The sequence below is a fragment of the Microbacterium sp. genome (genome assembly GCF_048259935.1).
GTDB lineage: Bacteria > Actinomycetota > Actinomycetes > Actinomycetales > Microbacteriaceae > Microbacterium.
In genome coordinates this window covers 225,704-280,816 of sequence record NZ_JBLXHF010000003.1, presented here as the reverse complement: position 1 = coordinate 280,816, position 55,113 = coordinate 225,704, and the positions used below count along the sequence as shown (strand labels likewise).

Sequence of the window (55,113 nt, the reverse complement as noted above, 5' to 3'; positions counted from 1 at the left end):
TCGCGTTGCGCTCGATGCAGGGGATCTGCACGAGCCCGCCGATCGGGTCGCAGGTGAGCCCGAGGTGGTGTTCCATCGCGATCTCGGCAGCGTTCTCGATCTGCCTGGTCGTGCCGCCCATGACGGCGGTGAGCCCGCCGGCGGCCATGGCGCAGGCAGACCCCACCTCTGCCTGGCATCCGCCTTCCGCACCCGAGATCGACGCGTTCGCCTTGAACAGCGACCCGAGCGCGGTGGCGGTGAGCAAGAAACGGCGGATGCCGCGGCGACGGTTCGCCTCGGCCACCGCAGCGGAATCGATATCTGCCCCACGCGCTGCCTTCGGCGAAGCGCCGGAGAATCCGAGCAGGGCGCTGCCGACGAGCTCGCCATAAGGGGTGACGGCGTTTCCCGCCCCGAGTCCGGAGTCGGCCAGGAACCGCCACCAGTACATCGCGACCGCGGGGAGGATGCCGGCCGCGCCGTTGGTGGGTGCCGTGACGACGCGGCCGCCGGCCGCGTTCTCCTCATTGACCGCGAGCGCGAACGCGCCCAGCCACTCTCCGGGGATCGCGGCGGACCCGTCGGCTTCGATCCCATCGAGCTGCTCACGGAGCGCGCCGGCGCGGCGCTTGACCTTGAGGATGCCGGGGAGTACACCGTCGGCGTGCAGCCCCGCGTCCACGCATTCGGCCATCGCGTCCCAGATCGCATCGAGACCTGCGGCTACTTCGGCCTCTGATCGCAGCGACATCTCGTTCTCCCGAGCGACGTCGGCGATCGTGATGCCGTGCTCATCGCAGAGCTCGATCAGAGATGCTGCGTCGGCATAGTTGAGCGGGAACCCTCCGGCGGCGATCTGCGCCTCTTCGCCGTCTCGGCGGATGAAGCCTCCGCCGATCGAGTAGTAGGTGTGCTCGACGAGCGTCGAGCTGTCGGCCGCATGCGCGCGCAAGGTCATGGCGTTCGGATGCCCCGGCAGCCGTGTGCGCGGAGCGAACTCGATATCGTCTTTGGTGAAGGGCACGGTGTGAACGCCAGCCACGACCAGGCTCTCCCCCTCGGGATACGACGTCCATGCACCGCGCACGTCGGCGGGGTCGCATGTCTCGGGCTCGAGTCCGCGCAGGCCAGCGACCACAGCATCCGGTGTGCCGTGGCCGATGCCGGTGGCGCCGAGCGATCCGTACAGCGTGCAGGTCACCCGAGTGACGTCGTCGAGGGCTGTGTCTGCGGCCAGACGCCGCGAGAAGTCGAGCGCTGCCCGCATCGGACCGACGGTGTGCGAGCTCGACGGACCCACCCCGATGGAGAACAGGTCGAAGGCCGAGACGTACGCAGTCACACCACCAGGCTACGCTGTGCGGCGCGAACGAGCGGGAACGAAAAACCCCCGCCGCTTTCGCGGCGGGGGTTCACTACTGTCTCAACACAGTGTGCGCCACAAGGGACTCGAACCCCTAACCTTCTGATCCGTAGTCAGATGCTCTATCCATTGAGCTAGTGGCGCATTCTCTCGGCCAGTTCCGTTCAAACGGGCCTCAGCAAGAATACATGACGAACGACCGGAACGCGAAACGAGCGTCAGGACGCCGTTTCGCGCTTGCGCTTCGCCCGCTGCTGCGACGAAAGCGCCTGCAGATCGACCAGGCGAAGAGCCTGCATCCGGGCCTCTCGCATCGTGGCGTAATCGGGGTCCTGGTCCGGACGCATGCCTTCTACAACGAGGCGTCGATCAAGGTTTCCTCGTACGTCACCCCATGCGGCGGAGCGAGCGTCTTCGACGAGGGACTCCAACTGCGCGGGATCATCTGCCATGGCCGTCAGCCGCTCGGCGACACCGGCGGACTGCTTGGCGCGACGGCGCAGGTTCCGCACATCTCGATCACGGTAGTCGTGGGTGCCAGCGGGATCGGAGTGGCGGCCCCGCGCACGCTTGCGCAGTCGGATGACGTTCTCTGCCGCCTGCTCGGATTCTGCGGACATCGCGAGCAGTGCCTGACGGGCCACATCGCGATACTTCTCTGCGTCGAAGACCCCGCCCCTGGCGATCGTCCCGACGAGGATCTGGTTCTTCACCACCAGGCGCGCGGCAGCAGTGGCGATCGCGACACCCTCAGCGATGGCATCCGCAGTTCGTCCCACCAGAACCTCCTTCCCAGATCGTATCGTTCCCCAACGACACCATTGTCGGTCACAATAGAATCCGACAGGTATCCCGGCCTGTCGATACGCGCAGCGCTACCCGAACGCTGCAAGGAGGATGGATGCGACGGCTCACCCTTGCCGGCCACACCACCGTGATCACCGGCGCCGCCAGCGGCATGGGCGCATCGATCGCCCGCCAGCTCGCCGCTCAGGGTGCGCATCTCGCCCTGATCGATCGCGACGCCGAGGCGCTGAACTCGCTCACGGATGAGCTTCCCGGAACGATCAGCGCACACGTCGTCGACCTCCGCGATGACGACGCCGTCTTCGCAGCGGCTGCGGAGATCACCGCGGTCCACCCGAGCATCAACGCGCTGATCACATGCGCCGGGTCATCAATGCTCGGCACTCTCGATCAGCTCACTATGGAAGAGATGCGCTGGCTGGTCGACGTGAACCTCTGGGGAACCGTCTCGATCACCAAGGCTCTGATGCCCGCGCTCCGGCGAGCACCCGCCGCACACATCAGCCATCTCGGCAGCCTCTACGCGCTCGCTGCCCCTGCGGGGCGCATCCCCTATTCGATGAGCAAGTTCGCTGTGCGCGGTTTCTCCGAAGCTCTCCGCCACGAGCTGGAAGACGCTTCGGTCAGCGTCGGCATCATCCACCCGGCCGGCGTGCGCACCGGCATCGTGCTGCACGGCCGCTATGCCGCCTCGATCGACCCGGCGGTCGCGGCACGAGCCGCGTCCGCGCAAGCTGCGATGTACCACACCGAGCCAGAGGACGCGGCGGCGCAGATCATCCGCGCCACCGAGCGTCGCCGTGCGCGCGCCTTCATCGGGCGCGAAGCACGCCTCGTCGACACCATCGTGCGGATCGCCCCCGCGCGGTACTGGCGCGCGATGCGCACGGCGCTGCGCCAAGCCACGGATACGACGACGCCGATCAGCTAGAGCGACGCGTTCAGATCGTGCTGACCCTGCCCGCGGGAAGAATGCCCTCGGCGACGGAGCGCCCTCTGGTGTTGGACCACTGGCTCCACGAACCCGGGTACACCCGGGCGCGAATTCCGGCATGAGCAAGCGCGAGCGCCATGTGCATTGCCGCAACTCCTGACCCGCAGTACACGGCGACGTCGGACTGCGCGTGCACTCCCACCGCGGCGAAGATGCGCCGCATCGCGACAGGGGACCTGAAGTGCCCCGCTCCATCGAGCGTCGCCAGCGCAGGCAGATTCACGGCGCCCGGAATGTGCCCGCCGACCGGTGCGCCGACCGTGCGCGCTCCGCTGTACTGCTCGGGCGTGCGCACATCCAGAAGCACTCCGCGACGAGCGAAGTCTTCGACGTCATCGATCGTGAGCGCGGCCTGATTGTCGGGGACGAGCGTCACCCTGCCGAACGCAGGCAGCACATCGCCTTGTTCGATGGAAAGTCCTTCCCCTGCCCACGCCCGGATGCCGCCGTCGAGCACCCTGGCATCGATGCCGTTGCCGCTGAGGAGCCACCACAGCCGCGCCGCCGGCACACTGCTGTTGTCGTCGTATGCGACGACGATGTCGCCGTCATCGATCCCCCAGCTGCGGGCCGCGTGCTGCAGGTCCTCGAGCGCGGGAAGCGGATGCTGACCGTCCTGTGGCTGCCCTCGGCGGGAGAGCTCGTGTTCGAGATCCACATAGACCGCACCCGGTAGATGGGCCCGAACGTACTCGGGTCGCCCCTGCGGACGGTCGAGCCGCCAGCGCACATCCAGCAACCGCACCGGAGCGCCAACGCCATGTTCAGCGTCGATCTGCAGCTGCTGCAGCTGCACCGCACTGACCAGATGGCTCATGCATCCCAGCATCCGGGCTTTTGCGGCCTCCCGCCACGCACTCACGACACGCGCGTTAACGGAGCGACATTCAAGGTAACGCGCGACCCGCTCGCCTCGGTTGCATGAGGTCAGGGCAGGCGGTTCGCCTTGGCGAGATTCTCCGTCAGCTCGGCGGAATTCTGACGCACCACGTACGCGGGGCGGTCGCGCTCGACCCGCCACGACTCGCTGAGCGGACCGATGTTCACGGTGTCGAATCCGATCTCGTCGTAGAACGAGGTGACGAAGGCCGCAGCGTCATCGAAGTCGCTCGCCGTCGCGAGAGCGCGGCGGTTCTCGGCGCCAGCGGGCAGACCATCGGTGGTGATGTCGCCGGATCTGATGTGGTTGAAGGCCTTGGCGACCTTGGATGCGGGCAGGTGCTCCTGCAGCATCTGCGAGGTCGTCGTCTCGCCCTCGTCAAGGGCTGAGATGTGCCCATCGCGCTCGAAATAGTAGTTGTTCGTGTCGAGCACGATCTTGCCGGCAAGCGGCTCGACCGGAACCTGATCGAGGGCGCGCAACGGCACGGTCACCACGACCACATCCCCCGCCGCGCCCGCCTCAGCTGCCGTCGCCGCACGCGCGTTCGGTCCGAGCTCTGCGATGAGATCGCTCAGGGTCTCTGGGCCTCGCGAGTTCGAGATCACGACCTGGTGCCCGTGTGCGAGAGCCGCACGCGCGACCTGGCTGCCGATGTGTCCTGCGCCGATGATTCCGAAAGTTGTCATAGTGGAGACAACGTGCACCGCGCCCGGATATTCCGTCAGTCGAGCTTGCGCATCGCGTCTTCTGCGGCGACCCAGCCGAGCATGGCGCACTTCACCCGCGCAACGTACTTGGACACGCTGCCGAGTACGGCCGCATCTCCGAGGAGCTCTTCATCGGGCTCGATCTTGCCGCGGGAACGCATCGCTTCGCGGAACACATCGATCCTTCTCTGCGCCTCGGGAACGGTCATTCCCTCGACGAGGTCAGCGAACAGAGATGCCGATGCCTGAGAGATCGCGCAGCCGTGACCCTCCCACGCGATGGCCTCGATCGTCTGGTCGTCGGCGAGGTGCACCTGCAGGGTGATCTCGTCGCCGCACGTGGGGTTCAACTGGTGCGATTGCGCCTTGACATCTTCGCGCAGGCCGAAGCCGTGCGGGGTGCGCGAATGGTCGAGGATCAGTTCCTGGTAGAGGTTCTGCAGGTCGCTGGAGGTCATGAGCGCACTCCGAAGAAGTCGATGGTGGCGGCGACGCCGTCGAGGAAGGCGTCGATCTCGTCGTCGGTCGAGTACAGGTAGGTGCTGGCGCGGGTGGATGCTGTCACGCCGAGCCTGCGGTGCAGCGGCTGCGCACAGTGATGGCCGACCCGCACGGCGATTCCCCGGTCGTCGAGGAACTGCCCGACATCGTGCGAATGGATGCCGGGGATGTCGAAGCTCGCCAGTCCCACTCGCGACAGCTCGATGCTGGCTCCGAGCACGCGGACGCCGTCGATTGCAGTGAGTCCATCGACGAGCCTTGCCCCCAGGTGCGCCTCATGGGCGGCGATGCGCGGCATCCCGACGCCATCAAGATAGCGAATAGCTGCGGCGAGCGCGACGGCCTGCGAAACCCTCTGGGTGCCGGCTTCGAACCGCTGCGGCGGGGGCAGGTACTCGGCCTCGGTGGTGGTGACCGTGGTGATCATTGACCCACCGGTGAGGAACGGCGGCATCGCCTCGAGCAGCTCGCGGCGGCCGTAGAGCGCGCCGATCCCGGTGGGGCCGAGCATCTTGTGACCGGAGAGGACGGCGAAATCGACCTCAAGCTGCTTCACGTCGATCGGCAGGTGCGGGGCTGACTGGCACGCATCGAGCAGCACCAGCGCGCCGACCTCGTGCGCCCGCGCGATCACCTGTTCGACCGGGTTGATGACCCCGAGCACATTGGACACGTGAGTGATCGCGACGATCTTCGTGCGTTCGGTGATCAGGTGCGCAGCCTCATCGAGACGGAGTGCGCCGTCATCGTCGAGCGGGATGACGCGCAGGGTCGCCCCGGTGCGCGCGGCGAGCTCCTGCCACGGGATGAGGTTGGCGTGGTGCTCCATCTCGGTCGTGACGATCTCGTCGCCCTCGCCGAGACGGAATCGTTCCGCCGCCGCTCCCCCGCGCCCGGCCGAGGCATTGGAGAACGCGTAGGCGACGAGGTTGATCGCCTCGGTCGCATTCGACGTCCAGACGAGCTCGTCGTCGTCGGCGCCGATGAACCCGGCGAGCGTGCTGCGCGCGTCTTCGAACACCTCGGTCGCCTCTGCGGCGAGAGTGTGCGCGCCCCGGTGCACAGCGGAGTTCAGTGTCGTGAGGAACTCGCGCTCCACGTCCAGCACCGCGAGCGGGCGCTGGGCAGTGGCACCGGAGTCGAGATAGACCAGCGGATGCCCGTTCACCTCGGTCTGCAGGATCGGGAAGTCCGCGCGGATGCCGCGAATCTCGGCATCCGTCAGTGCATCGGTCACGGGCAGAGACGAAGTCATTGTTCAAGCTTCTCACCTGCACCGAGGGGCAGGGCGACAGGCCGGGCGATGGGCGGGACTCAGGCGGGTGAATCGTCCGGGTTCAGCGCCTTCAGTGCGTCCTCTTCGACCTCGTTATCAGCATCCAGCTGCTCTTCCGTCGCCTTGTCACCGCCGAGAGGCGCGTCGTCCGAGCGAGCGACATCTACCGCGCTCTCTTCGGGGCGGCTTTCGTCAGCAGGGTCGTGTCGGTGCTCATCATCCATATCCGCACCGTACGCCGGAACCCGCGCGAACGAAACTCATCCTGGATCATTTTTGACTGCCACTCGGGCTCAGAATCGGCAAAATTCATCTCGCATCTCCCGCCCTCGCGCTCGTGATCGCACCGCGCAGGCGCGCTAACAGGGCTGCGCCGCGGTTGCCAAGGTCGTCCTGGGTCAGGCGGATCACGATCCAGCCGCGGTCCTCCAGATCTCGCTGGCGCCGGATGTCGGTGCGCCACTGTTTCGGGTCGCGACGATGCCCGTCACCCTCGTACTCGATCGCGATCTTGAGCTCGGGGTACGCCAGATCAACCCGTGCCACGAAGAGTCCGCCGTCAAACACCTCGTGCTGCACGACCGGTTCCCCGAACCCAGCATCCGTGATCAGCAATCGAGTCTCCGTCTCCTTCGGAGACTCGACCTGAGGGCGCGCGAGGGGGATCGCTTTGCGTACCGTTCCACTCCTGGGAAATCTTCCCCAGACCACGAGTCGACCCTCGATGTCCTCCACCGTGGCGAGCGGGCGCCCCGGGCCGAGATCGGGATAATTGTCAGCATCGGTGATGAGCGCGTCGATGATCGTGACCGCCTCGTTGACGGTGAGTTCCGGCGCGCACGTGAACAGCGCGCTGATGGGATCCACGACGGGCACTCCGGACACAGTCCATCGACGCACCCGCGCGCTGGCGAGACGCCGCCCCTTGACCTCTGCGATCTTCGGCGGGTTCAGGTGCGGCGGCACAGCGATGTCGAGAGGTTCGTCCGACTTCCAGAACCACGGAAGCGGAAGTCCCCATATTCGGGCGGCGGTACGTCCTGCGAAGTCATGCTCGGGCCGCATGCGGGGCTGGTAACAGGCGATCGTCTGGCGAAATGTCTCCGGCACGGACTTCGAGCGCGTTCCGCGGAAGGGCCGGTGCAGATCGTTGGCATCGCGGCGGGATCGCCCCACCCCTGCGGAATTCGCAGTGCGGATGCTGAAGTGGTCGCCCAGCCGCGAGGGGAGCTTCTTCGGGATGCGCATGCACACAGCTTGGGCGATTCCCGAGGCACCGCTGCCCGCCATTCGCACGAATGTGGATAGCTCGCGATATCTGCGCGCTGTGCAGTACGTGTACCCGCCTGGCGCCTCTGCCCCGCCCCCTGCTCCCAGAGCATGCGGGATGCTTCGTGTCGGTTCTGGGCCCGAATAACCGACACGAAGCATCTCGCACCGCCCCGTCCACGCACCGCACCGCACGCGCGGGTCATTCCGCAGTGCCACGGGGTCGGTACCGCAGGAGGACGCGGGACTATGCCCGCCATCCGTAGCGTCGAAGCATGATCACTGCAGAAGGCCTCACGAAGAGGTTCGGAGACAAGACCGCCGTCCAAGATGTGTCGTTCACGATCCGCCCTGGCACGGTCACGGGCTTCCTCGGCCCGAACGGCGCCGGAAAATCGACCACCATGCGCATGATCGTGGGGCTTGACCGTCCAACGTCCGGGCGCACCACCGTCAACGGCCAGGAGTACCGCAAGCTGCGCGCACCACTGAGCGAAGTGGGAGTGCTCCTCGATGCGAAGGCCGTGCACACCGGCCGCACCGCCCGCAACCACCTGCGCGCGATGGCAGCGACCCACGGCATCCCGGCATCCCGCGTCGACGAGGTCATCGATCTCGCCGGCATCGGACCCGTTGCCCGCAAGCGTGCCGGTAAGTTCTCACTCGGCATGGGGCAGCGTCTCGGCATCGCCTCGGCGCTCCTGGGCGACCCGCACACACTCATCCTCGATGAGCCGGTCAACGGTCTCGATCCCGAGGGCGTGCGCTGGGTGCGCCAGTTCGTGCGTCACGCAGCATCCGAGGGCCGCACCGTGCTGCTCTCCAGCCATCTCATGAGCGAGATGGCACAGACCGCCGATCACGTGATCGTCATGGGGCGCGGGCGGGTGCTGGCGGATGCTCCGCTCCCCGAGCTCGTGCGCTCATGGACGACAAACTCCGTGCTCGTGCGCACACCACGCGCGATTGAGCTCGCCTCCGCCCTGGAAGGACCCGAAGTGGAGATCGTGACCACCGGTCCCGAGACGCTCGAGGTCAACGGCATCCCGGCATCCCGCATCGGTGATGTCGCCGCGGCCGAGCGCATTGCACTGCACGAACTCACCCCCACAACCGGCTCGCTCGAAGACGCTTACCTCGCCCTGACCGGCGAGTCCGTCGAGTACCGCAGCTCCGTCGAGAACCCCGAGGAGATCTCATGACCACCACGACTGCCCCGAGGCGAGCCACCCACGTCGCATCGCCTTCTCGATTGACCTTCCCACGTCTGCTGCGTAGCGAGTGGATCAAGCTCTCCACCCTCCGCTCGACATGGTGGGCGATCGGCATCTCGGCCCTCCTCACGATCGGAATCGCCCTGATCGCGGCAGCATCGCTCAAAGACGTCGTGGGCTTCGAGCCGATCCAGGCCGTGGTCTCGCCGATGCAGTTCACGATGCTGCTCGCAGGAATCCTCGGCGTGATCTCGGTCACCGGTGAGTACTCCACCGGAATGATCCGGTCGACCTTCACCGCGCAGCCCGTCCGCGGCGCGGTGCTGGCGGCGAAGGCGGTCGTCATCGCGATCGTGCTCTTCATCTCATCGCTGATCATCTTCTTCACCGCAGCTCTCGCCGTCACCCCGTTCTTCGCCGACGGTGACATCCCGTTCGCATGGGACGATGCCGCGAAGTCGACCCTGCCGATCCTGGCCGCGTCGATTTCGATGGCGGTGTGCGCGCTGATCGGTCTCGCTTTCGGCTTCCTCCTGCGCTCCGGTGCGGGGGCGATCGCCGCGACCGTCGGTCTGCTGTTCGTGCTGCCGCTGATCGCGAGTCTGTTCGCCGCGGCGGGCCCTGGGTGGGAATGGATCGCAACGGTGGTGAACCACCTGCCGATGTCAGCCGCGCAGAGTGCGATCCTTCCGCAGGACGACTTCGGCATCCCCGCGGTCGAGGCATACACGACCCTCGCCGCATGGGTTGCCGCAGGCATGCTCGGCGCCTGGGCGGTTCTGCGCACACGTGACGCGTAGAGTCGACCACGTGAACACCGGCCGCAGCTCCTCTGTCCTCACGGACGCGGAGCTGCGGTTGCCGCGTACCCCCGGGGTGATCCGCAGGTTCTGGGCGCGGCATCCGCTGCTCGCCGACATTCTGATCGCGCTGATCTGCTTCTTGCTGACCACAGGTCCGCTGACGTTCGTCGGCTTTGGCGCCCCTTCCGGGAACGCAGATGAGCCTGTGCCGTCCCCGGTCTGGTGGATCGTTCTCGCCGTCCTGATCCTCGCGGCATGCGTGCTGATGGTCTGGCGTCGGCGGTGGCCGGTACTCGTTGTCGTTGCCTCGTACGCGGTGTCGGTCGCCTATCTCTTCTCGCTGTCTCCCGGCGGCGGCATTCTGCTGCTCGTCGCCAGCTATGCGCTCGCCGTCTATCGGTCGGCTCGCGCCGCCTGGATAGGCCTGGGCTGCGGAATAGGCATCTACACGCTGATCGCGGTGATGATGTGGTTGTGGGGTCCGCTGCACTTGTTGGACTCCGTGAACGGAGTGGCCGGCGAGCTCACCACGGCCCTGATCGGCACCCTCATCGGCGTCAACATCGGCGGCCGCAAACGCTACGTCGAGGCGATCATCGCCCGCTCCCGCCAGTTGCTCGTCGAGCGCGATCAGCAGGGACAGATCGCGGCCGCATCAGAACGCGCACGCATCGCCCGTGAGATGCATGACATCGTCTCGCACTCGCTCACCGTTGTCGTCGCGCTCTCTGAGGGCGCTGCCGCCACCGACGATCGCGAGCGCGCCCGGGATGCCTCTACTGCCGCCGCGGCAACCGCGCGCGGCGCGCTAGCCGAGATGCGCGCCATGCTCGGCGTGCTGCGCGATGGAGATGCGGATGCTCCGCTGGCTCCCTCCGCGCCTATCACCCCGCAGGATACGATCGCTGCCGCGCAGACCGCCGGATACCCGGCGACTTTGACCATCAAGGGATCTGCGGCGACGTCACCGGCTGCCTCGCCCGCCGTGGAGTTCGCGATCGGACGCATCGTGCAGGAGGGCGTGACCAATGCCATGCGGCACGCTCGCGCCGCGCGCACGATCTCGGTGCGCATCGCGTACGAACCCGAGCGCGTCACGATCGACATCGAGAACGACGGCGTCGTTGGCCCCGCCAATACCTCGGGCTTCGGCATCCGCGGACTACAGGAGCGCGCCGCGCACGCCGGCGGCACGCTGTCATCCGCGCCGTCGGGAGAGGGCCGATGGCTCCTGCATGCCGAATTGCGCAACGACGAGTCAGAGACCGAGGAACGCCATGAGTGACAGCATCCGCGTGCTGCTCGTCGACGATCAGGAGCTGATCCGGGTCGGCTTCGGGCTCGTCCTCGAGGCCGAGCCCGATATCGAGGTCGTCGGCGAGGCCGCAGACGGGGAGGCCGCGATCGCTGCCGCTCGCACGTTGCGCCCCGACGTGGTGCTGATGGACGTGCGGATGCCGGGGACCGACGGCATCGCCGCAACACAGACCATCATGAAAGAGCTTCCGGAGAGCCGCGTGCTCGTGCTCACCACCTTCGATCTCGACGAATACGCGTTCGGCGCGATCGCCGCGGGTGCGGGCGGGTTCCTCCTGAAGGATGCGCAACGGCACGAGCTGATCTCGGCCGTGCGTGCTGTGCACCGCGGGGACGCCGTGCTGTCACCCCGGGTGACGCGGCGATTCCTCGAGCATCTCAGTCCGCAGCTGCGCACAGTGCCTGCTGTGGATGACCCGACCGGGTCGCTGACGGAGCGCGAGCGGGACGTATTCATCGCGATCGGCGAGGGTCTGACGAACGCCGAGATCGCACAGAAGCTGTTCCTCAGCGAATCAACCGTGAAGACGCACGTCGGACGCGTGCTGATGAAGCTCGAAGTGCGCGACCGCATCCAGGCAGTGATCCTCGCCCACCGCCTCGGTCTCGTAGGTTGAGCGACATCACCTGATCGAGGTCGCGCTCAGGGAGTCGTGCGCTCGTTCTTGACCACCGCACCCGCGGTGACGAACACCAGCGCACCCACGATGCTGCCGGTCACCCAGATCCACGGGTCGAGTGTGAGCGGAAAGACCGGGTTCCAGACCACCGCAATGATGACGAGCGCGATCGTCCACCACCATTGCCCTGCCTGCAGCGCGAACCACGCGACGATCAACGCGAGGATCGTGACGACGAAGAGGACGATGGTCCTCCCGAGCCCCTCTGCGAAAAGCGGCAGCGGAGAGATGATCAGCGCGATCGCCGCGAGGATGCCGGGGACCAGAGCGTTGCGCTGCAGCTGTGGGGAAGGAGAAGCCATAGCTCCATCTTCGCGCACTCGCGTTCAGTGCGTGAGCGTTCAGTGCGTGGGCGGGAAGTGCGGGATGTGCGTCGGGCGGGTGGAGCGCGAGGGCGTATCGGCGGTCTGCGCGGCATCCAGCTCGGCGAGCAGCTCGTCCATGCTGCGGTAGCGCGAGCGCGTGGGGCACGGACTGCGCAACCAGAGCACGTCGAAGTGCCCGCTCTCGTTGCGGTCGATGTAGGCGACCAGACGGGAGGCATCTGCTTCCATGAGCGCGGCATCGCAGATTCTCCACGAGTTGTGAGTGAGCGGGATCACTTCCCAGACGGATGCCGGTCTGGGGGGCTCTGGGGCTGTCATGGTCATAATGGCTTTCCTCCGGTGACGGGAAGGATCGCACCGGACGTGTACGACGACTCAGCGGACGCGAGATAGACGTAGGCGCCAGCGAGCTCGGCAGGCTGTCCCGCGCGCCCGAGCGGGGTGTCGCTGCCGAAGGTGCGGATCTTCTCTTCGTCCCATCCCGTGCCGGGGATCAGCGGCGTCCAGATGGGGCCGGGGGCCACCGCGTTGACCCGGATGCCGCGTGGGCCTGCCTCTTCGGCGAGCGCCCGCACGAATGCCACCTGAGCCGCCTTGGTCATTGCGTAGTCGATGAGTCCCGAAGAGGGGTTGAAGGACTGGATGGATGCCGTGACGATGATGCTCGCTCCGGCTTCCAACCCTTCGAACGCGGCCCGAGCGGAGAAGAGCAGACCCTCGAGGTTGGTCTGGAAGACGCGGCGCATCTCGTCGGTGCGCAGATTGGCGAAGCCGTCGATGTCGTGCTGATAGCCAGCGTTGAGAACGAGGACGTCGAGCCCGCCGAGCCCCTCCCGCGTCTTGTGCACGACTTCCGTGGCGAAGTCCTCATTTCGCAGATCGCCTGCGAGACCGAGGCCCGTGCGTCCTGCCTCTCTCACGAGGTCAAGGGTGGCGTCAGCATCCGCCTGTTCTTCGGGCATGTGCACGATGGCGACATCCGCTCCCTCGCGGGCGAATGCGATCGACACAGCGCGCCCGATGCCGGAATCACCACCGGTGATGAGCGCCTTGCGACCCTCGAGGCGACCATGACCGACGTAGCTTGTCTCGCCGTGGTCGGGCGCGGGGCGCATCTGATCCGTCAGGCCAGGCTGGTTCTGCGTCTGAGCGGGAAATCCCGCGTCTGAATGCGCATGGCGGGGATCTTCGGTGTGCATGTGTGGCCTCCTCGCAATGGGTGTAGTCACACTATTGTTCTGTTCAGCCTCCCCGGCCAGGGGGTTGACACGATGATCGACCGGTGCGAACGAGCCCGCACGCTCGACAGGTCAGCTGACCGGTGGCACCGTTGACATCTCTGCGGTTCCGGCTTCACCGTTGTCGGCCGGCTCAGGAACGAGATAGAGGCCGGATGGGGCGTTCGCGGTGTACGCGAGGGCGTCGACCCACGCACGGTTGATCGACGGCTGACGTCCGCCGTAGTACTTGTAGACGATCGAACTGCCCGGATGCACCCACACCGTGGTGCGACCGCCGCCCACACTGGCGTCCTCGCGCCAGCTGAAGGCGAAGGGTTCGCCCCGTCGTAGCTTTGCGCTGATCACGAGCTGCAGGTGGGTTAGCGCGCGATCTTCGATTTCTACCTTGACGCCGCCCTCATAGATGAACTTGCCCATAGCTGCCTTGCTCCCGTGATGTTCGCCCTGTTGCGACGACTGCCGCTTTCGGACGGATCTCTCTGGGGCTAGCGTAATGCCATGGGAACGATCTTCTACGGTGGCGGCGCCGATCCGATCTTGGTCGAAGACCGCGCCCTCGCACACCTCAAAGTGGTCATCGCGACCAAGCTGCGCCGCAACGAGAGCTTCACCCTCTCGTGGCGGCACCCCGAGGGAGAGAAGCCTGGCCGGTCGACCATCTGGCTGCATCCGTCGATCCCGCTGCGCTTCGTGTTCGATGCCCCTGAGCCGCCCGCGCTGAGTGCGGAGTGGATCACCGCGATGGCCAACTCCGCCAATACGAGCGGGGGCATCACCCTGATCCCCGAACATGTGCGGCCCTCGGGGAGCTCCAGCTAGCCGCGCACTGTCTCGAGGTCAAGCCCCTCTCCTCCGCGCTCCGGTCGGCCCTAACGTTGCCACCAGTGAGAGAAGGAAGGGACCGGACATGACTGACCAGACTGCCCCCGGATACACACCGACGACAACCCATGCCGAATGGGGAGCAGGCGCTCCGAGGTTGCTCGTCTCGCGTGAGGACGACCGGTTCGTGCACCACATCACGATCGACGCGGTGCGTATCGGCTCGGCTGACGGCAACGAGCTCCAGCTCGCCGACACTGATCCGGTGCATGCGAGCATCGCGCACGACGACCGCGACGAATACGTGCTCACGCTGCACGGCGCGGGCGAGATGAATGCAAGTCCGCTCGCTGCCGAGACAGACGGCGGTGACCGTTCAGAGATTCTGCGCACGGGCGCGCGCTTCACCGCGGGCCCGTGGACTCTCGTCTTCAGCCGGGATGAGTTCGCCGATCATGGTCGCCCGTACGGCGGGCGCGAGGGTGGAGAGCTCGACGACCAACCCGCGCAGCCGGCGCGACCTGACTACACCGATCGCGGTGACGAGGAGCCGGATCCAGCCGACCTCGAAGTCAAGGACGGCTGAGCCGTCGCTATGCCCGTCGACCGAGAAGGAGAAAGAGCATGACGCTCGCCAGAGACATCATGACTTCTGCACCGCGGTGCATCGGAGAGAACGACTCGCTCAGTATCGCGGCAGCCGTCATGTCGAAACTCGATGTCGGAGCATTGCCGATCTGCGGCGAAGACCGAAAGCTGATGGGGATGCTCACCGACCGCGACATCGTGGTCGGTGCAGTCGCCGAAGGTCTCGATACCGAGAGCACGCCGGCGCGAGCGCTCGCTCAGGGGAGCCCCGTGACCGTCGAGGCTTCGGATGACATCCAGGTCGCACTGCAGAAGATGCAGGAGCATCAGATTCGACGGCTGCCCGTGATGGACGACCACCTGCTCGTGGGAATCATCAGCCAGGCGGATGTCGCGCGCTCTCTCGCGCCGGAGACAACCGGTGTGACTGTCGAGAGCATCTCTCGGCAGGAGACGGGATGAGCTCGACTCCGTCTGCCGACGTCGAACGGATCAGCGAACTGGCGCGCGTTCACGGTGTGCGCATCGCTGTGGTCGAATCGCTCACATCCGGCGGCCTCGCCCACACGATCGGTGCGGGCGAGGAAGCGAGCACATGGTTCGCCGGCGGCATCGTCGCGTATCTGACCGATGTGAAGCAGAACTTGCTCAAGATGACCCCCGGAGTGGATCCGTGCTCTGCGGAATGCGCGCAGCAACTGGCCGGCGGCGGCCTCGCCCTTTTCAATGCCGACGTCTGCGTCGCCACGACCGGTGTCGGCGGGCCTGACACTGAAGGAGGGCACGAACCGGGAACGGTGTATCTGGGCTGGGCGACCGGCGACGGCGTTGGACATCTTCGCCTCCAGCTCGAGGGCGATCCCGACACCGTGCTGACGGCCACAATCGCCGCGGCCTGTCGGCTGGTGCGTGTGCGCACCGAAGAACTCGGCCGGTCTGAGCAATCGGAGTGAGATGCGCAATCGACTGTATGGAATTCTGCTGGCGTTGGCGATGACCGCGGCTCTCACAGGATGCGGCATCACTGTGCCGACAGATCCCGACGGCACGCTGCAGACGGTGTCCGGCGGCGAGCTGCGTGTGGGCGTCTCATCTGACGCGGGCCTCGCCGACGCCTCGACAGACACTCCGTCCGGGCCGCTGATCGATCTCGTCGACACGTTCGCCGAATCGCTGGACGCGGACGTCGAGTGGACGGCCGGCAGCGAGGAGACGCTCGTCGTGATGCTGGAAGAGGGCGACCTCGACCTCGTCGTCGGTGGGCTCACCGATCAAGCGCCATGGATCGACCGTGTCGGCGTCACGCGCGGATACCGCGACATCGAGGGCGCAGACGACCGTGCCATCGTGATGTTCGTGCCGCTCGGCGAGAACGCGTTTCTGACAGAGCTGGAAGAGTTCCTCGACACGGAGCTGGGTTCGTGAGCGTCCATCATCAGTTCGGCCGCACCGATCTGCCGCCCGAGCAGCAGCAGGCGCTGAAGAAGGCCGTGCGGTGGGAATACGCCACGATCGGCTACACGGTCTGCACGATCATCCTGGTCGCGTTCGTCGTCGGAAACTCCCAGGCGATGCGGACGGCGTGGATCGAGGACATGCTCTCCCTCATTCCGCAGATCTCATTTCTCATCGCGCTGATCTTCGTCCGACGCGGACCGACCGTGGATCATCCCTACGGGATGCACAGGGCAATGGGCATCGGACACCTGGTCGCGGGCGTCGCACTGCTCGCGGTCGGTCTGAATCTCGCATTCGAGGCCGTGTCAGGGCTGATCGCGGCGGAGCATCCGACGATCGGTACGGTCAACCTCTTCGGACACACGATCTGGCTGGGCTGGCTGATGGTCGGCGTCATGCTCATCGTCGTCATCGGGCCATTCATCTACGGCCATGCCAAGGCGAAGCTCGCCCCGCTGCTGCACAACAAGATCCTCTACGCCGATGCCGACATGGCGAAGGCCGACTGGCAGACCAACGCCGCCTCGATCGTCGGTGTTCTCGGGGTCGGTCTCGGCGTATGGTGGCTCGACGGCGCGGCGGCTCTCTTCATCTCGCTGAGCATCATCTGGGACGGTTTCCGCAACACCAAGGGCGCTGTCGTCGATCTCATGGACCATCGCGCCCGCACCTATGACGACAAAGATCCGCATCCGCTCGCGCGCGAGATCGTCGAGCATCTTCGCGCGCAGCCATGGATCAGGGATGCGGCCGTGCGCATGCGCGATCAGGGTCAGGTATTCCACGTCGAGGCGTTCATCATCCCTCGAAAGTCGCGGGTCTCGGTCACGCAGATCGACGAGGTCTCCGAGGCCATCTCGGCGATGGACTGGAATGTGCAGGATGTCGTCGTGATCCCCTGTACCCGTCTGCCTGACGAAGCCGACGACGGGCTGAACTACAAGGATGCCGGATAGCTCTGCCGCGCCGCACTGTCATTACTCTTCGCCCGACTCCGCGGTCTCCTCGCTTGCGAGACGGTCGGCTTCTGCGCTGTCGACCAGGTTCTCGTCTACATCAGGATCGAGAACGCTGTCACCGTCGACATCCATGGTCGACTGATCGTCGCGATCATCATCCGGAAGCGGAACGGGAACGATATTGGGGTTCGACATGATGTGTCCTTTCGGTCGGTGCGCTCACGCTAACCCCGTCTTCGGTCGTCCCCGATCGGGTTGACCGAGGATCGTTCCGGGGGTAACCTCCCGTTCGCTGTCACCGACCAGACGACGTGCGCTCTCGCCGGCGCAACCACTGTGCGAGCGCATAGAGGCCGAGTCCGACCGCGAGGAGCACGGCACCGAAGAGCCACACCATCCCGCGCTGCTGGGTCAGCAGCAGGATGCAGGACGCGATGCCGAGCACGGGGACGAAGGTCCAGACCCGGAAATGATCATGTTCGACGCGGTCACGGCGGAGAACCAGCACCGAGACGTTGGCGCTGAGGAAGACGAACAGCAGCAAAAGCACGACGGTCTCGGCCAACGTCGCGAGGTCACCGATGAGCGTCAGCAGCATGGCCACGAGCGTCGTCGCGAGGATCGCCACCCATGGCGTCTTGCGTCGCGGCAGCACACGCGCGAGTCCGCTCGGTAGCAGCCCCTGCTCGGCCATGCCGTAGGCGAGCCGGCTCGCCATGATCATCGTGAGCAGCGCGCCGTTGGCGACCGCGATCAGCGCGATCAGGCTGAACAGCCAGGACGGCACGCCGATGCCGGTCGCCTCGACGACGGCGAGGAGCGGTCCGCTCGATTCCTGGAGCTCCTCGGCCGGCAGCGCGACCGCGCTGGCAAGGCCGACCAGCACGTACACGACGCCCGCCGTCGCAAGAGCGGCGAACAGCGCCTTGGGATACGTCTTCGATGGTTCCTTGACCTCTTCGATCACGTTCGCGGAGGTCTCGAAGCCCACGAACGAGTAGTAAGCGATGATCGCGCCTCCCAGCACCGCCATCCCCACCGTGGTGCCTTCGGGCGCTTCCAACAATCGCGATGCGTCACCGCCGCCACCCGCGAAGAAGAAGCCGACGACGGCGATGACGATCACGAGTCCGCTCAGCTCGATCGCCGTCATCACCAGGTTCGCTCCCATAGATTCGCGGATGCCGCGGGCGTTGAGGGCTGCGACGATGACAAGGAAGACCATCGCGGCCGGGATCGGCGGCACGGGAAGGAACGTCTGCAGATAATCCCCTGCGAACGCGATCGCGAGACCAGCAGCGCTCACCACTCCTGCGGCGAGCATGCTGAAGCCGATCAGGAACGACACGACCGGGCTGCGGAAAGCGCGTTCCGCGAAGACGGCTGCACCGCCCGCTCGCGGGTACTTCGTCACGAGCTCCGCGTACGATCCCGCTGTGAGCAGCGCGAGCAGAAGGGCGAGCAGCAACGGAGCCCACAGCATCCCGCCCACTTCCTCGGAGAGGACGCCCATCAGTGCGTAGATCCCGGCGCCGAGGACATCGCCGAGGATGAACGCGAAGAGCATCGGGCCTGTGATGGCACGACGCAGCCGCGAGGGCGCTTCTGTCTCTTTCGTCATTGCTCCAACCTAGAGATCGCGCGAGCAACGCTCACGACCCTTGACAGTGGGAACCTGTTCATGTGTGCGCGTCGTCTGACTCAGCCTGCGCCTCGCGACGGATACGGCGAGCCTCGGCCACGTCGGCGCTGTCTTTGCGGACGGTCTTCGCGATCCGGGTCGCGTCGCGCAACGGCAGCTGCACCTGCCTCTCGGCAGGCACTCCGTCGCGGAGCTCGCGGACGCGCTCCAGCTCCCGGTCGAACTCGACCCCGACCAGAAGGGACATGTTCGCGATCCACATCCACAGCGCGAAGATGATGACCCCCGCCAGCGGCCCGTAGACCCGGTCATAGTCCGAGAGGTTGGCGATGTAGAAGCCGAACGCCATGGACGCGATCGCCAGTACGAGGATGGCGACGGCTGCCCCGAGGCTCATCCAGCGAAATCGTGACGGTCGAATGTTCGGTGCGAAGTAATACAGCAGCGCCACGACGAACACGACGAGGAGCACGAGCAGCGGCCACCGCACGATGCGCCAGATGAAGAGCGCCACCTCGCCGAGCCCGAAAACCTCGCCCACCGCCTGCGCAACACGGTCCGAGCCGGCGAGGAACAGCGCGGCGATCACGGCACAGACGATGATGACCACGGCGATAGCCAGCTGGCTGAGCTTGAGCGCCCAGATGCGACGCCCCTCCTCCACGCGGTGTATCCGATTCATTCCGCGCGCGAAGACCCCGACGTAGCGCGCCACCGCCCAGATCGACAGAAGCACCCCGCTCGCCAGCAGAAGGCCAGACATACGCAAGTCGGCGAGCTCTCTCAAGAAGTCCGCCACCCCGTCGGCCGCTTCCTCGGGTGCGACGGCGCGCACGACGTCGAGAGAGATCTGCGCGGTCTCCTCATCTCGTCCGAGCACGCTGAGGATGGAGAATCCGACCATCGACGCAGGCAGCAAGGCGAGGATCGCGTAGAACGCGAGGCTCGCGCCGACGTCCGCGCACCCGTCCGCAGCGAAAGCTCGAAAGATCCGTCTGATCGCAAAAGTCCATAGCCGGGTCATAGACCCACACTCGTCGCTCCCCGGCGCGATGCCATGCCCCTTGACACGGCCTCGCCCCCGGGCCTCCGGTTCTCAGTTCTGCGTGTCGCCTCAGCTCTGCGTTTCGAGAACCTCGTCGACAAGCAAGATGCCGCCCGTCGAGTTCGCCGAGTGCATCAGCTGCTCGACCCAGCGCGCGCTGAGCGGCAGACCATCCGGCTCATCGAAGACGAAGCGCAGCGGAATGGACGGATGCACCCAGATCGTCGAGCGACCGACCGGATCGCCGTCTGCATGCTTCCAGGACAGAGTGAACGATTCCTGGCGTCGCAGCTTCGTGGCGATGACGACCTTGAGGTGCGCCAACGCGCGGTCGTCGATGTGAATTGGATCCTCAGACCCACCGTACTGAATCGAACCCATACGCTGACCGTAGCGCATGGCGATCACCATTTACTCCCGCGCTTTCAGCAGAAGGAGAATCCGCCGCAGGTGCATGCACATGAGCACCCCCGGCCCCATCGCCTGGTGCGAGTCGACAGCAGCCTGATTCACGGACTCGAGGAGCACTCGAACCGCTCGCGCTGCGCTTTCGCGCGCCTCGTGCGCGGCCGTGCTGTCGTCTTCGTCGAGTGCGATGCAGTCGGCGACGCGCGTGCATGCCGCACTCAGCGGTTCCGCGAGCGTCGGGTTGAGACCCAGCCCGCCCGGCCGATCCCAGATGGCATCGGCGAGCACCTCGGAGATGTCCCGGATACGCACGGCGATCAGCTCGAGGGCCTCCAGCCGATCGTGCGCTTCGGACGTGTCATGCCGACCCCGCATCGCCCTCGGATTGCCCTTGCGGCTGGTGTCGGCTTCGTCCAGCGCGTGCCGCACCTGTCGTGATGTATCGGCCAGCGCTCCAGCATCCCGAACCCATCCGTCGCGTTCCGGCGGCCACGAGTCGGACACGGCGTCGCCGATCTCATGCAGGTGCGCGGCGAGCTGTTCGCGAAAGGCGTCGATCCGGGCTGAGGCTGCCCCGGTGAGAGTTCCGGGAGCGATGAGCAGATTCACCGTCAGCCCGACGGCAACGCCGACCGCCATCTGGCTCACGTACCCCAATGAGTAGTCATCCGAGTTCTGGCCGCCGATGATCAGTACGAACAGCGCCGCGATCGGGACGTACTCGTGCCCGACTCCGAACCAGCCTGTCCCTGACAGCAGCACTCCGACACCCGCGACAAGAGGGATGATCCACCAGTTCGGCCCGACGGTCACGACCACGATGAGGGCGAGTGCGATACCCGCTACGAGACCCAGCAGCGTCTGCAGACCCGACTTCACCGACTCCATCAGAGTCGGATACATGCTCAGCAGTGCGCCCAGCGGTGCGTAGTACGGATACTCGTCCGTCACACCCGGCATGTGCGGGGCGATGGCCCACGCGAGGCCGACAGCGAGCGCCGCCTTCGCCGCCAGCAGCAGCCGTGCCGAGCGGAATGCGTTTCTCAGCGACTCAAACCGTTCGCCACTCATGCCATGTGATAGCTGCACCGGCCTGTGGTCCCATCTGGAGCATGCCTCCGTCGATCACGAGCGTGGTGCCCGAGATATAGGCGGCCTCCGGAGAGGCGAGAAAAGCGATGAGCGCTCCGACCTCGATCCGCTCGGCGTGCTCGACCTCGCGACACATCATGTACCGCTCGCGGACGCACCGGAGCTCTACGGGACGTTCCAGCGCAAGGAGGACGGCTGCATCAAGGTCATCCTGAAAACCTGAGCCTCAGATCGGCGGCAGCTCTTCAGCGGAGATGCGGATCGCCTCGGCCACCGTCAGAGACGGCGAGGAGGAGGATTCTGGGAATCCTTGGGATCGGCTACCGCGGGGGTTCCTTCATCGACGCCGTCGGGCGTGATCGGCTCGAAGCCGGTGTCGTCGTCCCTAGTCTCCTCAACGGGGACATCGGCCAGCTGCTGCTCTTCGCGTGGGTCCTTCGCATCAGTCATCGTAGATTCCTTTCGTCGGTGAGCACACCGTGTCAGACGAACTGTCGGGCGTGCCAGGGCCTTGACTCGAGCATGCGAACAGGTCCACCCGTCGCGTGTTGTGTTACTCGTGCGTGCCGCACAGTCACAGTTCGATGGGCGGCGCCGGCTCCGTATCGGACTCCTCAGGATGCCGCACGAGATTCACGATCGCGGCGATGAGCCCGCCCCATACGGTGATCATCGCGATGATCATGAAGATGATGGCCGCGGTTGTCATGCGCCCGCTCCCTTCGTCGTCCGGATCGTTCCGGTCTCAGCATCCGGTTCGTAACTCTCCTCGACGAGGAACTCGTCGTACTCCGCATCGTCCTTCGCATGCGAGCGTCCGCTCCATGGGATGAGCGAGAGCAGGATGGCGAGCACTACGAGGGCGATGACCATGCCCCAACCGAAGATCCCCAGGAACCACTCCGGATAGCCTCCGTACGGGTCCTGGCTCTTCGAGATCAGCTCACTGATGAACAGGTAGCCGAGCACGATGGGCGCGAGCAGTCCAACGAGCAGCTTCCAGATCAGCCCGACACGGAAGCTGGAGCGGCGGTTGAGGTGCTCCTGCAGAACCGGCAGCTTGTGCAGCACCCACGCGACGACGATAACGGCGACGAGGGCTACTGCCATGATGCCGAACGCGTTGACGAAGGCATCCGTCGTGTCGAGCACGGCGAGCGCGGTGGTCGTCGAGAAGAACGCCATCGAGATCACCGCGAGTGGGATCGTGACGGTGAGCGTCGCGCGCACGCGACCCCAGCCGAGCTTGTCCTGGATGGCCGCGACGATGACCTCGAGGATCGAGATCATCGATGTGAGCCCGGCGAAGGTCAATGCACCGAAGAACAGTACGCCGATGATCGGGCCCCCGGCCGCCTGCGAGACGATCGTCGGGAACGCGACGAAGGCCAGGCCGATACCGGCGGATGCTACGTCGGACACCTCGGCCGACTGCGCCTGTGCCATGAACCCGAGGGCCGCGAACACGCCGATGCCAGCGAGGATCTCGAAGCCCGAATTCGCGAAGCCGACGACGAGGCCGGAACCGGTGAGGTCGGTCTTGCGCTTGAGGTACGACGAGTACGTGACCATGATGCCGAAGGCCACCGACAGCGAGAAGAAGATGTGCCCATAGGCGCTCGCCCACACCGCCGGGTCACCGAGTGCTTCCCAGTTCGGGGTGAAGAAGGCGTTCAGTCCGTCCATCGCACCGGGCAGGAACAGTGCCTGAACCACGAGCACGATGAACATGACCGTCAGCAGCGGCAGGAGCACGGTGTTGGCGGCGCCGATGCCGCGCTTGACACCGAGACCCATGATGACGATGGTGACCAGCCATACGATCAGCAGCGGAATGCCCACCTGCGGGACGAACTCCATCGAGATGCCGGTGGAGACGTCGCCCATGTTCAGGAACTCGCCGAAGAAGAAGTCGTTCTCGTTGCCCTCGCCCCAGGAGAGCTGGACCGAGAACCACGTGTACATCGCCGCCCAGGCGATGATCACGGCGTAGTAGACCGAGATCACGACGCAGATGAGCACCTGCCACCACCCGAGTGGTTCGGCGGCGCGGTGCAGGCGGCGGAAAGCGAGAGGCGCGGAGCCGCGAAAGCGGTGGCCGATCGCGTAGTCGAAGAACAGCAGCGGGATGCCGGCGGTCAGCAGCGCACAGAGATATGGGATGAGGAATGCGCCCCCTCCGCCCTCGTAGGCGACGTACGGGAAACGCCAGATGTTTCCCAGGCCGACGGCTGAGCCGATCGCCGAGAGGATGAAGACATTGCGCGAGCCGAAGGCTTCGCGCTTCGCGGTCTGTGGGCGTGCGGATGTCATGCGCCGACCTTACCGCGAAGCGCCGATTATGGTGAGGAACTAAAGCGAAGCGGTGACGCGGAGAACGGAGCGCGCAGATGACGAACCTCGAGAAGAAGCCCGAAGAGGCCGTGCTCGCGTCCGGCGAACCGTGCGTCGGCGTGGAGGTCCTCGAGCCGCGCGAAGTGCCGCTCGGCGGGCCGCGGGCGATGACCGTCTACCGCACGCTTCCGTCGAAGGGGCACTCGTTCGTCGGCGCGTGGTGCTTCCTCGATCATTACGGCCCGGACGATGTCGCCGATACCGGCGGGATGGAGGTGCCGCGGCATCCGCATACCGGACTGGCGACGGTCTCGTGGTTGTTCACCGGAAGCATCGACCATCTCGATTCCGGCGGCAACGCCGCCGAGGTGCGCCCTGGTGAGCTGAACCTGATGATCGCCGGGCGCGGCATCACGCACTCCGAGATCAGCACGCCAGAGACGCGCACGCTCCACGGCGTGCAGCTCTGGTACGCCATGCCGGAATCGACCAGGTTCGGCGACAACGAGTTCATTCACTACGTGCCGGATGCTGTCACGCGAACGGGTCTCACGGCGCGGGTCTTCATCGGCGAGCTGCTGGGGTCGGTGGCTCCCGTCGATACGCGGACGCCGGATCTTCTCGGCGCGGAGTTGGTGTTGGAGGCCGGGGCATCCGTCACGCTCAGCGTGCGCACCGATTTCGAACACGGTGTGCTGGCCGAGACGGGAACCGTATCGGTGAACGGAACGGCGCTCGCACATCGCGCGCTCGCCTACGTGCCGACCGGATCAGACGTGCTGCAGCTCGCCGCCGGCCCCGAGGGCGCGCGCGTGGTCCTTCTGGGCGGTGTGCCCCTCGGCGAGCGCATCGCGATGTGGTGGAACTTCATCGGACGCTCGCACGAGGACGTCGTGGAGTTCCGTCGCCGATACCAGTCCGAGCTCGGGTTCGAGCCGGAGGATCCGGCGGATGCGGGCAAACCGAAGCTGTTCGGAGAATTTCCCCCCGGTCAGCGCGATCCGCTTCCCGCGCCTCCCCTGCCGAGCGTGCGGTTGAAGGCGCGGGAATAGCAGAGCGGCGATCGCAGCCGATCGCCGCCTGCCCGCTCCGTCACCAGCGCGGGTGGACGGCGGCGCGGAAGCGGCGGTCGTAAAGCTCTCGCACGGATGCGGTGAAGGCCTCGTCCAGCTCCGGCACCGAGCCCGCCGCTGCGTTCGATCGAGCCTGCGCGACGCTGCGTGCGCCAGGAATGACAGACGAGACGCCCGGGAGCTGCGAGACCCACGCGAGGGCTGCGGTCGCCGGTGCGAGCCCGGCGTCTTCGGCGAGCGCGGAGAACTCGTGCGCTGCCTCCACTCCCTCGTCGTAGTCGACGCCGGAGAAGGTCTCGCCCTGGTCGAAAGCCTCGCCGTGCCTGTTGAAGCTGCGGTGATCGTTCGCGGCGAAGACCGTGTCGCGGGAGTAGCGCCCCGAGAGAAGTCCGCTCGCGAGCGGCACGCGCGTGATGATGCCGACGCCGGCGTCGATCGCTGCCGGAAGGACCTCATCAAGCGGCTTCAACCGGAACGCATTGAGGATGATCTGCACCGTCGCGACGCGGGGACGTGCGATCGCGGCGAGCGCTTCGGCAGTCGTCTCGACGCTCACGCCGTAGTTCGCGATGGCTCCCTCTTCGACGAGGCGATCGAGCGCGTCGAACACCGCGTCATCCGCGTATACCGCGGTCGGCGGGCAGTGCAGCTGCACGAGGTCGAGCGTGTCGACGCCGAGGTTGCGGCGACTGCGATCGGTCCAATCACGGAAATTCTCGTACACATAGTTGGCCGGGATCTGCTCCTCGCGGCGCCCCATTTTGGTGGCGACCGTCAGCTCGACATCAGGGTTATCGCGTCGCCACTGCCCGATGATCGATTCACTGCGTCCGTCGCCGTAGACGTCGGCCGTGTCGAAGAAGGTGACTCCGGATTGCGCACTCGCATCGAGCACGGCACGGGCGTCGGCTTCACTCACATCACCCCAATCGGCACCGAGCTGCCAGGTTCCGAGACCGATGGTGGAGACGTCGCGGCCAGTGCGACCCAGGGGGCGATGTTGCATGGGCCGAGTCTACGATGAACCGGAGTGAGCGCGGCCCGGACTGCGGGACACCAGCTCAGCGAAGAGTGCGTCCAGGCCGGGGTCGACACGCTGCAGCTCCGGGTGGGCGTCATGCCATTCGATGATCTCCCGAGCCGCGAGGTGAAATGCGACGGTCGGGGTGAAGTCGGGCACCACTTGACGGATCTTCGTGTTGTCGAAGATCACAGAGTGCGCCATGTCTCCCAGGAGCTGACCTGCGCGCTCGGGAGCTGCCTGCTCGATCGCGGCGCTGGTGGCGTAGCGGAGTTTTGGCTCCGCCCCTGCAGCTCGACCGAGGATCGTGTAGATCTCGTTCCACGTGTAGACGAAATCGCTGGTGATCTGGAATGTGTCTCCGTAGGCGAGCGGGTTGCCGAGGAGTCCGACGAATCCGACCGCGAAGTCACTCGCATGTGTGAGGGTCCACAGCGACGTGCCGTCGCCGTGAACGACGATCTCCTCGCCGCGCCGGATTCTGTCGATCGCTGTCCACCCTCCGAATGCGGGGACCGTCCACTTGTCGTAGGTGTGCGATGGACGCAGCACCGTCACCGGGAACGCCCGGTCACGGTACGCGCGGGCCAGCAGCTCCTCGCATGCGATCTTGTCGCGAGAGTACTGCCAGTAGGGGTTGCGCAGCGGCGTCGATTCTGTGATCGGCAGGCGCGCAACCGGCTTCTGGTAGGCGGATGCGGAGCTGATGAAGATGTACTGGCCCGTGCGGCCTTCGAAGCGATCGATATCGCGCTGCACCTGGTCGGGTGTGAACGCGACCATGTCCACGACGACGTCAAACTCACGACCACTGAGGGCAGCATCGACGGCCGCGGCATCCGAGACGTCGGCCGTCAGTACCTCGACGCCCTCCGCGGGTGCACGGCGCGACTGCCCGCGATTGAGCAGGGTCACCGCCATGCCGCGCTGCGCCGCGAGGGCGCTCGCCGCGGAGGAGATGATCCCGGTCCCACCGATGAACAGTACCTTCATGTCAGCCATGCACGCATGCTATCGAAGCTCACCGGTGCTCTTTTCCTCTCGCTTCGCGAAGTACTCCACGGTCGCCAGAGAGGTACTGACCAGGGGCCCGATCCCGGCAGGTGAGCCGTCCGGCGCTGCAACGAGTCCGCTCAGGTATGCGTCACTCAGTGACCTTGTGATTCCGGCCGCTGCGACCACGAGCATCTCGATCGCACCGGCAGGCGACGCCTCCTCGACGGGCACCACAACGCTGAGCGCCGCGTAGACCCCGCCATGCGGCCCGAAAACAGGCACCGCGATGCCGCGTGACTCTTCATAGATGTGCCCGTCCAGCACCGCGTATCCATCCGCACGCACCCGGCGAAGCCGATCGCGCAACGCGGCACCGTCGGTCAGCGTGTGCCGAGTCTGGTGGGGCCACCCTACGCGAATCACCTCGCTGACGACATCGTCACCAGCATGTGCGAGAAGCACCAGGCCGCTGGAGCTCACGGCGAGAGGAATACGACCACCGATGAGCGTCGCGTTGACCACGGCACCGCGGGTGGACATCCGCTCGATGAAGAGGACGTCGAGCCCGTTCAAGACACCGAGCTGCGTGTGCTGCGCGATGCGGCTGTGCACAGCGTTCATCCATGGTCGCGCCAACTCACGCAGCCCCAGCGCACCCGGCGTGCGCGAAGCGAACTCCCACAGGCGCACTCCGAGTCGATATGACCGGTCGGGGAGCCGCTCAAGCAGTCCCTCACGCTCTAACTCCGCGACCAGCCTGTGTGCTGTTGAGGGAGCAAGCGCCGCCGCATCCGATATCTCGGCCAGCGTGAGGAACGGCCGGAGCGCGTCGAACGCATCCAGCACTCGCAGGTGCTTGCTCAGCACCGATTCTCCTGCAGACCCCCGCGCCATCGTGCCTCCTTCACGCACACTACTCTCGTTTCCGTTCAATGGAATTGAGAACCGGGTGCGGTGCCCCGTGAAGATACCGTTCTCTCACCGACACCGCCGTCGGAACCTCAACGAAGAGGAGACGAACTTGTCCTCGACCACAGTCGACACCATCCCCACACCGCGCGACACGTCGAGCGGACGCCTGGTCGTGGCACACCTACGTGAGATCTCAGCCAGCGTCGTGGAGTTCAATCTTCGCGCTCTGGACGGCACGCGCTTGCCAGATTGGTCACCCGGCGCACACATCGACGTCATTCTCGACGACGGCACCACCCGCCAGTACTCACTCTGCGGTGACCGATGGGACGCGTATACATACCGGATCGCCGTGCAGCGCGAGCCGGGCGGATCCGGCGGATCCATCGCACTGCACGACACCGTGCGCGAGGGCGATGTGCTGCGGTTCGGTGGACCGCGGAACAACTTCCGCCTCGCACCGTCCGGCCGATACCTGTTCGTGGCAGGCGGTATCGGCATCACACCTCTGCTTCCGATGATCCATCAGGCCGAGTTGCTGGGCGCCGATTGGCGGCTCCTCTACCTGGGCCGCAGCAGAGCGACGCTCGCATATGCCGACGAGCTGGCCGCCTTCACCGATCGGGTCACCATCCACTGCGCGGATGAACTCGGACGCGCCGACCTCGATGCGTGGCGACCGATCGACAGCGCTGAACGTCTCTACGCCTGTGGACCGACGCGGTTGCTGGATGACGTCGAAGCATGGGGCGCGCCCGAAGGGGGTCATCCGGCGAAGGTGGAGCGATTCACTGCATCCGCGAACTCGTCCTCACCCGCGACCGCTTTCGATGTCGTTGCCGCCCGCTCTGGCCGTTCTACCACCGTGGCGGTCGAAGAGAGCGTGGTCAGCGCACTGCGCCGCATCGGCGTCGATGTGCTGACCTCGTGCGGCCAAGGGGTATGTGGAACCTGCGAAACCGGCGTTATCGCCGGCCGAGCAGACCATCGCGACTCTCTGCTGAATGACGCGGAGCGCTCGTCTTCAGAATGCTTATTCCCCTGCGTCTCACGCAGTCTCGACGCACAGCTCGTGCTTGACATCTGATCCTCGGAGAAACAATGCCCACCACCGCACCCTCGATTCCTGTCTCGGATATCGATCCGTTCTCCACTGAATTCCTCAGTGACCCGTTGCCCTTCCACGAAGAATTGCGCGAGCTCGGTGCCGTCGTCTTCCTGCCTCGCTACGATGTCCACGCCGTCGCGCGCTATGACGATGTCCACCGCGCGCTGACCGATTGGCAGTCTCTGCAGTCGGGCGCTGGCGTAGGGCTCAGCAACTTCAACCACGAAGCGCCGTGGCGTCCGCCCAGCCTTCTGCTGGAAGCCGACCCGCCTCGCCACGATGCCCCGCGCGCCGTTCTGTCGCAGCTGCTGTCGCCGCGGAGGCTGCGATCACTGGAGTCACGCTGGCAGGCAGATGCCGTCGCCCTGGTGGAACGAGTGCTGTCGGAGGGCAACGAGTTCGATGCCGTGACGTCGCTCGCCGAGCCCTTCCCTCTGCGTGTTTTCCCGGACGCGGTGGGAATCGGACCGCACAACAGGGAAAACCTCCTCCCCTACGGCGACTTCGCCTTCAATGCATTCGGTCCGATGAACGAACGCGTCACCGATCCGGCGAAGACCATCGGCCCGACGGTCGAGTGGATCGCTGCGCAGTGCCGCCGCGAGAATCTCAGCGAGACAGGGTTCGGCGCGCAGATCTGGGAGGCCGCCGACCGCGGTGAGATCGGATACGACCAGGCGCCGCTCATCGTCCGGTCACTGCTGACCGCTGGCGTGGACACGACCGTCACCGGCATCTCCGCCGTGCTCCATGCCGTCGCCACGCATCCGGATCAATGGCAGCGACTCCGTGCCGAGAGAGGGCTGCTGCCGCGCGCCTTCGAAGAGGCGATCCGCCTCGAATCTCCGGTGCAGACCTTCTTCCGCACCACAACCGTTGAAACTCGGATCGCAGATACTGTGCTCGGGCCAGAACGCAAGGTACTTATGTTCCTCGGCGCGGCGAACCACGATCCGCGACGGTGGATCGAGCCCGAGCGATTTGATCTGTCACGAGACCCCTCCGGTCACGTCGGATTCGGCATGGGCATCCATCAGTGCGTCGGCCAGCACATCGCACGGCTGGAGGCAGTAACGCTGCTCGACGCGCTCCTGGATCGAGTGTCATCCATCGAACTCGCAGGAACTCCACGGCGACACCTCAACAACACGCTGCGCGGCTGGGAGAGCATGCCCGTCATCGTGCGTCGTTGATGGCCACCGTGAGGACGCTGTCTAGGAACCGGCGAGTCACGGCAAGTTGGCTCTCGTGGCCGACGTCGTAGAGACGCTGGAGCTGAAGTCCATCGGAGAGAGCGACGTAGGTCTGCGCGGCTTCTGCCGGAGTGATCCCCTCGCGCACGTCACCATGTTCAGCAGCCTCTTCGAACGCTCCGCGCACCGTGCGCAGAATCAGCTCGTAGCGTTCGCGGAAGTACACGTGGGCGGGGTGGTCGTCAGCCGTCGCTTCTGCGGAGAGGATTGCGAACAGCTGTGTGAGGCCCCGGTCATCCTGGTCTCGCTCGGCAATCGCGAGCAGACCACGGAGGAGTTCGACACCGTGCCGCCCCTGGAGGTGACGCACCGCGTCGAGATCGCGTTGTTTCAGGACAGCCTCGAGGAGACCAGGCTTCGTCGGAAAGTGATGAGTCACACCAGGTAGCGTCATCCCCGCACGCTTGGCAATCTCGCTCATCGAGCTGTTCAGATACCCGTAGCGCGCAAACACCCCGAACGCGGCGTCGAGAATCTCCTCGCGCCGCTTCGGGGTCTTGGCATACTCACCGCGTGGGCCAGGTCTGCGTGACATCCAGCCACGCTACCAAAACCTTTCACATCTTAAAACTTTCACTACTTAAGGTTTTCGTGCTAGCTTTTCGTCGTCGCCACAGTTTCGCTATAACCGTCATGAAAGAAAAGTGATGATTCACTCTCCGTCGGCCGTTCCCGATCACCGCACTCGTGCCCACGAGGTCGTCGCAAGCTTGAGCACACAAGAAAAAGCAGGATTGCTCTTTCACCCGATCCTCACGATCGGCGCAGACCACGACCCGGATGCGCCTTCGCCGTTCGGGCCGTCCAGCCGAGAATTGATCGTGGATCGCGGCATCCGCCATTTCTGTCTCGCGTCAATCCCGTCTCCAGTCGAAACCGCGGCAGTGCTCGCTCGGCTGCAGGAGATCGCTACATCGCACGGATCGCGGCTGCCCATTGTCTTCTCGAGCGACCCGCGTCACTCGTTCCTCAGCAACATGGGCGCGACACATCGCGCGAATGGCGTTTCGCAGTGGCCTGAACCGATAGGTCTCGGCGCTCTTGACGACCCGGAGCTTGTCGAGACGTTCGCCCGGATCGTTCGCGACGATTATCGCGCGATGGGCATTCGCATGGCGTTGCACCCGCAGGTCGACCTCGCCACCGACGCACGGTGGGCACGCCAGGCACAGAGCTTCGGGTCCGACCCCGCACTCACATCGCGTCTGCTTTCCGCGTTCCTCGCCGGGCTCCAGGGCCCAGAACTCGGCAGCACGAGCGTTGCGGCTACGGTCAAGCACTTCCCCGGTGGAGGCCCGCAGAAGGACGGCGAAGATCCGCACTTCCCCTACGGACGCGAACAGGTGTACCCGGGCGGACGTTTCGAGGAGCACCTTCTTCCGTTCCGCACCGCGATCGCCGCTGGCGTCGCGGCGATCATGCCCTACTACGGCATGCCTGTCGGTCTGACTCGCAATGGTCACCGGGTCGAGGAGGTCGGATTCGCATTCAATCGTGCGCTCATCACTGATCTGCTTCGGAACGAGCTGGGCTTTGCCGGTGTCGTGCTGAGTGACTTTGGACTCATCACCGACGCACACGTGTTCGGTAAGCCGTTCCCTGCCCGTGCATGGGGCGTCGAACATCTCGACTCCGCGGGTCGAATGGCGCGTCTTTTCGCCGCGGGCGTCGATCAGCTCGGCGGCGAGAGCGACACGTCACAGCTGCTCCGCCTGCTTGACGATGATCTTGTCAGCGAAGACCGCATCGACGACGCCGCAACGCGAATCGTCGACGTCATGCTGAGACTCAACGGCGACGATTCGGGATCGTCTGTGCCCGATGTCGCACTGATGCCCGCTCGTGAGCACGTCGCACTGGGCCTTCACGCTCAATCGCGGGCGATCACCGTGCTGAAGTGCCCAGGCAACGCGCTGCCGCTGACAAGCCCCCGACGCGTGCACGTTCGCGGACTCGACCCCGACTCGCTGCCAACAGGTTGGGAAGCTGCCGACCTGGAGAATGCCGATGTCGCGATCGCGCGGCTGTCGGCGCCGTTCGAGCCTCGCGACCAGTATTTCCTCGAAGCGGGGATGGAGCAGGGGTCGCTGGAATTCCCCACCGAAGTCGTCGAGCAGCTGCGCGCCGTCGCAGCGCAGGTTCCGCTGATCGTCTCGGTCACGCTCAGCCGCCCGGCGATCCTCACGCCCCTCGATGAATTCGCCACCGTGATCGTCGGCGACTACGGCGCGTCCGACACGGCGCTGCTGGATGCGCTCACCGGTCGAGTTGCTCCCGAAGGACGTCTCCCGTTCGAGCTGCCGCGCAGCATGGCGGCGATCGCGGCGAGCAGACCAGATGTGCCCGGCGACACTGTCGCTCCGCTGTACCCCGCAGGCTGGAGTGCGAACTACTCGTCGCTCGAAGGAGAAGGCGCGAGCCGATGAACACTCCCGTCCGTATAGGATCCGTCTCGGCGGAGCGACGCAGAGACACCCCATTCGTCGCGACCAATCGTCCTCGCCTGTCGTGGATCGTCGACTCCGCCCCGTCGGGATGGAAGCAGGCAGGAGCGCAGGTCCGTCTCGACGGAGAGCACGTCGTGCATCTCGAAGGGGATGACCACGTTTTCGTGGACTGGCCCTTCGATCCCCTGGCAGACGATGCCACCCACACCGTCGAACTGCGTGTCGTGGGGGCTGAGGGCGATGCATCCGATTGGAGCGCGCCGCTGGCCGTTCGCCTTGCTCAGGTCGCCGAGTGGAAGGCACCGTTCATCGGCCTGGCCGTGCCTACTCGCCCGGCTCACCCGGTGTTGTTGTCGCGCACCATCGATGTCGCCGATGGCCTCGTCTCGGCGGTCATGCACGTCTCCGCGCTCGGCATCGCCGCCGTCACCATCGACGACACACCGATCGATGATTCGGTCCTCGGCCCGGGGTGGACGAGCTACGATTCACGCGTCCTCCATGACACGATGGACGTCCTGCCGTTACTCTCCCCCGGCTCGCACGACGTACGCATCGCGCTGACAGGCGGCTGGTACACAGAGGAGTACGGCTTCGGTCCGCAGGGCACCCGCGTGTATGGAGAGCAGCCGGCCGTCGCGGCCGAGCTTCACCTGCGCTGGTCAGATGGCCGTCGACAAGTGATCGGAACGGATGCTTCGTGGCACGCGACCGGCACGTGGCAAGTCGTTGATTCTGGCATCTACGCCGGTGAGACCGTTGACCTTCGGCGCGATCCAGCGGATCACGCACCCGCCGCGATCATTGACACGCCACTTGTTCCGATCGCCCGGAGTTTCGAGCCCGTCCGCAGGATCGAGACCATCGCCCCGGTGTCCATCGAGCGCACCAGTGCCGACACCTATCGACTCGACTTCGGTCAGAATCTGGTGGGCAACCTGCGTCTTGCGGTGAGCGGGCCGGAGGGAACCGAGATCACCGTGCGCCACGCAGAGGTCCTCGAGAACGGCGAGCTCGCGACCCGGCCGCTCCGCCGCGCGAGTGCGACCGACCGGTACATTCTGGATGGCAGTGGGCATCGCGTTCTCGAACCGATCGGCACGTTCCACGGCTTCCGTTTCGCCGAGATCTCGGGCTGGCCCGGAGAGCTCGATCCCGGCGCCGTCGTCGCCGTCGTGATTCACACGGACATGCGTCGCACTGCCTGGTTCGAATCCTCTGCTCCGCTTCTCAACAGGTTGCACGAGAACGTCGTGTGGTCGATGCGCGGAAACTTCCTCTCGGTGCCCAGCGATTGCCCGCAGCGCGATGAGCGGATGGGCTGGACCGGAGACGCGCAGGTTTTCGCCCCGACCGCCGCAACGCTCTTCGATTGCAATGGGTTCCTGTCGAACTGGCTGGAGGACCTCGCCTTCGAGCAGAGCAAGCGCGATGGGATCGTGCCGTTCGTTGTACCGGATGTGCTGCGCTTCCCCGTCGCGCCGACAGCAGCGTGGGGAGACGCTGCGACAGTAGTTCCCACCGTGCTGGCTGACCGCTTCGGCGATGACGCAGTCCTTGCGCGACAGTTCGACTCCATGCGCGCGTGGGTCGACAGCATCCTTCCGCTGCGGGACGCGGACGGACTCTGGGCCAACCATAACCAGCTCGGCGACTGGCTCGATCCGCTGGCACCGCCGGATGCCCCGAGCCTTGCACAGACGCCGGGTGACATCGTCGCCACGGCGTATCTGTTCCGGTCTGCAGATCTCGTGGCTCGTGCGGCAGCACGGGTCGGGCGTCCCGAGTTCATCGCGCGGTATGCCGAGATCGCCGAGCGCACGCGTCAGGCCTTCTTGGACGCCTATGTGACGCCTCTCGGGCGCATGACCGCGGATGCGCCCACGGCATATGCGCTGGCCCTCGTCTTCGACATCTCGATCGATCCTGCCCAGCGTCACGCACTCGGTAATCGACTGGCGCATGTCTCGCGCCGCACGGCATTTCACATCGCGACAGGGTTCGTGGGCACCCCTCTCGTGCTCGACGCACTCGTGGATACAGGGCACGTTGAGACAGCCGGTCGACTGCTGCTGCAGACGGGTTACCCCTCGTGGCTCTATCCCGTCACAATGGGCGCGACAACGGTGTGGGAGCGGTGGGACTCGATGCTCCCCGACGGATCCGTCAACCCTGGAGAGATGACGAGCTTCAACCATTACGCGTTCGGCGCCGTCGTCGACTGGTTGCACCGCCGGGTCGCGGGCGTCACTGCCGCCTCGCGCGCGTATCGCCGGATTCGCTTTGCTCCGACGCTCGTCGACGGACTCGACCATGCGGCGACGACCATTGACACGCCATCCGGTCGGGTGATCGGTGGGTGGGAGCGGTCGGCCGAAACGATTGTGCTGCGCCTCACAGTGCCGGTCCATTCCACCGCCGAAGTCGTCCTACCGGATGGATCCATCGTGGAGGTCGGCCACGGCGCGCACTCATGGACGATCCCCTCGCCCACCGGGCGCGGCGAGCTCCCCCTGCCGTCGTTGGAATCAACGTTCCGCGAGATCGCCGACGATGCGGATGCTCTGGCGACTGTTCTCGCGACGTTGGAGGAGCAGGACCCCGCATACGCGGTGCTCGCGCGGCGCCGGATCGATTGGAACGTCGAGGACCCGCTGCCGGCAGGGCTGTACGACATGCCGCCGGCCGCATTCGGCGCCCTCGCGGGCGCGCTGGGTGCTCTCGCGGCGACGCGCGCTGACGACTGAATCGGAGGTGTCACGTGACGACGGCGGTGAACCGCCACCTTCGCCGACTACTCTGACGCCATGAGCTCTGACGTTGGTCCCGACGATATTTCAGGCAGATCGTCGATGACTGGATCACCTACCCCTCCTGATGCGCCGCGAAAACGTGGCCCGTATCGAAAGACTGATGCGCGTCGCCGCGAGATCCTCGATGCCGCATTCGAGGTCTTCGCCGCCGCTGGTTTTCGCGCGGGTTCACTCAAAGATATTGCCGCTCGCATCGGCATTGATCCGTCAACGATCCTGCACCACTTCGGGTCGAAAGAGGCGCTTCTGCGCGCAATGCTCGATGACAAGCAGGCGCGCGACAGTGACGGCAAGCCCGACTTGGAGTCGTTGGATGCCGCGTCCTTTCCCGGGGGGCTGCTCGAACTCGCCAAGCGGAACGATCGGGTGCCCGGGCTGATCTCGCTCTATGCCGTGCTCTCTGCGGAGTCCACAACGGTAGACCACCCGGGTGCCGACTATTTTCGTGAGCGCGCCGAACGCACGCGCAGCGCATTCCGTCAAGGGTTCCAGTCAATGGCAGACGAGGGCCTTCTGGCCGCCGGTGTCGACGCCGAGGATGCCGCGACCTCGACGTTCGCATTGTGGGACGGCATCCAGATCCATTGGCTCATCGATCCGGCTTCAGTGAGTGTCACCGACGCGCTGCGCCGCCACCTCAGGCTGATCACCACTGTCGAGATCTGAATTCTGCGCTAACGGAAGCGTTGCGTGCGCGCGCTAGAACGGATAAGCTCGCGCAATGAATCCCCAACGACTATTGAGGATTCACCGTATGAGCTCGTTCGATCCCGACCGCAAAGGCGCATCATGAAGACAGTCCCCCTGCTCACCGACTGGTCCGTGTCACCCAAACGCGGACTGTTCGAGGGTGTCAATGGCAGCACCGCCCCGACTTCGACCGTCACTCTCCCCCACGACGCGATGCTGGGATTCGAGCGGTCCGCCGACGCCCCCTCGCGCGAGCACGGCGGCTATTTCCCCGGTGGCGCTGTGGAATACAGCCGCACGCTCGAGATCGACCCCTCTGAAGCAGAGCTCGTTCACACGCTTGTGTTCGATGGCGTCTACCGCGACTCGACGGTGTTCGTCAACGACAACTTCGCCGCACAGTGGCCGGGTGGGTACTCACGATTCACGGTCAACATTGACCCCTTCCTCCGATTCGACGAGCCGAATGTGATCCGTGTCGAGGCCCGCGCGCACCACGACTCGCGGTGGTACTCCGGTCTCGGCATTCATCGCAATGTCGCTTTGGCGACCGGACCGCAGGTGCACATCGCACTCGACGGCGTACGCGTCTCTACACCCGATATCGACGACGACGGTGCTCTGGTGCAGGTCGAGACGACGGTCACGAATGATGGACGCCACACCCGCACCGTCATCGCATCGGTCGCGATCAGCGCTCCCGATGGGTCGATCGTCGCTCGCGGCCAGGCGCCGATCACGTTGCTTGCAGGAGAATCCGGTGTCGTCCGCGAGCGCCTCTTGATCGACTCCCCGCAACGTTGGAGCCTCGAGAGCCCTGCCCTCTATCGTGCAGAGGTGTCGATCGCGGGCGAAGACGCAGAGGATTCGGATGCTGTGGCCTTCGGCATCCGCACTCTCCAACTCGATCCTCGGCACGGCCTGCGCATCAACGGCCAATCGGTCAAGCTGCGGGGCGCGTGCATCCACCATGACAACGGAATCATCGGGGCACGGGCGATCGCACGCGCGGAAGAGCGTCGCATTCAAATACTCAAGGATGCGGGATTCAACGCGATCCGCAGTGCTCACAATCCGCTCAGCCCAGAGACACTCGACGCGTGCGACCGGCTCGGAGTTCTCGTCATGGACGAGTCCTTCGACATGTGGGCCGAGCCGAAGTCACCCTTCGACTACTCGCTGGCGTTTCCGGAGTGGTGGGAACGAGACATCGAATCGCTCGTCGCCAAGGACTTCAATCACCCGTCTGTCGTTTTCTATTCGATCGGAAACGAGATCCCCGAGACGGGTCGCCCGCATGGTTCCCGCCTCGGCCGGCTGATCGCCGAGAAGGTGCACGCCCTCGACTCCACCCGATTCACGACCAACAGCATCAACGGTCTTGTCTCGGTCATCAAAGAGCTGCCACCGCTGGGAGGATCGGACGACACCCCGCGCGACATCAACGACACGATGGCCGACCCCGGTGAGATGATGACCTCCGTCGTCGGCTCCGACCTCGTCACCCGGCGCACCGAAGAGAGCTTCGCGGCAGTCGATGCAGCTGGCCTCAACTACGGCGACAGTCGGTATGCATCCGATGCGTCGGTCTTCCCTAACCGCGTCATCATCGGCACCGAGACCTTCGCGACGCGTCTGCACCTTGCGTGGCCGCTGATCCTCCAGAACGATCACGTCATCGGCGAGTTCACTTGGACGGGCTGGGACTATCTCGGCGAGGCCGGTATCGGCCGCATGGACTACATTGAGCCCGGCACGGGAGCAGAATTCAGCGGGACCTCTGGTCCTTTCCCCTGGCAGCTCGCGTGGTGCGGCGACATCGACATCACCGGCTTCCGCCGTCCTGCTTCGTACTTTCGGGAGATCGTCTTCGGACTGCGCACCGCCCCGTACATCGCTGTTCAGCGGCCGCGGACCGATGGGCTCGTCGCCGTGGGCGGCCCGTGGTCGTGGTCGGACAGCGTGTCATCGTGGTCCTGGTCTGCTGAATCCGGCACCCCCGTCGTGGTCGAGGTGTACTCTGCGTCGGAGTCCGTCGAGCTGCTGCTGAACGGCGTATCCGTCGGCACAGCCGCTGCTGGCCCTGACCACCGCTACATGGCAACGTTCACAGTGCCATTCGCCGCGGGTGAATTGGTCGCGGTGTCCTCGGTCAATGGAGTGGAGACAGGCCGCGAGGTGTTGCGATCAGCTAGCGACGACGTCACGCTCGCTGCACACGTCGACCGCAGCACGATCCGCGGTTCGCTTGATGACCTGGCTTACGTCTCGATCGCGTTAGAAGACGCCGATGGGATCGTCTGGCTCGACCGGGACTGCGAGGTCGAAGTTGTAGTGAGCGGACCCGGCGAACTCCTGGGCCTCGGCAGCGCGAACCCCCGCACCACGGAGTCCTATCTCGCGAATCGGACCCGAACGTTCGACGGGCGCGCCCAGGCGATCGTCCGCCCCAATGGAGCAGGTGAGATCACCATCACCGTGTCCGCGGACGGACATGAGACGCAGACGCTCGTTGTGCACGCAGGAGAGTGATCAACGCGGTTGCTCTTGTCGCACCCGCATCCCGAAATGACCGGCGCCAGCGCGGGTCAGTTCGGGATGCTGTCGGTGAAGGTCAGCAGATGTCGGACGAGCTGGTCAGGTTCAGTGACCATGGGGAAGTGTCCGGTGGCGATCTCTGACACTTGCCAGCCGGGCGACTCGCGCACGCGCCTGCGGATCGGCTCGATCGTCGGATAGGCCGGCTCATTGCAGTCCACGAACAGTCGCGGCAGCGGTTGCAGCAGCGACTCGTCGTACGAGAGAGGTTCGCGGTACATGCCGAAGGGGTGCGGAACGTGTCTGCGGCGCAGCCATTCGATGTCGGCGTCGTTGAGGGCGAAGCCCTCTGCCGGGTCTGGCGGCGGTAAAGCGTTGCCGTGGACCGCGGCGGCCGCGAGGCGTGCGGCGGCGATCTCGGGCGAGTGGGCGACTCCCCACCCTTCGCCGGAAAGGGGAACCATCGCGTCGACATAGGCGAGCCCACGCAACGGAGACGCCGGACGCGATTGTAGCGCGGCCGCTGCGCCGGTGATCACCATTCCGCCGTAGCTGTGGCCTACGAGGATCACATCGTGGAGTTCTTCGGCATCGATCAGGGCGAGGACGTCGTCGATGTGACTCTGCAGGGTGATGTCAGGGCGGCGCAGGTGCGCCCGATCACCGTCGCCGGTAAGCGTGACCGCATGCACTTCGTAGCCCGCGTCCCGCAGCGGTGCGAGTATGCGGCGCCAGACCCACGCGCCACCCCAGGCGCCGTGCACCAGGACAAGGGCGGGTTTCGTTGCGGGCGCGGAGCCCGCGGTTCCGGTATTCATTGTCGGTTCCTGGTTCCTAGCGTGTCGGGTTGCTGAGGACGAGGTGTCCGACAGCGGTGTTGGATGCCGGGACGTGATAGAACCGGTGATCCACCGACGGCGCCTCACCGCCGAACTGGTCATCCATCGCCCCACGAGCAATCAGCCAGTCAACCAGCTCAATACCCTCCGAGCCCGCCTCATCGACATACTCCATGTGCGACCACTCCGTCAGACCCTTCGGGTCAGCGATCAAGTGATCAAGGAACGCGTTATCCCACTCCTCATTGATAAGCCCCGCACGCGGACCCTGCAACTGGTGACTCATGCCACCCGTGCCCCAGATCTGCACATTCAACTCCGGGCCATCCCACTTATCCAACGCACGGCGCAGCGCCTTACCCAGCTCGTAGCAACGCCGACCGGAGGGCACCGGGTACTGCACGACATTGACAGCAAGCGGGATGACCCGCACGGGCCACTGCTCCTCAGGACTGAGCTCACCAAACACGAGCGACAGCGGAACGGTCAGGCCGTGATCGACGACCATCTCGTTGACGAGGGTGAGATCGAAATCATCCTGAATGACCGACTGGGCGATGTGCGCAGCCAGCTCCGGGTAGCCCTTGACGTCCGGAACCGGACGTGGGCCGTAGCCCTCATCAGCAACCGGATACTCGGCGCCAGTACCCAGCACGAAGGTCGGAATGATCGATGCGTCGAAGGCGGTGGCGTGGTCGTTGTAAACCAGGATGACGACGTCGGGTTTCTCATGCTTCACCCACGAGCGCGTCCACTGGTACCCGTCGAAGACCTTCTTCCAATACGGCTCCTCGGTCTTGCCGAGATCCATCGCCGCACCAATCGCCGGCACGTGCGAGGTGAACAGTGCCGAGGTGTACTTCGCCGGAGCATCCGGACGGAACGTATCCGCTTTCTCACCCGGCGCAGGAGGCGTCCACCCATCCAAATCCTTCAGGCGATTCCCCTCAGGGCGACGCCCACCACCGACCATCATGTCGCGATACGCAGCCTCGCTCATGCCCGTCATGGAGCCCGCCATCTGCTGAACGCTCAGGCCCAGCGTCGCGCCGATCTTCACGAGGAAGTAGATGTTCCCACCCTCAGCGATCATGGCGTTCAGATCCATGTCCAACACAGCCTGGCGCTGGACCGGGTTCAACGGCCATTCGTCCAGGTACGCGGGCTGGTCGGCGAGGAAACGCACGCGGTTCTCGGGCTTCATCAACGACATCGCGAACTGGTTCAGATGAAAACCCTTACGAGCCTGCTCCGCATCGAACACCGTCGTGCCCGGAACATCCCTATACGACAAATCAAGCGCCATACCCAAACTCCTCCATCAATGCACCGGAAACCGGACGGGGACGAATGCTCGTTCTCAGCATCCGTCCCCGTCGCGTTATGAAATCAGAGCGCCCCTGTGGAACGCCATCCGCCCTGGTACTCGGTACGGGCGGTCACCGCGTAAGGCACCGGGCTGACGACGGCACGCACGCTGATCTGCTCGTGCGGCTCGACCGTGGTCTTCCCAGATCCGCCGTCGGGCTCGCCCCAGACCACGCGCACCTCGGTGCCGGTCGGGATGTCCCGGTCGACAGTGGCCAGCGACAGGCCACGACGCTCGTTCGCGCTGACGCCGGTGAACAGCGACAGACCGACGTTCTTGCCGTCAGCGTCGATCACGGCGTCGTAGTTCGAGGAGCCGTAGTTCGCGTTCGGCAGGTCGAAGAACTGGTACGTGGGGCCATCGTGGTCAACCACGTTGGAGAGGACCTTGGAAAGGTCTTCCGTGTTCCACGCGAGGGTGACCTTCTTGCGCTGCGACTCAGGATCGGTCTTCTCGAGCGCCTCACGACCCACGAAATCGTGGTCGAACTTGACGAACGAGCCGTAGCCCAGCTCCCACGGATTCAGGTAGTAGTCCTCGATGTTCTCCGACACGAACGAGCCAGCGAGGGCGTTGGTCGCCTCGTAGCTGTTCGTCGGGAGCCATTCGCGGTAGGCACGCTCGCCCTCGCTCGAGTACACCGCGGGAAGCGGCGACGGGATCCAGCCCGACTCCAGCGTGTTCGACGAGTAGGCACGCGAGCCGCACGGCTCGATGCCGAACTCCGCGCCAGCCGTCAGAATCGCATCGCGGATGCGGCCGTGCTCGGCGTACGGACCCCAGATCTCCAGACCCGGCGCGCCTGCCATGCCGTGGCGCAGCGTGCGCACGTTCATCCCATCGACCTCGATGTGGCCCATGTGGAAGAACTTCACCTTCTCGACAGGCCCGCCGGCAAGCTTCTCGATGATCGGCCAGGCGTTGGGGCCCTGAATCTGGAACCGGTAGTAATCGCGGTGCACTGCCTCGCCGTACGGACGAGAGGGCGAGCGGTCGTCGTACTGGAACTCGACGTCGTACCCGCCGGTCTCCGCGTGGAACTGCAGCCAGTTCGCCGCCGGCGCGCGTCCGACGTAGACATACTCGCCCTGTGCCTCGTGGAAAAGGATGCCATCGCCGATGACGCCACCGTTGGAAGCGGTCGGCACGAACTGCTTCGCCGTGTTCACGGGGAAGTTCGCGAAGCTGTTGATGCCGGTCTCGCTCAGAAGACGCAGTGCGTCTGGGCCCTTCACGAAGAAGTTGACCATGTGGTGCGTCTGGTCGAACAGCACTGCGCTCTCGCGCCACGATTTCTGCTCACGTCGCCAGTTGGAGAATTCCGCCGGCACGACGGGGTAGATATACGTACCGATACGTGAATTGCGGAGCAGCTCGACGGCGCTCCCCTTCTCGTCCAGTAGCTCCTGCAGATTGCCAGCCATGACAGCCTCGACTTCCTTGTCCGTAGAGGGTTGTGAGTGCCATCATATGACTACGCATTTACCTATGTCTAGAGGTAAATGGAATTTCGTGTGATCACCGCAATCTTCGTGTGATTACCGTGCAGCCGCATCCGGCGATGGAACGATCACCGGATGCTCTCCATCGAGCCGTTCCAGCAGCGCGAGCCCCTGCTGCGCCCACTCGATCTCCACGCGCGCTCGATTCACGAGCCCTTCGTAGGCAAAGCGCTTGTACGCTCTGGTCCGCTCGTAGTCCCCAGGTGCCGTGACCGCGAGCCGACGGACGAGCATCGGACTGGTCAGCTCATCCGTCTGGCGTATCTGATCCTCGAACTGCGCCAGTTCGTTCGTCCACTCGATGATGTGTCTGTGCATGAAGTCGCGCACTGCCTCGGGGGTAGCGGCTTCGAGATACGCCGCGCGTAGGCGCGCGGGGTCGCGGAATCGCTGGTACTCCAACGGAGCGGACATCCACTCGAGGAAGGTCGACTGCCCGAGATCTGTGACGTGGTAGAGGCGGCGGGTGCCCCGCTCGCCGCGAGCCTGCTCCTCAGCGGCGACGAGTCCGCCTGCCTCCATGCGTCGCAGCTCGGGATAGATCTGCGAATCCGGCGCGTACCAGACGTGCCCGACAGACCCAGAGAACTGCTTGGCGAGTTCGTAGCCCGATAACGGCCCGACCCGAAGGATTGCGAGCAAGGCCATGCGCAGACTCATCGGACTCCTTTTCTGCTTTGGTCCCCTGCGGTGGGAGACCTCCATCACGATACCCGTAGGGATATGCGCCGTCGCCGCGGCGCTGACCCCTGGAAGCCGAATCGAGGTCATCGATCGTTCTTCCAGGGATCAGCTCACGGGGCGAACGCCCTCGCGTCAGTGTCGGGCTACTCCCACGTGTCCACCGATGCGTACCCCTTGCCGTTGTACTTCTGCACGACAACCGACGAGACGGCGGGGAGCCCCTCTTCGGTGGTGTCGACGACGGCACCCTCAAGCATGAGAGGTGCGGTGTAGTCGCTGATCGAACGGAGCTGCGTCATGAAGTCCGCACGCGTGGGCTCGGTCATCTTGGCGAACACCTGTTCCAACGTCGCCCCGACCTGGTACGACCACACGCAGTGCGGGAACGCCGGAGTCTCGGGGTAGTCGGCGTACTCCTTCAGCTCCGAGAGGAAGGCAGCGCCATCTTCATCGTCGGCGAAGGTCGGCGCGCTCGCGGACTGCGCGAACGCGACCGTGTACACGCCGGGGAAGGCCGCTGCCCCACCGGGCTCGAGGATCGCGCCCGGGCTGGAGGTGTTCGAGGGCAGGAACCAGCTGGGCAGCCACCCGAGCTCCTGCGCCTTCTGGAGCGACGAGATCACCAGCGGGGTGATGGACATCGCGTTCACGAACACATCGGCACCGGTCGCGGCGAGTTCGGTGAGTTGAGCATCCACAGAGGTGTCTGTGGCCTCGTACGTGAGCTCCTTCACAACCTCGATGTTGTCGGCGCCCTCGATGCCCTTCTTGAATCCTTCGACGTAGCCCTCTCCGAAGTCGTCGTTCTGCGAGAGGATCGCCACCTTGTGGTCGTCGGATGACGACGCCAACAGCTCGCCGAAAGCCTGCCCCTCGTTCTGGTAGATCGGCACGAAGCCGAGCTGCCATGGGCTCTGCTCAGCATCGCTGAAGATCGGGTCCCCCGTCATGACCAGCGCCTGCGGCACCTCGTCATCGATCGCTGCCTCTCGCCACGCGCGGTTCGTCGGTGTACCGAGTCCCGCTGTCATCGCGAAGACGCTGTCCTTGAGCTGCTCGAAGTTCGCCGCGGCCTTCTGCGGGTCGTAGGCGTCATCGAGCGCCTCGATCTCGACTGTGCGGGTCTTTCCGTCTCCGAACTCGATACCCCCTTCGGCGTTCTTCGCGCCGAAGTAGGCAGTGATGCCGGCAACCGTGCAGGTGCCGGGCCCGGCGGTCGCGCCGGACAGCGGGGTGGTGATGCCGAGGGTGATCGAGTCGTCGGTGATGCCAGGGCTGGATGCCGCGGCATCCTCGCCACCATCTCCCCCGCTGTCTCCGCCTCGGGTACATCCGGCTGCGAGCAGGGCGACGATGCCCAGCCCGGCGACGATCGAGATCGCCCGTGTCTTACTGCGGTGTGTACTCATGTGTCTTGCCTCTCTCTACTGTGTGGGTGGGTGGATGATGCCCGTCGCCGGCGCCACACCCGCGGGAGCGAGACAAGGCCACCGGGCAGGACGAACAGCACGAGGAGCAGGATCGCGCCCTGGAGCGCTGCGGTAAGGCTGGGATCGATGATGTTCGTCACCTGCGGCGCGAGCACGTAATACACCCCGCCGAGCAGTGAACCGACGATGCTGCCAGCTCCTCCGATCACCATCGACGCGACCAGCGTGATGGAATGCCCGAAGCTGAGGGTCTCAGGAGAGGTGTACTGAACGACGACCATGTAGAGGAACCCGCTCACGCCACCGAGAAGCGAAGCCAGCGTGAACGCGAGAACCTTGTACCGGTAGGGCGAGATCCCCATCGAGGCCGCAACGGACTCATTGCCCTTCACGATCGCGAACGCCCGTCCGTACTTGCCGTGGACGAGGTTGCGGGTGAGCAGGAACGCCATACCCGCGATGACGAGCACAATGTACAGCTTCCACTGGTCGTCATACAGCCCCGTCCACTCCGGAGCGGAAGTGAACCGTGCAGACACGCCCTGCGAGCCACCGGTGAACTCAGACAGACGTTTTGCAAGCGGCACGCCGACGATCGGCAGTGCGATAGTGACCATCGCAATCGCGAGGCCGCCCAACCGCGCAGCGGCGAGCGCGACGAGCAGGCCCACAGCCGCGGGGATCAGACACGCGAGCGCGAACACGATGACAACGTTCCAGCCCTGCGCGACCCCGTAGGCGGTGACGTACGCGCCCAGGCCGAGGAAGAAGATCTGACCGAGCGAAACGGTGCCGGCGTACCCCATCAGGAGGTTGAGGCCGAGCACGGCGACAGCGAACACTCCGATGCGAGCGAGGGTCGTGTTCGCGAACTCTGGCAGAACCAGCGGCAGCACGATCATCAGGGCGACGAGGAGAGCGATACCCGCCCTGCGGACCCAGGGCTTGCGGAAGAAGATCGGTGTAGCAGACATCAGACGCGAACCACGGCTTTCCGGCCGAACAGGCCCTGGGGTCGGATGATGAGGATGAAGAAGATGAGCAGGAACGGTACGGCGATCTTCAGATCGTGTCCGATGAACGGCACGTACACCGCAGCCAGATTCTCCAGCACTCCGATCATCCATGCCGCGACGACGGCTCCGATCGGACTCGACAGACCGCCGATGATCACCGCCGCGAGTGCGTACACGAGAGCGGTGTCCATCATGCCCGGAGTCAGCGTCAGCGCAGGCGCGACCAGCGCGCCGGCGACGGCTCCCAGTGCTGCCGCCAGCCCCCATCCCACCATCAGCAAACGTCCGACATGCATGCCTGAGTACGCCGCGGACTGCGGGCTGATCGAGACCGCCCGCAACGCAAGACCGAGCTTCGTACCGCGGAACAGCGCCTGCAGTAGACCCATGATCACCAGGACCACGAGGATCGTTCCCAGCGAACGCACACTGATGACGGCACCGGCAACCGTGACCGTATCCAGCGGGAACAGTGAGGGGAACAGCGTGTTGTTGTACGTCCAGATCCATGCGCACACGCCAGTGATGAGGGTCAGCAAGCCGATCGTGACGACAACCGCGGTATCGGAGTCCCCGCCCTCGAACTTTCGGATCAGGTATCTCTCGACGACCGCCCCGATCACGAACGACACGGCGATCGATGCGACGATCGCGAGGATGAGCGGCAGTCCGAACTGCGTCAGCTGCCACGCGATGTACGCCGAAAGCACGGCAAGTCCGCCCTGGGCGAAGTTGATCATTCCTGTCGCCTGATTCACCAGTACGATCGCCAGAGCAAGCGCCCCGTAGATCGAGCCGGCCGAGAGCCCGTCGATGACGAGCTGAATGAAACTCCCCACGAGTCAGCCTCCCAGATACGCGCGGCGGATCGCGTCCATGCCTTTGAGTTCCGCCGTTGGCCCCGTCAGCACGCTGCGCCCTGTCTCGAGCACTGTTGCCGAATCGACAAGTGTGAAAGCCAGATTCGCATTCTGCTCGACGACGACCATCGAGATCCCCGATTCGACGCGCAGGCGCTGAATCGACGCGAACACGTTCTTCGCCGTGCTCGGTGCAAGTCCGAGCGATGCCTCATCCAGCAGAAGCAGTCGTGGTCTTGCCATGAATGCACGCGCCACCGCCAGCATCTGCTGTTCTCCGCCAGACAATGCCGACGCGTTCGAGCGGATTCGCTGTTCCAGCTGGGGGAACAGGTCGAGGCAATAGTCGATGTCCGCCGCGATCCCCTTGCGGTCCTTGCGCGTGTACGCTCCGACACGGAGATTCTCCCGGACGGTGAGGTCGCCGAGCGTCCCCCGCCCTTCCGGAACGTGCGCGATGCCGATTCCTGCCACTTGATCAGGTCGCATCCCGCGAATGTCTTTGCCGTCGAAGCGAATACTCCCGCCCGCGCGGACCGTGCCGCTGATGGCACGCAGCGTGGTGGTCTTTCCGGCACCGTTTGCGCCGAGGATTCCCACCGCTCCTGCTTCAGGAACGCTCAGGGAGACACCCTCGAGCACCTGGACGGGCCCATAGAACGCGGTGACGTCAGTGAGCTCAAGCAGCGTCATCGGTGACTTCCTTTCCGATGTAGGCCTCGATGACTCTCGGGTCGGACTGCGCCTCGGCGGCAGTCCCTTCCATGAGCTTGCGTCCGTGATCGAGCACGACGACCCGGTCCGTGAGGGCAGCGATGAGCCCCATGTGGTGCTCGACGATGACAACGGTCATATCGTCTTCGTCGCGCAGTCGACGCACGGTGGCGATGAGCTGCTCGACCTCGGCGTGCGGCAACCCAGCGGCGGGCTCATCCAGCAGCAGAAGTCGCGGTTTCATCATCAGCGCCCGACACAGCTCGATTCCCTTGTGCAGACCGTGCGAGAGCTCATCCGCCTGCAGATCCGCCGCCCATCCCAAGCCGTTGCGCTCCAAAAGACCCAAAGCTTCCTCACGCAGAGCTCGCTCCGAGCGAGACGTGCGCGGCAGGCGTAGAGACCACTCTGCAGCACCACCCGGAAGTCGCGTGTGCGCCCCGAGCAGCACGTTCTCCAACACCGTCTCGTGCAGCTGCAACGCAGGATGCTGGAATGTTCGGGCAAGCCCTCGTTTCGCCAGAGTTGCAGGACGGGATCCGCCGACCTCCGCGCCATCGATCATGATCGATCCCGCGCTCGGGCGGTAGTGGCCGCTGATGCAATTGAACAGCGAGGTCTTGCCCGCGCCATTCGGTCCCACGAGCCCGAGGATCTGTCCAGGCTCTGCGGTGAACGCGACCTCTTGCAATACCTTGATGCCTGCGAACTGCAGGCTCACATTCTCTAGGGTCAGTTGAGCGGCCATGCTCACCTTTCGCGTCATTGCGTGGGTTCAGCGTACGGGGTGGGACGGCGGGACTTTCTTGATTCCCTCGGAAAGGCCGTTCTCGAGATGAGCATACCTACGCCGATAGGTAATGACAATAGGCAATTCCTCGGATCGACTAGGGCCGATCAGTGAAGACTATGGTCTGGTTTCCCTTACGAATGACGCGATCTTCGGCATGCCACTGCACGGCTCTGGAGAGGACAGCGCGTTCGACGTAGGCGCCGCGGGCTTGCAGGTCGGCGGCCGTCATCGCATGGTTGACCCGAGCAATGTCCTGCTCGATGATCGGGCCCTCGTCGAGCTCCTTAGTCACGTAATGCGATGTCGCGCCGATCAGCTTGACACCTCGCTCGCGAGCCTTCCGATAGGGGGCGGCCCCGATGAAAGCGGGCAGGAACGAGTGGTGAATGTTGATGATGGGAGCCGCGACCTCGTCGAGGAAGTCCTCGCTGATGATCTGCATGTATCGCGCCAGCACGACGAAGTCGACATTCCCCTTCAACAGCTCGAGAATCCGTGCCTCGGCCGCTGACTTGTCCGCGCCCTGCGACGGGACATGGAAGAACGGGATCCCGAACGAGCGCACGTCTTCTGCGACGTTCGTGTGGTTGGAGATCACCATCGGGATCGTCACGGGCAACTCGCCCCTGCGGTGTCGCCAGAGCAGTTCGAGCAGACAGTGGTCAGAAGTGGATGCGAGGATCGCCATGCGCTTGGGGATGGACTGATCGGTGAGCGTCCATTCCACACCGAAGGGTGTGAGCGTCGTGGCCAGATCCTCCTCGATCTCCTCGATCGCCACCTTCAGATCCTCCCGATGGAACACCACCCGCTGAAAGAACTCCGCAGCCTCGGCGTTGTCGGAGTACTGATCAAGCGACATGATGTTGCCACTGTTTCTGGTGATCAGCGCAGTGATCGCCGCGACCAGCCCCTGCCGGTCTGGACCATGCACGACGAGGCACGCGTGATCGATGAGTGATTCGACGGTGTGGGTCATTCGGCTGGCTCCGTAGTCATTGTGCGGTTTCACGACAATCGCGTCGATTCAGGACCGTGCGGTGAACTGGTTCGCCCAGTCGGCTGTGGCCTTGAGCCCTCCGAATGTGTAGAAGTGCAACTTGGTGTTCTCGACCCCACCGGTTCGTGCGGCGGTCTCGGGGTCGGCGAGCAGCACCGCGAGGTCGTTCACGAAAGTGTCCGGGCCCGCCGTTCCCATCAAGTTCGTGAGCGAGAACCCATACTTCTTCACGATCATCGCGTTGGCGCCGATTCCGAATCGGCGCGCGAATCCGAGCAGCCTCTTGATGCCTGCAGGTCCCGGCGTTCCGATGCGGATCTGCGAATCGATCCCCCGGTCGCGGACGGCGGTGATCCACTCCATCACCGGGTCGGTGTCGAACGCGAACTGCGTCAGAATCACCGCGTTCAGCCCCTGCTCCTTCAGCGCCGCCGACTTCGCTTCGAGGTGGCGCCACAGCACATCGCTCTTGATGTCGGGATGCCCCTCCGGATATCCGGCGATCGACACTTCCTTGACTCCGTAGCGCTGCAGCAGGCCCGTCTCGATCAGAGCGAGCGCTGAGTCGTAAGGACCTTCCGGCGTGGCCGGGTCACCGCCGACCGAGAACACGTGATCAGTCGCGCCCACCTCTTGCAGCCGACCGAGGAACTCTTCCAGCTGGCCCTGCGACGACAAACGTCGCGCCGAGATGTGGGGAACAGGCACGAAACCGAAGTCTCGAACGGCCTTCGACGCGCTGACGCGCATCTCCAGATCCTCATTGCCGAGGAACGTGACATTGATCTTCGAGCCCTGCGGGATCGCATCGCGCGCCTCTTCGAGCCCCGGGACATCTTTCCCGGTCATCTCCAGGGAGAAGTTCTCCACGAGCTTCACTGCGGCTGACTGATTAGCGGGGGTGATGTGTGCCACGGGCGGGCCTTTCCGTGTGGGGTAGCGCAACGTCGCGCGAATTCGACTATACCTATCCCGATAGGTAATGACAATAGGTATTGATCTCGGCTCGGAACTTCGATCCGGCTTGCCAATCACTATGCTCATAGGTACTCTCGGGGGATCGCAATGTCGCGTGAGAGTGGAGAGTGCCGGATGCTGTCAGTCACCGAGGCGACGGTCGAGAGCGGACCGATCTGCGACTCGCCACAACGGTCCGTCAACCGAGCAGACGCAATCGCGGCGGTGCGCCAGTTGCTGGTTGCCGTCGGGGAAGACCCGGATCGCCCCGAACTCGCCCGCACCCCCTCGCGCGTAGCCGGCATGTTCTCCGACTTGTTCTCTGGAATCGGCGTGGACCCCGCCACCGCCTTGGGCACACCACTGGCCAACCTGAGCACGGACGAGACCGGTGATCTAGTGGCGCTCACGGGGATCCGCTTCACCTCGGTGTGCGAACATCACCTGTTGCCGTTCATGGGCACAGCGGACGTTTTCTACGCACCGGATCAGCGAATCGCCGGCCTGAGCAGAATCGCGGCGGTGGTCGAATCAGCGGCCCGCCGCCCACAGCTTCAGGAACGCTTCGGAATGGATATCGCCGGAGCGGTCATGTCGGTTCTTCAGCCTCATGGCGTGATGGTTCGCGTGCAGGCTACGCACGGATGCGTCGCGCACGCAGCTCCCACCGCCGCAGATTCGCGTGCGGTGACGATCGCCCGGCTCGGCGATATCTCCGCGGTCGCATTGCAGCTGGCGCTTCGCGAGACTCGCGACCTCTGACGCTGCGGCATCGATGCCCCCAGCTACCAACGCAAAAACGGCTGAACCCCCGAAACCGGGGGTTCAGCCGTTCACGATGTCCTGAGACATCACATGGCGGAGACGGAGGGATTTGAACCCGCATCCAGTGTCATTTCCGGGCTGTGCAGGGCTTTCCACGCCCGGGATCTCGCGGAAGTCGACCTTTCGGGGTTGTGCCGAACGGCACCGAATGCGACACGTTCTTTCTCACGCGTTTACCCGGCGAGCACCGCGACAAACCGGCCTCCCTATGAGCTTCTGCCCGCGTGCAGTGCGTCGCCACCCGCAGCCGGCGCGTGGCAGATCCCTTTGGTGGACCCGACCGAATCGGATGCTGTCGCCGGAACATGAGACTGCGCCTGCACCCTTCACGACATAAGACAGAGCCATCTCCCGACCGCGATCACTTCGCCGCGCGGCCCAGGGTCAACTCTCCAAGCGCTTGTGCGATCGTGCCGAACAGCTGCGGAGGCATGTCGAACAGTCCCGCCGGCAGCGGGTCGGTGACGTTCCAGTCGATGCGGCGCCTGACTAGTGCTTCATAGGCGGGATCGTGCGCGCGGAGTACGCCGAGCACCGCGGCGAGTGCCTCCGGATCGTCAGCGATATCCCGGAAGCTCGACTCGATTGAGGGGTGCGGCGCGGGCGGAACAGTTGCGAGGCTGATGATCCAGCTGTGGGAGCCGGCACCGACGCCCAGACACCTGCCGTCGGGCAGCACGACTTCGGCGGTCGCATGCACCGGGACAGTCAGGTGGAACCGGAGGGTGTCGACCTCGCGCTCCCAGCCCCCCATGACCCTCCCAGACGGCGTGTCGACAGTCGCACCGGCTCGGTCGAGGCCCTGCAGCGGTGTCGGCGCGAAGCGGATTCGCCGATAGGCCGGCGATGCTGGTGCGATGCCGACGAGGCGGCGATAAAGCCAGTCGACGACGGCCCCGAAGGCATAGTGGTTGAACGAGGTCATCTCGCCCGGGTTGATTGAGCCGTCGGGCAGCATCGAGTCCCAGCGTTCCCAGACCGTGGTCGCGCCCATCGTGACGGGGTACAGCCATGAAGGGAGGCCGGTCTGCAGAAGCAGGCGCCCCGCGATGTCGGCATGGCCCGTGTCGATCAGTGCGTCGAGCAGCAGGGGTGTGCCGACGAAACCTGTCGCGATGTGGAAGGCGTGACGGCGCGACACCTGTGCGAGGCGATCGCCCAGCTGCTCGCGCTGAACCGGATCGGTGGCGATGCCGAAAGAAAGTGCCAGCGCATAGGCCGTCGGCGCATCTGCAGTCATCCGTCCGGCGGGTGTGACGTAGGTGGCGAGAAATGCTGAACGAGTACGTTCGGCTATCTGCGCATACTCAGCAGCGAGATCGTCGCGACCGAGGCGGTCAGCGGCGCGCGCCACAAGATCGGCTGAGCGGAACAGATGCGCCGTCGCCACGATGTCGGAGGGAACCTTGGCGGCGCCCGGATTGTCGGGGGGCGCCTCCGGGTCCAGCCAATCGCCGAGCTGGATGTGACCTTCCCACAGCCCGTCGGCACCGACCACGGCCAGGATGCTGTCCACCCACGCTCTCATGCTGTCGAACTGATCCCTCAGCACGCCCTCGTCTCCGAAGCGCTCCGCAAGAACGCTCGGCACCACGGTGGCGGCGTCCCCCCAGGCGGCAGTCGGCCCTACGGGGTAACGCAGGACGTCCGGCACGACGAAGGGAACGACTCCGTCGCGCTTGCCCTGCTCGAAGGCGAGGTCGCTAAGCCAGTTGCCGAGGAACGCGCGGCTGTCGTACAGGGTCGCTGCAGTGGGGGCGAAGACCTGCACGTCTCCGGTCCACCCCATCCGCTCGTCGCGTTGCGGGCAATCGGTCGGCACCGAGAGGAAGTTGCCTCGCATGGACCAGACCACGTTCTCGTGAAGGCGGTTGAGAAGCTCGTTCGATGACTCGAACCAGCCGGTCCGGCGCATGTCGTTGTGGAGCACCAGCGCGCGCACGCTGTCGAGGCCGAGTTCTCCGGGCCAACCGCTGATCTCGGCGTAGCGGAAACCGTGGAAGGTACCCATCGGCTCCAGGACGTGCGGACCTCCGTTCAAGACGAACCGGTCCGTCGCGGCCGCCCGGCGCAATGGCCTGGTGCCGAGTTCGTCATCCTCGAGAACTTCGGCGTGACGCACCACGATCTCGGTGTCTGCCGGACCGTCCACCGACAGCCGCAGGCGACCCACGAGGTTCTGGCCGAAGTCGAGCCGGTGCGTCCCTGACGGCATCCGCTCGATCGCGACCGGCACGACCTCCTCGATACGCCGGACGGGTTCCAAGGTGCGGGCCTCGGGCACTACGCCCGACTGGAGGATCCGTGCGGGGGTTCCCGCCCCGGGTCGGCGGCGGAGGTCGACGGTCTCGCCTGCATAGATGCCCGACGCCACGATCTGCCAATCACCCGTAGCGGACCACGTGGGATCGGTGCGGATGACCTCGCTGCCGCCGTCGGCGTAGCGGAGATGCAGTTCGATGGCGACCGAGGGCTGCTCTCCGTAGACGCGTGCACCCGTCGGACCGAAGCCGTACTCCTCTGTGAACCAGCCCCCCGTGAGCCGGACCTCGATCGTGTGGGAGGGGTTCGCGCCGAGCGGGGCAAGTACGTCGACGGTGTCGTGAAGCACCCGGTTGTCGTAGCTGGTCCACCCGGGACCGAGGACCGAGTCGTCGATGACCGATCCGTTGATCGCGACTTCGGCGATGCCGAAGGCCGACACGTGCGCGAGCGCTGAGACGACCTGGCGGTCGGTGCGAAACGCGTGGGAGAGGAGGACGGGCTGTGCCGGGCGGTCAGGGCTGTCGAGCCCGATGAAGGGTGCCGACCATGCAACCACTGACGCCAGCCTCAGCTCGAGGGGATCACTCCACTCCGAGAAGGATCCGGATGCGTCTGCCACGCGTACCTCGACGGCATGGGTGCGATCGTCCGAGAGCGGAGCGAAAGGCCACTGCACGAGCGTGTGGTCCGCGCCCCTGAGGCTCGCAACCCGCTCGCCGTCTAGCCGGACCTCGGCCGTCATCTGGCTCCACCCGGCCGGTGCGGCGGCGACGATCCATGAGAGGCGGGGCCGATTGGTGGCGATGAACGGCGAATCGTGTCGGTGCTCAGCGGCGACCGTTCCGACATGCACGGCAGTGCTCACAGAGCGTCCTTATGCACGCTGAGTACGAAACGCGCGTACCCGGTGAGCGCTGGGGTGCCGCTGTCGGTTGCTTGGACAATTATGTGAATGTTGGCCTCGGGTGCATCGACTGGAATGGTGACGATCAGTTCGTGGGGCGAGACTTCCACCTCGCACGCGTAATCCAGTTCTTGCCAAGCAGTAACCGACACGTCGTCGCCGTCCGGGTCTTCGACTGCGAACGGAAGCACGACCCGCTGGCCTGGAGAGACGCTGATGTCTGTCTGCGTGGCGAGGATGCGGGGTGCGTGGTTGGCGTCAGCGAATTCTGGCGTCACGCTCCACCGCAGTCGTGCGGCGAAGTCCCTCTGGTAGGCGCCGAACCACTGCGCGACCTCTCCTGCGTCGACCACCGCCGCCCCTGGCGACCACGGCACTTGACCCACGCTGTTCCAGCGGTGCGGGTCGTTCTCATCGCGTTCGAGCCGACCGCCCCAGCCTCCGAACGTGGGGTGCTCGGCGTTGCGCAGTCCGTTGTCGATGTGCATCGCAAAGTTCGAGGAATCACCTTCGGAGATCCAGGCGCCGTCAGGTCGGAGGGGCGCCCAGAGTGCGTAGCCCTGTGCAACGAGGCTTTCGGGGGTGGCGCCGGGGACGCCGAAGTAATCCTCAGGATCGAACCCGGCTGCCATCTGCTTGCCGTCGCCCCACACGCGGTATGCGCGCCCCAGCGGACCGACCGTCGAAACGTTGTCTCGTGTCCACTCGGCGGTGAGATAGTGCTTCGCGTCGTCTGGGACGACGTCCCAGGCGAAATAGCCCCACGCTGCGGTCGCTACGTCGCGGAACTCCAACTCCGGCCAGGTGGGCCGAATGTAGTCCGCGAACGTGTCGTCTTGCTCTGCAAAGCTGGTGATGACGGTGCGACCGACGACGAGACCGTAGATCTCTTCCCATCGGTCGGTGTCCCGGAACTCCTGCTCGATAGACATGAGTGCCCGAGCGATGGTGTTGGTTCCTCCCCAGGCTTGGGCGAACACCCGTCCAGGGGCCTTGCTCAACAGCACGGCCTTGACAAGGTCCGATCCCGCGGTGGGGTTCCGGGTGTCGCCTGCGTCATCGATGTTGCCCTCCGCGATGATCGCGCGCAGATCGGCTGGCCGCGGATAACGAGGGTCGTGGCGCACAAGATTGTCATACGCAGCTTCGTAGGCATCAACCGCCTGGTCGATGTGCATACGATCACCCGCCGAGGGCCACCGGTTTGCCGCGACGGCGCGAGCCAGATCGCCACGGTGGTGGAACCGGCTGGCTGAGTAGACCAGGGCGGCGATGTCGATCTCGTTGCTGTAGAGCAGCAGACGCAACATCGAGTTGAGATCGTCCAACTCGGGGTCGGTCGTGACGATGAGGCGTGCGGGTGCGGTGGTCACGACTGTCTCCTCAGGGATCC

57 protein-coding genes, 1 tRNA gene and 1 pseudogene (1 of these 59 running past the window's edge) are annotated in these 55,113 nt (G+C 65.1%); 20 read left to right on the top strand and 39 right to left on the bottom strand.

The genetic code is table 11. From position 1 onward, the window contains the following. The 3 genes from ACN0RC_RS07005 to ACN0RC_RS06995 form a co-directional block, all read right to left on the bottom strand. A protein-coding gene (locus tag ACN0RC_RS07005; RefSeq protein WP_417510159.1) for an L-serine ammonia-lyase, iron-sulfur-dependent, subunit alpha crosses the window boundary here: on the bottom strand, positions 1–1,324 show its 5' portion. The gene continues 173 nt to the left of window position 1, outside the view; 1,324 of the gene's 1,497 nt are visible here — the first part of the coding sequence; the start codon lies at positions 1,322–1,324; its stop codon lies beyond the left edge, outside the window. Between the two features lie 92 nt (positions 1,325–1,416). Next, positions 1,417–1,489 (bottom strand) — tRNA-Arg (locus tag ACN0RC_RS07000). Positions 1,490–1,563: 74 nt separating this feature from the next. After that, on the bottom strand, positions 1,564–2,124 hold the full coding sequence (locus ACN0RC_RS06995) for an asparagine synthase (protein WP_417510157.1): 561 nt from the start codon (positions 2,122–2,124) through the stop codon (positions 1,564–1,566). 122 nt (positions 2,125–2,246) lie between these two features. Between ACN0RC_RS06995 and ACN0RC_RS06990 the strand changes: the two genes are divergently transcribed. Then, on the top strand, positions 2,247–3,083 hold the full coding sequence (locus ACN0RC_RS06990) for an SDR family NAD(P)-dependent oxidoreductase (protein ID WP_417510155.1): 837 nt from the start codon (positions 2,247–2,249) through the stop codon (positions 3,081–3,083). Between the two features lie 10 nt (positions 3,084–3,093). Here the strand turns inward: ACN0RC_RS06990 and ACN0RC_RS06985 are convergent, their stop codons facing one another. The 6 genes from ACN0RC_RS06985 to ACN0RC_RS06960 form a co-directional block, all read right to left on the bottom strand. Then, positions 3,094–3,963 carry a sulfurtransferase gene (locus tag ACN0RC_RS06985; protein WP_417510153.1) on the bottom strand — a complete coding sequence of 290 codons (870 nt, stop codon included), beginning with the start codon at positions 3,961–3,963 and terminating at the stop codon, positions 3,094–3,096. 110 nt (positions 3,964–4,073) lie between these two features. Then, positions 4,074–4,715 carry an NADPH-dependent F420 reductase gene (locus ACN0RC_RS06980; RefSeq protein WP_417510151.1) on the bottom strand — a complete coding sequence of 214 codons (642 nt, stop codon included), beginning with the start codon at positions 4,713–4,715 and terminating at the stop codon, positions 4,074–4,076. 35 nt (positions 4,716–4,750) lie between these two features. Further along, the gene (sufU, locus tag ACN0RC_RS06975; RefSeq protein ID WP_417510149.1) at positions 4,751–5,194 is read right to left on the bottom strand and encodes a Fe-S cluster assembly sulfur transfer protein SufU; all 444 of its coding nucleotides are present in this window, start codon (positions 5,192–5,194) and stop codon (positions 4,751–4,753) included. Beyond that, positions 5,191–6,492, bottom strand: a complete 1,302-nt coding sequence (locus ACN0RC_RS06970; RefSeq protein ID WP_417510147.1) for a cysteine desulfurase — start codon at positions 6,490–6,492, stop codon at positions 5,191–5,193. The genes sufU and ACN0RC_RS06970 overlap by 4 nt, the downstream gene beginning before the upstream one ends. Before the next feature lie 59 nt (positions 6,493–6,551). After that, entirely contained in the window at positions 6,552–6,737 is a 186-nt protein-coding gene (locus ACN0RC_RS06965) for a hypothetical protein (protein ID WP_417510145.1), read from the bottom strand. An 85-nt stretch (positions 6,738–6,822) separates the two neighbouring features. After that, positions 6,823–7,761 carry an endonuclease domain-containing protein gene (locus ACN0RC_RS06960; protein WP_417510143.1) on the bottom strand — a complete coding sequence of 313 codons (939 nt, stop codon included), beginning with the start codon at positions 7,759–7,761 and terminating at the stop codon, positions 6,823–6,825. A gap of 296 nt (positions 7,762–8,057) precedes the next feature. Between ACN0RC_RS06960 and ACN0RC_RS06955 the strand changes: the two genes are divergently transcribed. Genes ACN0RC_RS06955 through ACN0RC_RS06940 form a run of 4 tightly spaced genes read left to right on the top strand, consistent with a single transcriptional unit; the run spans position 8,058 to position 11,733 of the window. Beyond that, positions 8,058–8,984 carry an ABC transporter ATP-binding protein gene (locus ACN0RC_RS06955; RefSeq protein WP_417510141.1) on the top strand — a complete coding sequence of 309 codons (927 nt, stop codon included), beginning with the start codon at positions 8,058–8,060 and terminating at the stop codon, positions 8,982–8,984. Beyond that, entirely contained in the window at positions 8,981–9,796 is an 816-nt protein-coding gene (locus ACN0RC_RS06950) for an ABC transporter permease (RefSeq protein WP_417510139.1), read from the top strand. The genes ACN0RC_RS06955 and ACN0RC_RS06950 overlap by 4 nt, the downstream gene beginning before the upstream one ends. Before the next feature lie 10 nt (positions 9,797–9,806). Next, positions 9,807–11,084 (top strand): sensor histidine kinase, encoded by a 1,278-nt coding sequence (locus ACN0RC_RS06945; RefSeq protein WP_417510137.1) that lies wholly within the window; start codon positions 9,807–9,809, stop codon positions 11,082–11,084. After that, positions 11,077–11,733, top strand: a complete 657-nt coding sequence (locus tag ACN0RC_RS06940; protein ID WP_417510135.1) for a response regulator — start codon at positions 11,077–11,079, stop codon at positions 11,731–11,733. The genes ACN0RC_RS06945 and ACN0RC_RS06940 overlap by 8 nt, the downstream gene beginning before the upstream one ends. A 26-nt stretch (positions 11,734–11,759) precedes the next feature. Here ACN0RC_RS06940 and ACN0RC_RS06935 read toward each other — a convergent pair whose 3' ends face one another. From ACN0RC_RS06935 to ACN0RC_RS06920, 4 genes are all read right to left on the bottom strand, one after another. Continuing rightward, a complete protein-coding gene (locus ACN0RC_RS06935; protein WP_417510133.1) occupies positions 11,760–12,098 on the bottom strand; it encodes a DUF6804 family protein in 339 nt (112 codons plus the stop codon). Between the two features lie 39 nt (positions 12,099–12,137). Further along, the gene (locus tag ACN0RC_RS06930; RefSeq protein ID WP_417510131.1) at positions 12,138–12,446 is read right to left on the bottom strand and encodes a hypothetical protein; all 309 of its coding nucleotides are present in this window, start codon (positions 12,444–12,446) and stop codon (positions 12,138–12,140) included. Next, complete coding sequence (locus ACN0RC_RS06925) at positions 12,443–13,321, bottom strand: SDR family oxidoreductase (RefSeq protein WP_417510129.1); 879 nt, start codon at positions 13,319–13,321, stop codon at positions 12,443–12,445. Before ACN0RC_RS06925 ends, ACN0RC_RS06930 begins: the two co-directional genes overlap by 4 nt. Positions 13,322–13,432: 111 nt before the next feature. Then, positions 13,433–13,780, bottom strand: a complete 348-nt coding sequence (locus ACN0RC_RS06920) for an ATP-dependent DNA ligase (protein WP_417510127.1) — start codon at positions 13,778–13,780, stop codon at positions 13,433–13,435. Between the two features lie 81 nt (positions 13,781–13,861). On the opposite strand from ACN0RC_RS06920, the gene ACN0RC_RS06915 reads away from it, so the two are divergent. From ACN0RC_RS06915 to ACN0RC_RS06890, 6 genes are all read left to right on the top strand, one after another. Further along, positions 13,862–14,182, top strand: a complete 321-nt coding sequence (locus ACN0RC_RS06915; protein ID WP_417510125.1) for a hypothetical protein — start codon at positions 13,862–13,864, stop codon at positions 14,180–14,182. 88 nt (positions 14,183–14,270) lie between these two features. Further along, positions 14,271–14,771: a hypothetical protein gene (locus ACN0RC_RS06910; protein WP_417510123.1), complete on the top strand. Its 501-nt coding sequence runs from the start codon at positions 14,271–14,273 to the stop codon at positions 14,769–14,771. Between the two features lie 38 nt (positions 14,772–14,809). Beyond that, a complete protein-coding gene (locus tag ACN0RC_RS06905; RefSeq protein WP_417510121.1) occupies positions 14,810–15,235 on the top strand; it encodes a CBS domain-containing protein in 426 nt (141 codons plus the stop codon). Next, a complete protein-coding gene (locus ACN0RC_RS06900; protein WP_417510120.1) occupies positions 15,232–15,726 on the top strand; it encodes a CinA family protein in 495 nt (164 codons plus the stop codon). Before ACN0RC_RS06905 ends, ACN0RC_RS06900 begins: the two co-directional genes overlap by 4 nt. A gap of 1 nt (position 15,727) precedes the next feature. Beyond that, positions 15,728–16,198, top strand: a complete 471-nt coding sequence (locus ACN0RC_RS06895; protein WP_417510119.1) for a hypothetical protein — start codon at positions 15,728–15,730, stop codon at positions 16,196–16,198. Further along, on the top strand, positions 16,195–17,187 hold the full coding sequence (locus tag ACN0RC_RS06890; protein ID WP_417510117.1) for a cation transporter: 993 nt from the start codon (positions 16,195–16,197) through the stop codon (positions 17,185–17,187). Before ACN0RC_RS06895 ends, ACN0RC_RS06890 begins: the two co-directional genes overlap by 4 nt. Before the next feature lie 21 nt (positions 17,188–17,208). On the opposite strand, the gene ACN0RC_RS06885 is transcribed toward ACN0RC_RS06890, so the two are convergent. The 6 genes from ACN0RC_RS06885 to ACN0RC_RS06860 form a co-directional block, all read right to left on the bottom strand. Beyond that, positions 17,209–17,385 (bottom strand): hypothetical protein, encoded by a 177-nt coding sequence (locus ACN0RC_RS06885; protein ID WP_417510115.1) that lies wholly within the window; start codon positions 17,383–17,385, stop codon positions 17,209–17,211. Between the two features lie 100 nt (positions 17,386–17,485). Then, the gene (locus tag ACN0RC_RS06880) at positions 17,486–18,811 is read right to left on the bottom strand and encodes an APC family permease (protein WP_417510113.1); all 1,326 of its coding nucleotides are present in this window, start codon (positions 18,809–18,811) and stop codon (positions 17,486–17,488) included. A gap of 58 nt (positions 18,812–18,869) precedes the next feature. Further along, positions 18,870–19,856 carry a YihY/virulence factor BrkB family protein gene (locus tag ACN0RC_RS06875; protein ID WP_417510111.1) on the bottom strand — a complete coding sequence of 329 codons (987 nt, stop codon included), beginning with the start codon at positions 19,854–19,856 and terminating at the stop codon, positions 18,870–18,872. Positions 19,857–19,946: 90 nt separating this feature from the next. Beyond that, positions 19,947–20,258 carry a hypothetical protein gene (locus tag ACN0RC_RS06870; RefSeq protein ID WP_417510109.1) on the bottom strand — a complete coding sequence of 104 codons (312 nt, stop codon included), beginning with the start codon at positions 20,256–20,258 and terminating at the stop codon, positions 19,947–19,949. 30 nt (positions 20,259–20,288) lie between these two features. Continuing rightward, entirely contained in the window at positions 20,289–21,356 is a 1,068-nt protein-coding gene (locus ACN0RC_RS06865) for an FUSC family protein (RefSeq protein WP_417510107.1), read from the bottom strand. Further along, positions 21,337–21,513, bottom strand: coding sequence for an SDR family oxidoreductase (locus ACN0RC_RS06860; RefSeq protein ID WP_417510454.1), 177 nt, complete (start codon positions 21,511–21,513; stop codon positions 21,337–21,339). The genes ACN0RC_RS06865 and ACN0RC_RS06860 overlap by 20 nt, the downstream gene beginning before the upstream one ends. Between ACN0RC_RS06860 and ACN0RC_RS06855 the strand changes: the two are divergent. Beyond that, positions 21,481–21,600, top strand: a pseudogene (locus ACN0RC_RS06855) (glutathione-dependent formaldehyde dehydrogenase); the annotation flags it as partial. The gene ACN0RC_RS06860 and the pseudogene ACN0RC_RS06855 sit on opposite strands and share 33 nt — an antisense overlap. Before the next feature lie 53 nt (positions 21,601–21,653). Here ACN0RC_RS06855 and ACN0RC_RS06850 read toward each other — a convergent pair. The 3 genes from ACN0RC_RS06850 to ACN0RC_RS06840 all read right to left on the bottom strand — a co-directional run bounded on the left by ACN0RC_RS06850 (position 21,654) and on the right by ACN0RC_RS06840 (position 23,690). Then, on the bottom strand, positions 21,654–21,827 hold the full coding sequence (locus ACN0RC_RS06850; RefSeq protein WP_417510105.1) for a hypothetical protein: 174 nt from the start codon (positions 21,825–21,827) through the stop codon (positions 21,654–21,656). A gap of 124 nt (positions 21,828–21,951) precedes the next feature. Beyond that, positions 21,952–22,086, bottom strand: a complete 135-nt coding sequence (locus ACN0RC_RS06845; RefSeq protein WP_417510103.1) for a methionine/alanine import family NSS transporter small subunit — start codon at positions 22,084–22,086, stop codon at positions 21,952–21,954. Beyond that, the gene (locus tag ACN0RC_RS06840; RefSeq protein ID WP_417510101.1) at positions 22,083–23,690 is read right to left on the bottom strand and encodes a sodium-dependent transporter; all 1,608 of its coding nucleotides are present in this window, start codon (positions 23,688–23,690) and stop codon (positions 22,083–22,085) included. Before ACN0RC_RS06840 ends, ACN0RC_RS06845 begins: the two co-directional genes overlap by 4 nt. A gap of 77 nt (positions 23,691–23,767) precedes the next feature. On the opposite strand from ACN0RC_RS06840, the gene ACN0RC_RS06835 reads away from it, so the two are divergent. Next, positions 23,768–24,763, top strand: a complete 996-nt coding sequence (locus tag ACN0RC_RS06835; RefSeq protein WP_417510099.1) for a pirin family protein — start codon at positions 23,768–23,770, stop codon at positions 24,761–24,763. 40 nt (positions 24,764–24,803) lie between these two features. Here the strand turns inward: ACN0RC_RS06835 and ACN0RC_RS06830 are convergent, their stop codons facing one another. From ACN0RC_RS06830 to ACN0RC_RS06820, 3 genes are read right to left on the bottom strand one after another with little or no spacing between them, the layout of a single operon-like run. Continuing rightward, positions 24,804–25,790 carry an aldo/keto reductase gene (locus tag ACN0RC_RS06830; RefSeq protein ID WP_417510097.1) on the bottom strand — a complete coding sequence of 329 codons (987 nt, stop codon included), beginning with the start codon at positions 25,788–25,790 and terminating at the stop codon, positions 24,804–24,806. Positions 25,791–25,799: 9 nt separating this feature from the next. Then, positions 25,800–26,807 carry an NAD-dependent epimerase/dehydratase family protein gene (locus ACN0RC_RS06825; RefSeq protein WP_417510095.1) on the bottom strand — a complete coding sequence of 336 codons (1,008 nt, stop codon included), beginning with the start codon at positions 26,805–26,807 and terminating at the stop codon, positions 25,800–25,802. Positions 26,808–26,816: 9 nt separating this feature from the next. Beyond that, positions 26,817–27,695 carry an IclR family transcriptional regulator gene (locus ACN0RC_RS06820; protein ID WP_417510093.1) on the bottom strand — a complete coding sequence of 293 codons (879 nt, stop codon included), beginning with the start codon at positions 27,693–27,695 and terminating at the stop codon, positions 26,817–26,819. 127 nt (positions 27,696–27,822) lie between these two features. On the opposite strand from ACN0RC_RS06820, the gene ACN0RC_RS06815 reads away from it, so the two are divergent. Then, positions 27,823–28,800, top strand: a complete 978-nt coding sequence (locus ACN0RC_RS06815; protein WP_417510091.1) for a PDR/VanB family oxidoreductase — start codon at positions 27,823–27,825, stop codon at positions 28,798–28,800. Positions 28,801–28,814: 14 nt separating this feature from the next. After that, positions 28,815–30,014 (top strand): cytochrome P450, encoded by a 1,200-nt coding sequence (locus ACN0RC_RS06810; protein WP_417510089.1) that lies wholly within the window; start codon positions 28,815–28,817, stop codon positions 30,012–30,014. Here the strand turns inward: ACN0RC_RS06810 and ACN0RC_RS06805 are convergent. After that, positions 29,998–30,609, bottom strand: coding sequence for a TetR family transcriptional regulator (locus ACN0RC_RS06805; protein WP_417510087.1), 612 nt, complete (start codon positions 30,607–30,609; stop codon positions 29,998–30,000). The genes ACN0RC_RS06810 and ACN0RC_RS06805 overlap by 17 nt on opposite strands. Positions 30,610–30,721: 112 nt before the next feature. Here ACN0RC_RS06805 and ACN0RC_RS06800 point away from each other — a divergent pair, with 112 nt between their 5' ends. From ACN0RC_RS06800 to ACN0RC_RS06785, 4 genes are all read left to right on the top strand, one after another. Next, positions 30,722–32,500 carry a glycoside hydrolase family 3 protein gene (locus ACN0RC_RS06800; RefSeq protein ID WP_417510085.1) on the top strand — a complete coding sequence of 593 codons (1,779 nt, stop codon included), beginning with the start codon at positions 30,722–30,724 and terminating at the stop codon, positions 32,498–32,500. After that, positions 32,497–35,268, top strand: a complete 2,772-nt coding sequence (locus tag ACN0RC_RS06795; protein WP_417510083.1) for a family 78 glycoside hydrolase catalytic domain — start codon at positions 32,497–32,499, stop codon at positions 35,266–35,268. Before ACN0RC_RS06800 ends, ACN0RC_RS06795 begins: the two co-directional genes overlap by 4 nt. A gap of 105 nt (positions 35,269–35,373) precedes the next feature. After that, positions 35,374–36,000, top strand: a complete 627-nt coding sequence (locus ACN0RC_RS06790; RefSeq protein ID WP_417510081.1) for a TetR/AcrR family transcriptional regulator — start codon at positions 35,374–35,376, stop codon at positions 35,998–36,000. A gap of 123 nt (positions 36,001–36,123) precedes the next feature. Continuing rightward, the gene (locus tag ACN0RC_RS06785; protein ID WP_417510079.1) at positions 36,124–38,556 is read left to right on the top strand and encodes a glycoside hydrolase family 2 TIM barrel-domain containing protein; all 2,433 of its coding nucleotides are present in this window, start codon (positions 36,124–36,126) and stop codon (positions 38,554–38,556) included. Positions 38,557–38,612: 56 nt separating this feature from the next. Here ACN0RC_RS06785 and ACN0RC_RS06780 read toward each other — a convergent pair whose 3' ends face one another. The 11 genes from ACN0RC_RS06780 to ACN0RC_RS06730 form a co-directional block, all read right to left on the bottom strand. After that, positions 38,613–39,380: an alpha/beta fold hydrolase gene (locus ACN0RC_RS06780; protein WP_417510077.1), complete on the bottom strand. Its 768-nt coding sequence runs from the start codon at positions 39,378–39,380 to the stop codon at positions 38,613–38,615. Positions 39,381–39,396: 16 nt separating this feature from the next. After that, positions 39,397–40,707, bottom strand: a complete 1,311-nt coding sequence (locus tag ACN0RC_RS06775; protein WP_417510075.1) for a protocatechuate 4,5-dioxygenase subunit alpha/beta — start codon at positions 40,705–40,707, stop codon at positions 39,397–39,399. A gap of 83 nt (positions 40,708–40,790) precedes the next feature. Next, positions 40,791–42,194: a vanillate/3-O-methylgallate O-demethylase gene (gene ligM, locus ACN0RC_RS06770; protein ID WP_417510073.1), complete on the bottom strand. Its 1,404-nt coding sequence runs from the start codon at positions 42,192–42,194 to the stop codon at positions 40,791–40,793. 114 nt (positions 42,195–42,308) lie between these two features. After that, positions 42,309–42,932: a PadR family transcriptional regulator gene (locus tag ACN0RC_RS06765; RefSeq protein WP_417510072.1), complete on the bottom strand. Its 624-nt coding sequence runs from the start codon at positions 42,930–42,932 to the stop codon at positions 42,309–42,311. Positions 42,933–43,099: 167 nt separating this feature from the next. Further along, complete coding sequence (locus ACN0RC_RS06760; protein WP_417510070.1) at positions 43,100–44,365, bottom strand: ABC transporter substrate-binding protein; 1,266 nt, start codon at positions 44,363–44,365, stop codon at positions 43,100–43,102. Continuing rightward, positions 44,362–45,360: a branched-chain amino acid ABC transporter permease gene (locus ACN0RC_RS06755; protein WP_417510068.1), complete on the bottom strand. Its 999-nt coding sequence runs from the start codon at positions 45,358–45,360 to the stop codon at positions 44,362–44,364. The genes ACN0RC_RS06760 and ACN0RC_RS06755 overlap by 4 nt, the downstream gene beginning before the upstream one ends. Next, positions 45,360–46,241, bottom strand: coding sequence for a branched-chain amino acid ABC transporter permease (locus tag ACN0RC_RS06750; protein ID WP_417510067.1), 882 nt, complete (start codon positions 46,239–46,241; stop codon positions 45,360–45,362). The genes ACN0RC_RS06755 and ACN0RC_RS06750 overlap by 1 nt, the downstream gene beginning before the upstream one ends. Positions 46,242–46,244: 3 nt before the next feature. Beyond that, entirely contained in the window at positions 46,245–46,955 is a 711-nt protein-coding gene (locus ACN0RC_RS06745) for an ABC transporter ATP-binding protein (RefSeq protein ID WP_417510065.1), read from the bottom strand. Further along, a complete protein-coding gene (locus ACN0RC_RS06740; RefSeq protein ID WP_417510063.1) occupies positions 46,942–47,697 on the bottom strand; it encodes an ABC transporter ATP-binding protein in 756 nt (251 codons plus the stop codon). Before ACN0RC_RS06740 ends, ACN0RC_RS06745 begins: the two co-directional genes overlap by 14 nt. A gap of 166 nt (positions 47,698–47,863) precedes the next feature. Continuing rightward, positions 47,864–48,748, bottom strand: a complete 885-nt coding sequence (gene purU / locus ACN0RC_RS06735; protein WP_417510061.1) for a formyltetrahydrofolate deformylase — start codon at positions 48,746–48,748, stop codon at positions 47,864–47,866. A gap of 48 nt (positions 48,749–48,796) precedes the next feature. Beyond that, positions 48,797–49,684 carry a methylenetetrahydrofolate reductase gene (locus tag ACN0RC_RS06730; protein WP_417510059.1) on the bottom strand — a complete coding sequence of 296 codons (888 nt, stop codon included), beginning with the start codon at positions 49,682–49,684 and terminating at the stop codon, positions 48,797–48,799. Positions 49,685–49,861: 177 nt separating this feature from the next. On the opposite strand from ACN0RC_RS06730, the gene folE reads away from it, so the two are divergent. Next, positions 49,862–50,488, top strand: coding sequence for a GTP cyclohydrolase I (gene folE, locus ACN0RC_RS06725; protein WP_417510057.1), 627 nt, complete (start codon positions 49,862–49,864; stop codon positions 50,486–50,488). A gap of 424 nt (positions 50,489–50,912) precedes the next feature. Here the strand turns inward: folE and ACN0RC_RS06720 are convergent, their stop codons facing one another. Then, complete coding sequence (locus ACN0RC_RS06720) at positions 50,913–53,681, bottom strand: family 78 glycoside hydrolase catalytic domain (RefSeq protein ID WP_417510055.1); 2,769 nt, start codon at positions 53,679–53,681, stop codon at positions 50,913–50,915. Then, positions 53,678–55,093, bottom strand: a complete 1,416-nt coding sequence (locus tag ACN0RC_RS06715; protein ID WP_417510053.1) for a nucleoside hydrolase-like domain-containing protein — start codon at positions 55,091–55,093, stop codon at positions 53,678–53,680. The genes ACN0RC_RS06720 and ACN0RC_RS06715 overlap by 4 nt, the downstream gene beginning before the upstream one ends. Positions 55,094–55,113 lie beyond the last annotated feature (20 nt).

Excerpts from the sequence above, each read along its gene's own strand:
- ACN0RC_RS06870 (WP_417510109.1), bottom strand. The coding sequence starts at position 20,258 with ATGGGTTCGATTCAGTACGGTGGGTCTGAGGATCCAATTCACATCGAC.
- ACN0RC_RS06990 (WP_417510155.1), top strand. The coding sequence starts at position 2,247 with ATGCGACGGCTCACCCTTGCCGGCCACACCACCGTGATCACCGGCGCC.
- ACN0RC_RS06840 (WP_417510101.1), bottom strand. The coding sequence starts at position 23,690 with ATGACATCCGCACGCCCACAGACCGCGAAGCGCGAAGCCTTCGGCTCG.
- ACN0RC_RS06965 (WP_417510145.1), bottom strand. The coding sequence starts at position 6,737 with ATGGATGATGAGCACCGACACGACCCTGCTGACGAAAGCCGCCCCGAA.
- ACN0RC_RS06985 (WP_417510153.1), bottom strand. The coding sequence starts at position 3,963 with ATGAGCCATCTGGTCAGTGCGGTGCAGCTGCAGCAGCTGCAGATCGAC.
- ACN0RC_RS06805 (WP_417510087.1), bottom strand. The coding sequence starts at position 30,609 with ATGTCACGCAGACCTGGCCCACGCGGTGAGTATGCCAAGACCCCGAAG.
- ACN0RC_RS06780 (WP_417510077.1), bottom strand. The coding sequence starts at position 39,380 with ATGAATACCGGAACCGCGGGCTCCGCGCCCGCAACGAAACCCGCCCTT.
- ACN0RC_RS06935 (WP_417510133.1), bottom strand. The coding sequence starts at position 12,098 with ATGGCTTCTCCTTCCCCACAGCTGCAGCGCAACGCTCTGGTCCCCGGC.
- ACN0RC_RS06800 (WP_417510085.1), top strand. The coding sequence starts at position 30,722 with ATGATTCACTCTCCGTCGGCCGTTCCCGATCACCGCACTCGTGCCCAC.
- sufU (WP_417510149.1), bottom strand. The coding sequence starts at position 5,194 with ATGACCTCCAGCGACCTGCAGAACCTCTACCAGGAACTGATCCTCGAC.
- ACN0RC_RS06790 (WP_417510081.1), top strand. The coding sequence starts at position 35,374 with ATGACTGGATCACCTACCCCTCCTGATGCGCCGCGAAAACGTGGCCCG.
- ACN0RC_RS06910 (WP_417510123.1), top strand. The coding sequence starts at position 14,271 with ATGACTGACCAGACTGCCCCCGGATACACACCGACGACAACCCATGCC.
- ACN0RC_RS06955 (WP_417510141.1), top strand. The coding sequence starts at position 8,058 with ATGATCACTGCAGAAGGCCTCACGAAGAGGTTCGGAGACAAGACCGCC.
- ACN0RC_RS06880 (WP_417510113.1), bottom strand. The coding sequence starts at position 18,811 with ATGACGAAAGAGACAGAAGCGCCCTCGCGGCTGCGTCGTGCCATCACA.
- ACN0RC_RS06930 (WP_417510131.1), bottom strand. The coding sequence starts at position 12,446 with ATGACCATGACAGCCCCAGAGCCCCCCAGACCGGCATCCGTCTGGGAA.
- ACN0RC_RS06980 (WP_417510151.1), bottom strand. The coding sequence starts at position 4,715 with ATGACAACTTTCGGAATCATCGGCGCAGGACACATCGGCAGCCAGGTC.
- ACN0RC_RS06835 (WP_417510099.1), top strand. The coding sequence starts at position 23,768 with ATGACGAACCTCGAGAAGAAGCCCGAAGAGGCCGTGCTCGCGTCCGGC.
- ACN0RC_RS06920 (WP_417510127.1), bottom strand. The coding sequence starts at position 13,780 with ATGGGCAAGTTCATCTATGAGGGCGGCGTCAAGGTAGAAATCGAAGAT.
- ACN0RC_RS06810 (WP_417510089.1), top strand. The coding sequence starts at position 28,815 with ATGCCCACCACCGCACCCTCGATTCCTGTCTCGGATATCGATCCGTTC.
- ACN0RC_RS06785 (WP_417510079.1), top strand. The coding sequence starts at position 36,124 with ATGAAGACAGTCCCCCTGCTCACCGACTGGTCCGTGTCACCCAAACGC.
- ACN0RC_RS06900 (WP_417510120.1), top strand. The coding sequence starts at position 15,232 with ATGAGCTCGACTCCGTCTGCCGACGTCGAACGGATCAGCGAACTGGCG.
- ACN0RC_RS06860 (WP_417510454.1), bottom strand. The coding sequence starts at position 21,513 with ATGTGTCGCGAGGTCGAGCACGCCGAGCGGATCGAGGTCGGAGCGCTC.
- purU (WP_417510061.1), bottom strand. The coding sequence starts at position 48,748 with ATGACCCACACCGTCGAATCACTCATCGATCACGCGTGCCTCGTCGTG.
- ACN0RC_RS06755 (WP_417510068.1), bottom strand. The coding sequence starts at position 45,360 with ATGTCTGCTACACCGATCTTCTTCCGCAAGCCCTGGGTCCGCAGGGCG.
- folE (WP_417510057.1), top strand. The coding sequence starts at position 49,862 with ATGCTGTCAGTCACCGAGGCGACGGTCGAGAGCGGACCGATCTGCGAC.
- ACN0RC_RS06775 (WP_417510075.1), bottom strand. The coding sequence starts at position 40,707 with ATGGCGCTTGATTTGTCGTATAGGGATGTTCCGGGCACGACGGTGTTC.
- ACN0RC_RS06925 (WP_417510129.1), bottom strand. The coding sequence starts at position 13,321 with ATGCACACCGAAGATCCCCGCCATGCGCATTCAGACGCGGGATTTCCC.
- ligM (WP_417510073.1), bottom strand. The coding sequence starts at position 42,194 with ATGGCTGGCAATCTGCAGGAGCTACTGGACGAGAAGGGGAGCGCCGTC.
- ACN0RC_RS06830 (WP_417510097.1), bottom strand. The coding sequence starts at position 25,790 with ATGCAACATCGCCCCCTGGGTCGCACTGGCCGCGACGTCTCCACCATC.
- ACN0RC_RS06940 (WP_417510135.1), top strand. The coding sequence starts at position 11,077 with ATGAGTGACAGCATCCGCGTGCTGCTCGTCGACGATCAGGAGCTGATC.
- ACN0RC_RS06820 (WP_417510093.1), bottom strand. The coding sequence starts at position 27,695 with ATGGCGCGGGGGTCTGCAGGAGAATCGGTGCTGAGCAAGCACCTGCGA.
- ACN0RC_RS06905 (WP_417510121.1), top strand. The coding sequence starts at position 14,810 with ATGACGCTCGCCAGAGACATCATGACTTCTGCACCGCGGTGCATCGGA.
- ACN0RC_RS06950 (WP_417510139.1), top strand. The coding sequence starts at position 8,981 with ATGACCACCACGACTGCCCCGAGGCGAGCCACCCACGTCGCATCGCCT.
- ACN0RC_RS06885 (WP_417510115.1), bottom strand. The coding sequence starts at position 17,385 with ATGTCGAACCCCAATATCGTTCCCGTTCCGCTTCCGGATGATGATCGC.
- ACN0RC_RS06915 (WP_417510125.1), top strand. The coding sequence starts at position 13,862 with ATGGGAACGATCTTCTACGGTGGCGGCGCCGATCCGATCTTGGTCGAA.
- ACN0RC_RS06960 (WP_417510143.1), bottom strand. The coding sequence starts at position 7,761 with ATGCGCATCCCGAAGAAGCTCCCCTCGCGGCTGGGCGACCACTTCAGC.
- ACN0RC_RS06850 (WP_417510105.1), bottom strand. The coding sequence starts at position 21,827 with ATGACTGATGCGAAGGACCCACGCGAAGAGCAGCAGCTGGCCGATGTC.
- ACN0RC_RS06875 (WP_417510111.1), bottom strand. The coding sequence starts at position 19,856 with ATGACCCGGCTATGGACTTTTGCGATCAGACGGATCTTTCGAGCTTTC.
- ACN0RC_RS06765 (WP_417510072.1), bottom strand. The coding sequence starts at position 42,932 with ATGAGTCTGCGCATGGCCTTGCTCGCAATCCTTCGGGTCGGGCCGTTA.
- ACN0RC_RS06795 (WP_417510083.1), top strand. The coding sequence starts at position 32,497 with ATGAACACTCCCGTCCGTATAGGATCCGTCTCGGCGGAGCGACGCAGA.
- ACN0RC_RS06825 (WP_417510095.1), bottom strand. The coding sequence starts at position 26,807 with ATGGCTGACATGAAGGTACTGTTCATCGGTGGGACCGGGATCATCTCC.
- ACN0RC_RS06970 (WP_417510147.1), bottom strand. The coding sequence starts at position 6,492 with ATGACTTCGTCTCTGCCCGTGACCGATGCACTGACGGATGCCGAGATT.
- ACN0RC_RS06895 (WP_417510119.1), top strand. The coding sequence starts at position 15,728 with ATGCGCAATCGACTGTATGGAATTCTGCTGGCGTTGGCGATGACCGCG.
- ACN0RC_RS06845 (WP_417510103.1), bottom strand. The coding sequence starts at position 22,086 with ATGACAACCGCGGCCATCATCTTCATGATCATCGCGATGATCACCGTA.
- ACN0RC_RS06865 (WP_417510107.1), bottom strand. The coding sequence starts at position 21,356 with ATGAGTGGCGAACGGTTTGAGTCGCTGAGAAACGCATTCCGCTCGGCA.
- ACN0RC_RS06760 (WP_417510070.1), bottom strand. The coding sequence starts at position 44,365 with ATGAGTACACACCGCAGTAAGACACGGGCGATCTCGATCGTCGCCGGG.
- ACN0RC_RS06745 (WP_417510065.1), bottom strand. The coding sequence starts at position 46,955 with ATGACGCTGCTTGAGCTCACTGACGTCACCGCGTTCTATGGGCCCGTC.